Genomic DNA, 54,760 nt, shown 5'->3' on the forward strand with positions numbered 1-54,760 from the left:
CTGCCTCGGCGAACAGGCCATGGCCGCCCTGAAGGGCTGGCGCCTTCTGCGGAAGCTCCGCTGCAGCACCAACCGGATCACCGACATCGTGAAGGTCGTCGTCGTCCTTCACCACGCCTCAACCTGAGGTTGGAAAAGGCTCAGTCGAGGCGGGTGATTTGCATTGCATTTCTTCTCTCTCTGGGGCCGGCTGCACGGTTTGGTGAAGACGTGGATCCAGATAAGCACCGGTTTCGCCAACCGGGGATGGGCTGCTGTGTTGCGCCCCACCCTTTGCTAGAGGCATGTACATGCCATATCCCCGACCGCGTGACGGCCAGTCATGTTGGCCTGCATCGTGCGCCTCCCCTGCCCTTTCGCTCCGGGATTTCCGGTGCGATCGCACGCAACCAGCCAAAGCGGACAGCTCCCCCGAGCGGCCATGCCACGCTCCTCTCGCCTGTGGACAACTCCATGTGAGAGGCAGGTTGGCAGCCCGAACCTGTGGATAGAGGACGGCGATTCCGCGAACAGACTGCCCCAATATCGATTAAGGGGCGATTTTGCTAATAGACCTCGCATTGCATGACAAAACAGCCCACTCCTCACAGGCCGGGCGGCCGAAGGGGTGAGCTGTCCAAAGTTTCTTTACTGGATTTACTGGATCAAGGCGGCCCGCTGGCGCGGGCCGCGCGGCGCGGCGGCCCAAGGCCGCCGCTGGCTCCATGTCTCCGCCACCGCCCGCGACGGCCCCCGCCCACTCGCGCCGCAAAGCCCGAGGAGCGGGCAGCCAGACCCGTGAAAAACCCCGCCAGCTGCCCACGGCGAGCACGGCCGACAGCAGCGGGACGTACGCCAGGCCCGCGCGGGTCACCGCGGATTGCCCTTCAACCAGACGTGGCCGGGGCGGCCGGCCTCCACGGCTTTACCCACCTGTTCGGCTCGGGGCCCGCGTCGGGCAAGTCCAGGGGGCCACTCGATCAAATTCCGGGCAGGATCAAAGCCTGCCCGAGTTGCCGGCCAGCGTACGGCCCCCTGAACATGCCCGACCCCAACCCGAACAGGACACCGGCCAAAGCCGCTCCGGCCGACCGCGCTGATCTGCGCAGCAGTCATCGCCAAACATCAGAGGCCGGGCGGGAGTTGGGCGCACGCGAGCCCCAGCGCGAGAGGGGCGCTGGGGCTCGTGCAGGAGGCGCCGATCAGGCGCGGGACGGGGCCGGAGGGCGGACCCCCGTCAGGTCTTCCGCGCGTCGGCGCAGGAGCGGTGCCAGCTCGACGTACCAGCCTCGGCCAACGGCCTGGAGCATCTCGGCGAGGGCGACCTGTTCGCCGATCCGGCCGGCGGGGGTGTCGAGGACGTGGGCGAACTCGGTGTGGATGCGGTCGGCGATGGCGGGGACGCGGAGGCTGTTCACGTAGAGCATCGCGGGGTCGTAGCCGACGGGGACGGCGCCCCAGCGCTCCCAGTCCAGGATGACGAGGGGGTCGTGGGTGAGGTTGGCCCACTGGAGGTCGGCGTGCCCGGTGATGCGTTCGGTGATGGCCGGGGCGGGGATCCCCAGGAACTCAGGGAAGACCCGGTCGGCCCAGGACTGGCGGATGGTCTCGCGGGGCGGTTCGGCGGTGCTGAGAGCGTCCAGGCTCTCCCGCAGGGTCGTCCACCAGGAGTCCGGCAGGCCCGGATCCGCAGTGAGGTCGGGCGTTTCCGGAGAGATGACGGGCTGGGCGATGTAGTCGATCAACTCCGCCTCGAAGACGTACTCGCCGCCGTCCCAGCGGTACAGGTCGTGGAGGTGCGGGCGGGACACCTTGTCGGACACCCGTTCCTCGGCGAGGGCGATCCCCTCGTTCCGGGTGGCGGGGGTCTTGGCTGCCTCTCCGCAGTGGACGCGGAGCCAGTGGCCGCCCGCGGTGCGGCTGCCGATGGTGCGGCCTAGCCATCCCCAGGCCGGCGCCCCCGCCGTCGTGGTGGACAGGCGTGCAGCGGCGTGGGCCAGGGCGTCCTCCATGCGTGCCCTGGTGGTCTCATCCTTGGGCGAGTACATCGGTGACCTTCCTGAGGTGGCCCGGATCGAGCGGGGCGGCAGTGGTGGCTTTCGCGGCGGCCCAATGGTGGGCGGAGCCAGCAGACAGCAGTACCACGTCCAGGCTCGGGCAGGAGGCCGCAGCTAGGAGACAGGCGGCGCCCGGCGAGGCGCCCGGGCGGATGAACTCTGCGAGTTCGGGCGTGACGAGGCCGGGCAGCTCTCCGCCGTGCAGGGGCGAGGAGCCGAAGGTGATCAGGCCCGCTGCCCGGGCCAGCACGAGGGGGCCTCTGCCGTCGAGGGCCAGGGCGATCGGCCTGGCCATGACGAGGCTGACCGGTTGTTGGACGGCCCGCAGATGATGTTCACCCGAACCAGCGGCCTCGATGGCCAGGCCCAGGAGTTCGGACACCGAGAAGGCGTCGTGCTGGAAGCCCGACCAGGTGGCCACGCCGTATCCGCCGATCCTGCCCGCAGCAGCGGACTCGTCCAGCACCGCGAACACATCACGCAGCGCCGGATGCAGCTCCGTGGGACTGAGGCCGGCGTGCTCCGGGTTGTGGACGAATACGAGGTCGATCCGGCCGAGAGCGGCCAGGGACCTTTCCGTCTGCCAGCGGACGAAGCCGGGGTCGAGGCTGTGTCCGGCCCGGACCTGGGCGGCAGTGAGGACCCCGGCCCGAAGAGCAGCCGCGCCCTCATCCGGCGTGAAGAAGCCCGTCTTCGTCGCCACCATGGCGCGTGGATGGTCGGCGATGACGGGGCCGAGCGCCTGTTGGGCACTGCCGTAGTTCGGGGCGGTGTCGATCCACACAAGCCCGTCGGCGCACGCGGTGCGAGCGGCCTGTTCGACGGCGCGCACGCGGTACGTCCCCAGTCCCAGGGAAGCGGTCACGAGGAGCCCCCGACCACGGCGACGGCTTGACCGGCAACCAGCGCGGAGACGACTTTCGCCACCTGTACGAGGGTGAGATGCGACTCCGCGGAGAGGTCCGCCAGGGTGGCCGGCGATCCACCAGCCAGGAGGCGGAGGACCGGGGCGACGGGGAGGGCGAAGGTCCACTCCTTCCCTGTCCCGGCGAAGGTCACGGCCTGGTCGTCCTGGTCGATCCGGGCGCGGGGCACCGTGGCCTGGACGGTTATGCCGGGTTCAGCAGGAACGCCGGTGAGGTGGGGCAGTGACAGGCGCGGGCGGCCGGGGTGCGTCGTGTCCAGGGACGTTTCCCAGCGGTCCAGAATCGCAGGATCGTCCAGGGCGGCCAGCACGTCCTTCCGCACGGCAGCCAGGTAGTCCGCCCGCTCCTCCGGGGTGCCGAAACGCGGTACGTCCGCCCGGACGGTCACGCCAGCCCGCAGGTCGTCGCACAACCAGCCCAGGAACTCGGCGCCGGTCTGCGTGGCGAGTCCGAAGGTGAGGTGCAGTGAGGCGGTGCCCTGGTCGGCGCTCACGGCGTGCCACCAGCCGCGCGGCAGATAGAGCAGGTCGCCGGGGCTCAGCACGACGTCCGCGATCGGGTCGCCAGTCGGGGCCTCCGGGGCTTCTACGTCGCGCCAGGCAGGGGCCTGCCGGGTGGGGCCGTAGATCTTCCACCGCTTAGAGCCTTCGAGTTGGAGCACTACGACGTCGTGGTCGTCCCAGTGGGTGCCGAAGCCTTCCTCTGCGGTCCACGAGGCGTACGCGTTGACCTGCACGGGGGTGCGGAAGAACCGTTCCAGGCCGGCCGCGGCTTCCCGGACGGGCGGGTGGATCTGGTCGATCGCGTCGATGACGAGGGACGCGCCCTCGGCGAGCCGGGCGTGGAAGTCGGCAGGCTGGGGCTGGTACCAGGACACCCCGCGCCGGTTCGTCCGGAGGATGGAGTACGCGGTGGCCGGGACAGCCTCCCTGGCACGCGAGAGCCGCATCCGGGGCGGTTCGAGCCGGTGAGCGGCCACGATCTCGTTGAGGTCGCCCCAGTTCAGTGGCGAGGGGGACGCGTTGCCGTTGGAGCGGATCACTTTGTGGGCCCGGAAGCACGTCTGGGCGAGGAACGTGTCCCCGCCCAGACGCTCGGCCCACGATGCGGAATCAATCACCGTGGGTCTCCTCGGTCGATCAGGTGTCGTTCATGTCCGACTTGCCGCCGGTGTTGTCCGAAGCTTCCTCGGCACGCGAGCGGGCCGCCGCGATGCGGCGAACACCGATCAGCAGGCCACTGTTCTGCTCGGTGGGAGCGTTCTCGTTCATTCCGTACTCCTTCCTGATCTCGATGGATCCCGCCGGGGTCCCGGCGGGAAGTCTGTGAGTCAGCTCCCGGGGCTTCCGGCTACGGCCAGGGTGATCACCAGGACGCTGACGGCGACGGCGTACAGGAGGACTGCGAGCTGTTGACGCCAACCCCGCGGGGCGCGTGCGGTCAGCCGCGTTCCAGGCTGAAAGGGTCCTCGACGACCCACTCCACCCCACCGCCCTCCGGCCGGACGAAGACGGCGTTCTGCATGACGACGCGGGACTTGGGGTCCTCGAATTCGCCGATGAACTGGACGATGCCGGTGCGGCCGTTCAGCGGGTCGCGGATGCGGCTGCCCTCGCTGACCCAGCCGGGCACGGTCTGACGCTGACGATTACGGCTCTTGGTGGACACTGCGCCTCTCCTCGGTCTAGGTCGGGCACTGCACTCCGGGGACGCAGCGGGCCGCAGGTGTGACGTTGCGGACGGCCCTGCGACCCGCTGCGAGGGGGAGGCCGCCTCTTCGGGCGGCTGAGACCAGTCAACTCCGCTGGCTAAGCCCCCAACAGGGCATTCCACTAGGCACGTTGTAGGCACTCTGAAGGCAGATTCCGGCTACGATTTCGGCGCCCGGCTCGACCAGCGGACGGCGGGATGATGGCGAACGAAGCTCTTCGCAGACACAGAAACTCCCAGCGATGGACTCAGACCCAGGTCGCCGAGCGCGTGTGCGCTCAGGTTCAGGCAGCCACCGGGCGCGATCCGGAGCTTGATGCGAATTGGGTCTCCCGCCTTGAGCGAGGAGCCATCACGTGGCCTTCCGGTGACTACAGGGCCGCCTTGTGCGCGGTGTTCCAGGTCGCCAGCGAAGAGGAGCTGGGCCTGTACCCGAAGGGGTCCGCCGCACCGGATGAGAGGCCGGTCGAAGAGGCTCCGTTTGGTGATGTCCGATCCCTGGCCGCCGACACGGAGCTGTCTGCCCGGCTGGCTCGCCACGCGGCTGAGACCAACGTCAACGCGCTCGTACTGGAGCAGTTCGACGCTGACGTTGAACGACTCGCCCGGGACTTCGTCAGCCGGCCTCTGCCTCTCTTGATCCCGGAGATTCGCACGGCTCGGGGTGCGGTGTTCCGGTTGCTGGAGGGCCGCCAGCATCCCAGCCAGACCCGTCACCTCTACGTGGTCGCGGGGTGGTTATCCGGTCTCGCGGCGCATGTGTCGCTGGACTTGGGAGACCGTTCCGCCGCGGCTACGCATGCCCGCGCCGTGGTGCAGTGCGCGGAGATCTCGGAGCACTCATCGTTACGCGCATGGGCACGGTCGTTCCAGTCACTGGCCGCCTACTGGGCGGGGGACTACCGGCGGGCGGGAGACCTTGCACAGGCCGGGCATAGCGAGGGTCGAGGTCCCGGCACGGGCACGATCAAGGCCCGGCTGCTGAGCTTGGAGGCCCGTGCCCGTGCGGCCGAAGGGAACAATCGCAGCGCGCTGCGGGTACTCGCGTTGGCACACGAGGCACGGAGCGCTGCGGAGCCCGACGAGTTGCCCGGGGTCTTCTCGTTTCCCGAGGCCAAGCAGTGGGCCTACGCCGGTACCACCCTGTTGGCCGTCGGGGGCGATGAGCAGACCCGGCACGCCATAGGCGCTTCCAATCGTGCCGTGGAGCTGTACCACGCCGGGCCAGAGGGCGACCGTTCCCCCGGCGATCTACAAGCCGCCCACCTGGACCTGGCCACGGCCTATCTTGCGAGCGGCCAGGTTGAGAGAGCCGGTGCGAAGCTCTCGGAGGTGTTCACCGCCGAGGTGTTCACGGCGAGCATCACCATCAGGCTCCGCAATCTAGCCGCGCTCCTCGGAAGCGAGCCGTACCGTGGCGCACAGTCGGCAGTCGATCTCCGCGCGCACATCCACGAGGTGACCGTCCGGCCCGCTCTCGCCAGCAACCCCACGGAGCCCCGATGACCGTCCAACCCACGCCTGATCATTTGGTCACCGACCGCAGCCTCCTTTCCACCAAGGCGTACGGCACGGGTCAGCACCTGGCCGCCCGCCAATCCCTCTACCAGTGGCAGACTCCCAGCCACGACCTGCCGGGCATCGTTGTGAACGAACTGGCCGGCGTGCGCGGTGCGGTCGCGGACGTGGGGTGCGGAAACGGGAAGTTCGTCGCCCGGCTGCGGGAGGACCGTCCCGACCTGGTGGTGCTTCCCATGGATGTGTCGCACGGCATCCTCGGTGCCATTCCGGGGGCTCTCGTGGCGGACGTCCAACAGCTCCCCATTACCGATGGAGTCCTTGGTGCGGTCCTTGCGCTCCACATGCTGTACCACGTCGAGGACCAGGCCCAGGCCGTGCGGGAGCTGGGCCGTGTACTGGCGCCCGGCGGAATCGCGATCGTCTCCACCAACAGCAGGACCGACAAGCTGGAGCTGGAGCACCTTTGGCGCCAGGCCGCGGGCGATGTGCTGGGCATCCAGGAGGGCCCGGCCCGAGTGCAGCTCTCTGCTCGCTTCACCCTGGAGGACGCGCCCGCGATCCTCGGTGCGGTCTTCAGCGAGATCCGTACGATCCCCCTGCCAGGAGTGATCGAGGTGACCGACGCTGAACCAGTCGTCGCGCACTTGGCCTCGTACGAAGCCTGGGCGGACAAGATGGGCGTCCCCTTCCGGGAGACGATCGAGCGCGCGCGAGAGCGGGTCAACGAGACCATCCAGGCAGAGGGCTCTTTCCGCGTCACTTGTCTCGGCGGCATGCTCGTCTGCCGATGAGTCCTGCTGCCCCGTACCCCTTCGCGTCCCTGCCCTCAAGCCACAACCACACACACGCAGAAGAGGGCCGCGCCGTAGAGCGCAATAGCGACGTGGAGCATCACCCATAGGCGATGCAGCCGGATGCGGTGCAGGCGTGGAAATCTGCTGTTGTGCTCGTCGCGCGCTTGCACGAGCCGCTCTTTGGACCCCAGCGCTCCTCGCGCCACCAGGTCGGCGGTCAATGCCCTTGCCCGGGTGATCGGGAGCGAGGTAGCGCTGAACCCGATCAGGTCTGATGAGTACGTGGCCGTCAGTCTTCCCGTCAGTCGGCAACGGCCGTGGGACAAGCCTCAGCGGGGCGAACTACTGGAGTGCCGTCTCTACAAGACTGGGCAGCTCTCCACCCGGGCTTCGTTGCCCCGAGACGGCTCTGGCGCGATCTTGGATCCCGATGGGTTGCCTCATCAGATTGCTGACCTGTTGAGGTTTTCCGGGGCGCTCAATATCGTCCAGGCGGACCGTGTCGTACTGGCGGCCGGCGTGTCGATCGGGGCGCTCTTGAGCGTAGACACCTTTGACCCGACGCGGTCCCGTCAGATGTCGAGGCCCCTGGGCTTTGGACGTTCGGGTCGCCCGCTGCGGACCGAACCCGATGAGTCAGTCACTCTGGCAGCCCTTGGGGCTGGCGCTGCGGAGGTGGCTCCTCATCTGGCGCGGATGTTGATCTTGCAGGCCGAAGGGTAGCGCCGAACCGACCCAGTGGACCAGGCGTGGACCACCCGAGCCGGAGTATGCCCCGGAGAGCAGGTAAGGACCAGGTCAGCCACAGTGGGGACGCTTCCACAGCACTCTCTTGAAAACCGTCGTGGCAGCGATGTCACCGTGGGTTCAAATCCCACACCCACCGCAGGCGAACGGCCCTCGACCAGTACGTATGGTCGGGGGCCGTTGCCATGCCCGGCCCCTGCCGGGCACCGCTGTTCGCTTTGTCTTCCCGGTCGATCGGGCACGGGAAGGGGCATGCCGGGGCCACGGTTGGGCGTGTATCTCCGCGCCGCGCACGGCACATGGGCAGCCGATCGGCACGGCGTGATGACCACCGCACGCCGGCTCGGGCACTCGAACAGGAGGGGTGACCATTCGGCACGGCGCCCGGCCGGTCGCGACGATCAGGTGGCTGAGAGGTGGCATCGGCGGCGGCCGATAGGGTCGTGACCATGGGGGATGGGAAGACTCGTAAGTGCGTGTGGTGCGAGAAGCAATTCACGCGGCGTTCGCTCTGGCGGGCGAAGCGCTACTGCAAGCGATGGCACCAATGCGTGCATTACGGCGCAATAGTGGTGGGCGCCTTGTTCTCCTGAACGATCAGGTAGTGCACTGTCCGGTGGCGTAGGCGCCCGGGCCGCCGGGCTTCCCCGCCGGTTTTCGCACGGTCGGGTGCGGACGGTACGGGTGACGGCACCGGGTCGAGGTCGCAGCTCCAGGACCCGGTGGCGGTCCGAGCCGGCGCCGGCGGTGATCGCGCCCCACGTACCTGCCAGGTTGGGCCCCGTCCTTCGTCCGTCCCGCCGCCGCAGCAGCGGCCGTGACACATCGCGATGTCCGGGAGCTGCCGCCCGGTGAGCGGTCAGCGGGCTCGGTCAGCGGGTGGTGGCGAGGCGGGCGGCGGAGGCGATGGTGGCGCGGGCCTCGTGTGCGGGGAGGCCGGTGCGGACGGCGGCCCGGGTGAGGTCGGCGGCCAACACGTCGCCGAAGCCCTGTTCGTAGGCGCGGCAGGCCGCCCAGAAGAGTCTGGTGTTGCGCTGGCCCTCGTCCGCCGCCAGAACGAACCTGACCAGGCCCCGGCCCCGGTCGTCGGGGTGGTTTCGGTGGGGTTGGGGGCGTGCGGGGGGTGTCAGCAGGTGGAGGAGGGCGTCCGGGCAGGGCGCGGGTGGCAGGGTGCCGGTGCCTGGTACGAGGCGGTAGGTGCCGTGGACGGTGACCGAGCCGGGCCCGACCAGGTAGCCGCCGGTGCCTCGGATGTCGATGCCGGGGGCGAGCCGGCCGGCGGAGTTGGGCACGGGTACACCGGCCGGGCCGGACAGCCAGAGGTGGCGGCCGCCGCTCGGGGTGAGCACCGTGACGGTCGGCGGGATGGTGAACAGGTGCTCCAGGGCGAGGTGTCGCAGCGCCGCCACGGAGTCGTTCCGGCCGGTGGTGTCGATGTCCAGGTCGATGCCGATGAGGTGGTGCGGGGCGCGTCCGCACGCGATGCCGTAGCCGGTGGCCCAAGGCGCGGCGGCGAAGAGGGCGCGTACAGCGGCGGGGTCGGTGGTGGCGTCGTGGATGCCGTGCCCGGGCATGCCGCAGGCGCCCCGGCAGCCGCCGGACGAGTGGGTCTCGCCGCGGTGCGGCGAGCGCAGGGCGGGGAGTTTGCCGGCGGACAGCGGGATGACGGGCAGCCCGTGCTCCGCGGCGGCGAGCGCATGGGCCAGGGCCAGGGTGGTGGATCGCCGGTCGGTGGTGGCCATGGTTCTATGTTCGTACTAACGTTCGAATAATGGAAGGGGGGCGCTCCGAGGGGGTGGCCGGGTGGGTGGTGGCGGAACGCTTCTTCCCCCGTGGGGTGCGGGGTTTTCCGGTGGGCATGTGGTGACCTGGGGGTTTGTGATGTCTGGGGGTTTATCTTCGCTGCCTCATGCTTGCGAGGGAATCGGAAAGTGCGGGTGGTTCGCCGGTGGGGTGCTGGGCAGTTCTGATCTGCGACGTCGTGACCATCACCGAGGAGGTCGACCAGGTCGGTCAACTGGCCCGGATTCAGCCTTACTTGCGGTTTCTGGAGGAATAGGCATGGCAAGCATCCGCACCGCTCGCGCTCTCGCCGTTGTTGCCGCGGTGCCTCTTGTTGCCGCGCTCTTCGGTGGTGTGGGCCAGGCCGACAGCGGGGCGATCGGGAGTGACGGATCGAATGCGGGCGTGGCGACGATCGGCGGCAGTGGAGTCGGTGGGGTCGACTTCGGCAATTCATCCACCTCGCAGCAGCAGGCCGTTGGTGCCGGGGCATCGAACCAGAGCGACTCCGCCCAGGTGAACGGCTCGGCGTTCACGGTGATCGACCGGTCCAGCCATGATGTGGCGGTGAATTTCACTCCTCTCTGGTGAGCCGGGGTCTGTCGCGGCCCGATCGGGGGGTCGGGCCGCGACGGGGGGAGCGACGTCCTGCGTGCGGCCACTGCGGTGGCGGTACGCAGGCCGTTCGCTCTCCAGGGCGGGGTGGGCCAGGGCAGGCCGAGGGGTGGGTCGGGTGGGGAAACGGGATGGCTTGGGTTGTTCGGTGCCTTGACAGCCGAATGGAATCTGACGGACAGTCAGAAACCCTGATCCCCATGCCTGTTTCCGGGAGGCTGCCGCCGTGCGTCTGGCCCCGACCGAGCGCCAGCTGGAGCTGCGCGCCGAACTCCGCTCCTACTTCGGTGATGTGATGCCCGGGGGCGGCGGACATGCCGGCCCAACCCCACAGGACGCGGACGCGGGCGCGGACGTGCAAAGGAGGTTGCTGCGCCGTATCGGGGCCGACGGGATGCTCGGTCTCGGCTGGCCCGTCGAGTACGGGGGGCAGGGGCGGGGCGCGGACGAGCAGTTCGTGTTCTTCGACGAGGCTTACCGGGCCGGTGCCCCGGTCTCCATGGTCACCCTCAACACGGTCGGTCCCACGCTCATGAAATACGGGACCGATGAGCAGAAGGCGTACTTCCTGCCACGCATCCTGGCCGGTGAGCTCGTCTTCGCCATCGGCTACAGCGAGCCGGAGGCCGGTACCGATCTTGCCGCTCTGCGCACCAGGGCCGTACGCGACGGCGACTCCTGGGTCATCGACGGGCAGAAGATCTTCACCAGCAACGCGCAGAACGCGGACTGGATCTGGCTCGCCTGCCGTACGGATCCGGATGTGCCCAAGCACCGGGGCATCTCGATCGTGCTCGTGCCGACGGACGCGCCCGGTTTCTCCTGGACACCCATCGAGACCGTGGGCGGGCTGACCACGACCGCCACGTACTACGACGGTGTGCGAGTGCCCGCGTCCGCGCTGGTCGGCGAGGAGAACGGCGGCTGGGGGCTGATCACCAACCAGCTGAACCACGAGCGGGTGGCGCTCGCCGCGATCGGTATGCAGGCCGAGGACTGCTACGAAGCGGCGCTCGGATTCGCCCGGACCCCCGACCCCGTGACCGGGCGGCGGCCGGCCGACGAACCGTGGGTCCGTTCGCGGCTGGCCGAGGCACATGCCCGGCTGGCGGCGACACGCCTGCTCAACTGGCGCCTGGTGGGGGACGTGGGAGCGGGAGCGCTGGCTCCCGGTGACGCGAGCGGCGTGAAGTTCGCCGGAACCGAGAGCGCCGTAGAGGTGTATCGGATGTGCCAGGAGATCACGGGAGACACCGGAATGATCCGGGGCGGTTCGCCCGGCGCCTTCGGGGACGGGGAGCTGGAGCGCATGAACAGGGCGGCACAGATCAACACCTTCGGGGGCGGGGTGAGCGAGGTGCAGCGGGAGATCGTCGCGACGATGCGGCTCGGCATGAAGAGGAGGAAGCGGTGACAGCCGGGCAGGGTGTGCGGGACGACTTGTACGAGCGGCTCAGGGTGTACGAAGGCCGGGCGGCGGCCACATCGGGTGTCGGGAAGGACCTGGTCAACGAGCCGATGATCAGGCACTGGTGCGAGGCGATGGGGGACACGCATCCCGCTTATGCCGCCCCCGGCGCCGTCGCCCCGCCGACGATGCTCCAGGTGTGGACGATGGGCGGGCTGGCGGGTCACACAGACCGGAGCGGGGCCTACGACGAGCTGTTCGGCCTTCTCGACGGAGCTGGTTACACCTCCGTGGTCGCGACCGACTGCGAGCAGGAGTACTTGCGTCCTCTGCGGCCCGGGGACCGGATCACCTTCGACGCGGTGATTGAGGCGGTGTCGGAGCGCAAGACGACGAAGCTGGGGATGGGCTACTTCCTCACCACGCGCATGGACGTCCGAGCGCAGGGTGAACCCGCCGGGACGCACCGGTTCCGGATCCTCAAGTACCGCCCGGCGAAGGCTCAGTCGCAGCCGGAGACGATGGCGGACCCCGCGAAGGCCCAGTCGCAGCCGGAGTCGGCGGTGGACCCCGCGAAGGCCAAGCCGCAGCCGGAACCGGCGGCGGAACCCGCGACAGGCAAGCCGCGGCCCGGGCCTGTGCCGGCGGTGGACCCCGTGAGGAAGTTGCGGTCCCGGCCCGTGATCAACCGGGACAACGCCGGATTCTGGGAGGGCGTCGCCGCCCACCGGCTGCTGATCCAGCGCTGCACCGCCTGCGGCACCCTGCGCTTTCCCTGGCTGCCCGGATGCAATGCCTGCGGGTCGCCCGAGTGGGACACGGTGGAGGCGGCGGGCGAGGGCACTGTCTTCAGCCATGTCGTGATGCATCACCCACCTTTCCCCGCGTTCAGCGACAACGGCGAGGGCGGCCCCTACGCGGTGGCGCTGATCGAGCTCGCGGAAGGGGTCCGGATGGTCAGCAATGTCGTCGGGGTGCCCTGCGACAAGGTGCGGGTGGGAATGCCGGTCCGGCTGGAATTCCTGCGTACGGACCCCGAGTTGGTGCTGCCGGTCTTCCGGGGGAGCGAGGGCTGACATGGATTTCACACTGAGCGAGGAACAGGCGGCGGCGCAGGGGCTCGCTGCCCGGATCTTCGGCGATCTGTCGACGCACGACCGTTTGGCCGCGGCGGGCAGCGGTACGGATGCCGAGCTCTGGAAGGAACTCTGCGTGGCCGGCCTGCCGGGCGCAGTCGAGGAGACCGGGCTGCTCGGACTGGTGCTGCTGGCGGAGGAGCAGGGCCGGACGACCGCGCAGGTCCCCTTCGTGGCGAGCTGTGCGTACGGGCTCCTGGCTGTCGCCGGGCACGGTACGGACGAGCAGCGCGAGCGTCTGCTGCCGGTGTTGCGGGACGGTACGGCGGTGGCGGTCGGGGCGTTTCCGGCCTGCGGCACCGTGCGGGCGGAGCCGGACGGCGAGCCGGGGGCCACCACCCGGGGGGTGACGGGCGGCCGGCTGAGCGGCGGCGTCCCGCTGGTGCCGTGGCTGCGGGACGCCACCCATGTCCTGGTCGCCGCCGAGGACCGGAGCCTGTGGATCGTACGGGTCACGGAGCCCGGCGTGGTGACCGAGCCGGTGGAGACCACGGCCCCGTGGTCGGCCGGACGGCTGGTGCTGGACGGGGCGTACGCGGAGCGGCTGGGCGGGCCGGAGGCGTACGAAGAGGTGCTGGCCACAGCCCGGACCGCGTTCGCCGGAGTGCAGGCGGGCGTATGCGCGGGTTCGCTGGCCCGCGCGGTCGAGCACACCGGCGCACGCGAGCAGTTCGGGCGCCCGCTGTCGACCAACCAGGCGGTGCTGCTGCGGGCCGCCGACGCGTACATGGACACCGAGGCGATACGCGTCACGGCGTACGAAGCGGCCTGGCGGCACGACGAGGGACTGCCGTACGGGGCGCAGGCGCTCAACGCCGCTTGGTGGGCGTCCGAGGCCGGACGACGGGTCGTCCACGCGGGCCAGCATCTGCACGGCGGCACCGGAGCAGACCTCGACCATCCCGTGCACCGCCACTTCCTCTGGGGGCGTCAGCTCGACGCCCATCTCGGCGGCAGCGGCACGGTACTTCAGGAACTCGGCGAGCTACTGGTGAAGGAGGGACCGGAGTGAAGACCGGTGAGGAACTGCCGCCGCTGGAGATCGCGGTGACCCGCACCCTGATCGTGGCGGGCGCGATCGCCTCGCGCGACTACCAGGATGTGCACCATGACGCGGAGCTGGCGAAGGAGAAGGGGTCGCCGGACATCTTCATGAACATCCTGACGACCAACGGCCTGGTCGGAAGGTACGTCACCGACCACTTCGGGCCCTCGGCCGTGCTCAGACGTGTCTCCATCAGGCTCGGCGCCCCCAACTATCCCGGCGACACCATGGTGCTGAGCGGCACGGTCACCTCGGTGGCCGAGGACGGGACGGCCGAGGTGGCGGTCGTCGGCGTCAACGGGATCGGCAGGCATGTCACCGGCACGGTGACGGTCGGTGCTGCGGAGGCGGCGGGCGCGGAGGCGGTCGGTGTTGTGCGGGCGGCGGGCGCGGAGGCGGTCGGTGTTGTGCGGGCGGCGGGCGCGGAGGCCGTCGGCGTCCCGGAGGATCCCGCCGCTGTGACCGCCGGTGCTCCGGAAGCGGCCGGAGCAGTGTCCGTCGGGGTTCCGGAGGAGTCCGCATGAGCGTGCGCAGGGCGGATTCGCTCGGTGGGAAGGCAGCCGTGGCCGGGATCGGGGCGACGGAGTTCTCCAAGGATTCCGGCCGCAGCGAGCTCAAACTGGCCGTCGAAGCCGTGCACGCCGCGCTCGACGACGCGGGGCTCGTGCCCGCCGACGTCGATGGGCTGGTCACCTTCACCATGGACACCAGCCCCGAGATCACCGTCGCGCAGGCGGCGGGCATCGGGGAGCTGTCGTTCTTCTCGCGCATCCACTACGGCGGCGGCGCGGCCTGTGCCACGGTCCAGCAGGCGGCCCTCGCCGTCGCCTGCGGGGTGGCCGATGTGGTCGTCTGCTACCGGGCGTTCAACGAGCGGTCGGGGCGCCGCTTCGGATCCGGGGTGCAGCAGCGGGAGCCCACGGCCGAGGGAACCGCGCTCGGCTGGAACCTGCCCTTCGGGCTGCTCACGCCCGCCTCATGGGTGGCCATGGCGGCCCAGCGCTATCTGCACACGTACGGGCTGACGCCGGAGGCCTTCGGTCATGTCGCGGTCACCGACCGGCGCCATGCCGCCAACAACCCGGCGGCGTACTTCTACGGGAAGCCGATCACCCTCGCCGACCACGCCGCCTCCCGGTGGATCGTCGAACCCCTGCGGCTGCTCGACTGCTGTCAGGAGACGGACGGCGGGCAGGCGATCGTGGTCACCAGCGCGGAACGGGCCCGGGACCTGCGGCAGCCACCCGCGGTGATCGTCGCGGCCGCGCAGGGCGCCGGGCGGGCTCAGGAGCAGATGACGAGCTTCTACCGTGACGATCTGACGGGACTGCCGGAGATGGGCGTCGTCGCCCGCCAGCTGTGGCGCAACTCCGGCCTGGCCCCCGCCGACATCGACGTGGCGATCCTGTATGACCATTTCACCCCCTTCGTGCTGATGCAGCTGGAGGAGTTCGGGTTCTGCGGACCGGGTGAGGCCGCCGACTTCGTGGCTGCGGACGCGCTGCCCCTGAACACCCACGGCGGCCAGCTGGGCGAGGCCTATCTGCACGGGATGAACGGCATCGCGGAGGCGGTCCGGCAGATCCGGGGGACATCGGTGAACCAGATACCCGGAGCGGCCACCTCGCTGGTCACGGCCGGTACGGGGGTGCCGACCTCGGGCCTCGTGCTGGGCCGGGAGCGGTGAGGGCCGCGGGTGAGGGACGGCCGTGGGCCGGTTCCGCGGCCTCGGGGACGACCCTGAGCGCGGGAGGACGGTCCCTCCACCTTCAGGAGGTGGAGGGGGCGCCGGGTCTACACCCTGAGGCGGACGTGGTTTCGGGACCTGGGGCCGATCCCCCCGGCTGCGCCCGCTCCTAGCGTGGAGTCATGACCACGCCAGTCTGCACGGGCGCCTCCGGGGGAGCCGCTGCCGCCGCCCCGTACGCAGTCCCCCGCCCCCAGGCTGCCGCACGCACCCAAGCCGTCCCTCGCCCCCAGGCTGCCGCACGGTCGTCCTACGGTGCGCGGGCGCCGTACGTCCCGTACCCGTCGTTCACGTCCTTCGTGAAGGCCCGCGGACCGGTGCTGCTGCGCGCTGCCCGCTCGCTCACCGCGAATCCCAGCGATGCCGAGGACCTGTTGCAGACCGCGCTGGCCAAGACGTACGTCGCATGGGAGCGGATCGAGGACCACCGGGCGCTCGACGGCTACGTCCGCAGGGCCCTGCTGAACACCCGCACCTCGCAGTGGCGCAAACGCAAGGTCGACGAGTTCGCCTGCGACGAGCTGCCCGAGCAGGAGACCGTGCCCGGACCCGACCCGGCCGAGCAGCAGACGTTGCACGACGCCATGTGGCGTGCCGTGCTGAAGCTTCCCGACCGTCAGCGGGCCATGGTCGTCCTGCGCTACTACGAGGACCTCAGCGAGGCGCAGACCGCCGAGGTACTGGGGGTGTCCGTGGGCACGGTCAAGAGCGCCGTGTCCCGTGCGCTCGGCAAACTGCGCCAGGACCCGGAGCTGGCCCCGGTGCGGTGACGGCTCCGTACGACGGCTCCGTACGGACTTCCCGCGCGACTGCGTACGTCGGCTCCGTACGACGATTTCCCGCGCGACTGCGTACGACGGCTCCGTGCGGACTTCTGGCGTGACTCCGTGCGGACTTCGCACGGTGACTCCGTGCGACGGGGAGTGTTCTCCGGCCTGCCCGGGCGGTGTGATTTTGCCGGACGACACCGATTCGTTCCTCCGGGAGTAGTGACATACCAAGCGGTATGTGAGCAGAATCAGCGAACCCTTACTGCCGCGTAGCGCCCACCGGGAGGACGCCGTGCTCAGCACCATGCAGGACGTACCGCTGACTGTCACCCGCATCCTGACCCATGGGATGACCATTCACGGGAAGTCGCAGGTCACGACCTGGACCGGAGAGCCCGAGCCGCAACGGCGCAGCTTCGCCGAGATCGGCCGGCGGGCCACCCAGCTCGCCCACGCCCTGCACGACGAGCTCGGCATCGACGGGGACCAGAGGGTTGCGACCCTCATGTGCAGCAGTGTCGGTAAAACACTCGCGGTCTGACCTGCGGATATGTGGCAGAGCAGGCGGCCCCGGTACCTCGCGACAGGTACCGGGGCCGCTTTGGGTTCACCGCTCCGCAGCAGCGGCGACGGGGAACCCCCTTCCCTGCTGCCGGGGATCATCACGGCAGCAGGGAGCCAAGGGGGCCTATATCAGGCGGGCGAGCGATGAGGGCATGAACAGATCGCGCGCCCGGTGCTGCGCCCACATGTCGGCAGCGTCCGCGCCCTGACTGCCCGCGTAGTACGGGCACAGCTCGCAACCTTCGAGGTGCTGATAGGGCACGCTCTCGGGGTGTGCATCGGCTATGTGCCGCGCAACCTGCAACTGTTCCCACAAGCAGCCGGAGGGGCCGCCCCACTCATGCGCGAGGCACAGCAACCGCCGAACGCACTCCGCGCACCGCCACATGAAGGGCGGCGGTACGGGGCGTTCCGGGGCCGGTCCGTCCCACATCATCAGCGGTTCCGAATCGTGGTTGCGCCCATGTACGCGCGGCCGGTCGCGCACACGCGCGAAAGGTACGCGGAAACGGCGTCCGGGCCAGCGCCAGGCGGGATCGGGTCGAGTCCGATCGTCAGGCACACGTGCCCGCCCACGTTCACGTGCGCGCGCCACTCGGGGCCGGTCGGGGGTAAGCGCATCGTGAAGGCCGGGTGGCCGTAGTCGAGGAGTACGAACCGGCCCCGCAGGATGAGGCGGGCCCCGGTGATCGGTACGCGCTCGACGGCCGGTCGGAGCCGCATCGCGTCGACCATGCCCATCAGGCCGTCCTCGACGGTCTCGGTCGTCTCGTTCAAGCGCCGTGGTGGCGCATGGCCGATCAGGACGTACGCGACGGGCGGGATGTGTTCGGCGCCCCCGTTCAACCACGTCACCACCGTGCAGCCCGCGACGAAACCAGGGCCGGGCACGGCCCGGAACGTCGGGGCCCTTCCAGCATCCTCGCCGCCACAAATGCCCATGCTGTTGCCGGTCACCGCGCCATCTCCACCCATACCTTTTTGCCGAACGGGCGGTCGTCCACGTCCCATCGCGCCGCGAGGGCGTCAACGATGTGCAGACCGCGCCCACGGGCCCGTTCGTCCGAGTCGTTCCGCAGCTGCGGCCGGCGGCGCGACGGGTCATCGACCTCAACCCGCACGGTCTCGGTTGTCGTCAACACGGTGACGAGTACGGAGTCGCCCGGTTCGGTGCCGTACCGGTAGGCGTTCGTCACCAGTTCCGAGACGATGAGTAAAACGTCGTCGAGCCGGTCATCGGCGAGCTGCTGCTCGCCGTTGTGGGTCAGCAGCTCACGCACGTACGCGCGGGCGTCGTGCGCTGCCTCGGGGCCCGTGGGGAACATCGCCTGTGCTGGCGGTCCGCAGGGCGGCGCGCAGCAGGGAGGGGACTCCCGCCGTTGTTCGGTCATGCCTAACCCCTTCGGGCAGTCACGACATGGCGCCGCGGCTGCTTTTCGAGCGAATGAGTTTGCCCGACCAACCAACACCGGCCACGAATCCGGGGGTACCTTCCTAAGGGGTGTCGAAGGGTGTCGCTTCCGATGCCCCATTCGCGGAGGTGCGGGAATGACTACGCCAAACGATCAGCTTGCCTACTGGCTCGGACGCTCGGCCATGAGCCGGAAGGAACTGGCCCGGCTCGTGCATTCCAAGGCGCGAGAGTGGGGACAGCCCAACGTTTCTCCCAACGCGACGCGCGTTAGGTGCTGGTTGGAAGGCGAGAAGCCACGGGCGCCGGTCCCCGACATCCTCGCGGGGGTGTTCTCGGACCACTTCGGATTCCGTGTGACGACGTACGACCTCGGCCTCGGGGAGGGCAGTTCGACCGATGCGGCCCTCGCCTATGACCCCTCGTTCGCCGTTACCGTGGAGGTAGTTGCCGACCTCGGGAGAGCCGACGTGGATCGTCGAAAGTTCCTTGCAGCCGCGCCGTTTGCGGCCGTTGCCGGTGTCGGTCCCTCGCGGGACTGGCTGTTGAACACCCTCGACCAGGAAGACCCGGAGCCGGGCCCCCGTGTCCGGATCGAGGACGTGTTCGCGGTGAAGAACATGTTCACCACGTTTCAGCGCATGGACATTTTCCAGGGCGGCGGGTCTGGGCGCCTGGTGCTCGCCGAGTACATGAATCAACACGTGTACCCGCTGCTTCGCCGGTCACATGACGACGACGTGCGGCGCGCACTGTGCGAAGCGGCGGCCGAGCAGACCTACTTGCTCGGCTGGATGGCTTACGACAACGGCGAGCACTCCATCGCGCAGCGCTACTTGATCCAGTCGCTACGCCTCGCGGAGGAGTCGCGTAACGCGCCCCTCGGCGCGCACGTCCTCGCCGGTATGGCCGATCAAGCGACGCTGCTCGGCAACCCGGCCGAGGGGCGTCGCCTCGCACAGGCGGGACGACAGGGGTTGTCGACGGCGACCTCGGCGGCGTGCCTCGCCGACTTGTGGTGCCTTGAGGCGCGGGCGCTGGCGCTGCTCAACGACAAGAGGGCGGCGGCGCGCGCCGTGGTGCAGTCGGAACGGGCGTACGAGCGGGTCGACCTCGACGCCGAACCGGACTGGGCGGAGTTCATCGACCCGGCGTACCTGCACGGGGAGCACGCGAACACCTTCCGTGACCTGGGCGACGCTGCGGCGGCGGAGGAGCACGCGCGCCGCTCGATCGGTCATGCCCAGATGCAGAAGCGGGCGCGGCGCGGTGCGATGTCTCATGCTGCGCTCGCCGTGTCCCACCTGCAACGGGGTGACCTTGAGGCCGCGCACTCGGCCGGTCTGCGGACGCTCAAGCTCTCTGGGCAGGTGAAGTCGTCGCGAGCGATCGAGGCTGTGCAGGATCTACAGCGGCGTATGCAGCCGTTCGGCGGGCATCGGCTTGTTGCGGACTTCAACGAGCAGGCGCGCGAGCTGGTCGCGGCGTAGTCGCCGGGATGCACGGAACGCCCCCCGTACGGCCACAGTCGGCCGTACGGGGGGCGTTGCTCATGCGCGGGTGGCAAAGGTCCAGAGGGACAGGGCGAGGCCGACCAGGGCGACCAGGGCGGCTACGGACGGGAGCGGCCAGCGGGCCCGTTCGAGGGCGTCGAGCCTGGCGTCGTTGCGCTTCTGGCGCTCGGTCTCGCCTCGCTCGACGGCGTCGAGGCGGGAGTCGTGGCCGTCGAGCTGTCGGGCGTGCGTCCTGATCGCTTCGTCGGTCTGGTCGTGGCGCTGGACGAGCAGCGCGAGGGCGCCGTCGGTGCGGGTGAACCCGACCTCGATCGTCCGCCGGATGCGCTCCAACTCCAGTGCGACCGCTGCCGGGTCGGACGGCGAGGGCTGGGTCGTCACGGCGCGGTGGTCTCCTTGTGGTCGTCGACCAGGCCGAGACCGAGCCGGTCGAGCAGGGCCTCGACGGCGGGGTGTGCCATGGCGCGGGCGACGACGCCGGCGACTGCGGCGGCCGTGGCGGCGGCGCCGATCAGCCACGGTGCGGCGGCGGCGAGTTCGCTGGAATCGGCGACGATCGCGGCGAGGGCGGGCACGACCGCGACGACTGCGGCGAACGTCTGGAGCGCGGTACGGATGCTGCGCTTGTTCTTCGGGTTCATGGGGGCCTCTCGGGGTGGGTGGGGCCCGCCCGGCGCGGTGCCGGGCGGGGTCGAGCGATCAGGCGACCAGGCGGCGCCACGTCTCCGGGCCGGGGTAGCCGTCGGCGTCGGCGCCGGTCCACCCCTGTGCGCGCTGGAAGGCGCGTACGGCGGTGCGGTCGGCGTTGGACCAGGACGGGCCGGGGCCGATCTTGTAGAAGCGGCCGTATCCCTTGGCGACCAGGGCCTCGCCGAGACGCGTCACGTGGGTGTTGCGCTTGCCGGGGCCGAACGCGCTACGGCCGGGGAAGGCGGGCGGCTTCGGCTTGGGCTTCGGCTTGGCCGTGGTGGTCTTGCCGGGGAGGGTGCCGAGCAGGGACCGGAGCGAGGATTCCCCCGGTACGCCGTCGGCGTCGTCGCCGCTGAATCCGAGACTGCGCTGATAGGCCGCGTAGTTCTTCGTATCGGCGTCGCTCCACTTGGGGCCGGGGCCGACCTCGTACGCGTCGCCGTGTCCCTTGGCGACCAGGGCCTCGCCGACGCGGGTCACGTGGCTGCCCTCGGCGCCGTAGCCGTAGGACAGGCCGTTGATGGTCACCTGGTAGCGGGCGACGCCCGTCGGCGCGGTGCCGCCGGTGGGCGGCTGGTAGCCCTTGGCGGGCATTCCGGCCTGTACCCATGCGTAGAGGCGGGGGCCGGGGCACAGGGTGGCGATGCCGTCGCGGTGGCCGCGCTTGGCGAGGGTGCGGCCGGTGCGCTGGCACGCCTCGTCGTACAGGGCGCGGCACGCGGCGAGGGCTGCCTCGCTCGGCTCCTGGTCGCCGCCAACGGCGATCTGTACGCCGATCCCGGACACGTTGAAGCCGGGGCAGTGCGCGCCCGTGCGGGTCCAGCCTCGGCCCTCGTAGATGTTGCCGGCCTGGTCGACGACGAAGTGATAGCCGATCCCGGACCACCCCTGTGCGAGGTGCTGCGCCTCAATGGCGCGGGGGATTGCGTAGCCGGTGCGGCCGACGTGGTGCGCTCCGTCGTAGTGCACGAAGAATTCGCGGCGGGCGGACAGGGGGACGTACGCCGGGCCGTCGCTGCGGGGGTCGTTGTCCCACGGCTTGGCGCCCCACGTGGCGCGGCCGATAATCTTGACGGACATGGGGTTGTCTCCAGACATGAGGAAACGCCCGGCGCGGTGCGCTCGGGCGTGCGGTGTGGGGCGTGGTGCGCGGGGGCGTCAGACCATGGCTAGGGCCATGATCGCGGGGTCGAGGCCGACCTCGCCGGTCGCCTGGTTGACGGTCGCCGGTAGCGAGGTCTGTCCGCTCGGGATGCACCAATGGCGCTGGAAGGCGGTCGCGCCGAGGAAGAAGTTCCCGGGGTTGGCGGGCGCCTCGTTCTGAATGTGCATGTAGTAGAAGTCCGTCGCGCCGCCGGCGGACATGAGGAACGCTGCCCAGTAGCGGCCCGGTTGCAGGGTCGCGGTTGCGGTGAGCGGCACGGGGACGGCGCCGATGTGGTTGTTCTTGGCGCCCGGCGCGGTGCCGGTGATCTGGCCGGCTTCGGGGAGGTTGGACACCAGGCCCGACGTTGCGATGCGTGATCCGGCCTCGTTGTAGATACCGGCGTAGAACCGTGCGGCCGGGACGAGTGTGGAGCCTCCCCACCCGCGCGCGTGGATCACCACCCGGTTGACCGGGGTCGGCTCCGTGATGTTGATCCCGGACAGGTAGATGCGGCCCACGACCGCGGCTTTCATGGCCGGGTTGGCGACGGCGGCGGGGTCGACCGACCACGCCTGAAAGCCGAGACTCTGCGGGGTCCATATGTTCTTGGGGGCGGCCGTCGGCATCTGCGCGATGGGGAGCCGGCTCCCAGCGTCGAGGGAGGCGACGCCGTTCGCGGCTGCTCGCGCGGTCGTGGCGATGGCGCCCACCTGGGCGGCGGTGTGCGTGTGCCCGGCGGTCGCCGCGCCCACGTCGGCCGCGTCGAGGACGACGACACCTGTCTCGCCGTTGACCGAGTCGACGGCGCCCCCGCCGGTCCCCTCGGGCAGCTGCGCGGCGGGCACCTTCCCGGCCGCGTCCAGCTGGGCGACGCCGTTCGCTGCGCCCGGCGCGGTGGCCGGTACGGCGCCTACGTCGGCGGCGCCGAGAACAATCGCGGCGACGGACTGCCCGTTGACGCTCTGGACGACGCCGGGCGCTCCGGCTGTACCGGCCGTTCCCTGGTCGCCCTTGTCGCCCTTGGGGCCCTTGAGGTTTCCGACGGCCGTCCCCCACCCGGCCGCCGTGCGCTGCCACACGTCGCCCGTGTCGACCCTGAGCAGCATGTCGCCCGGCTTCGTGAGGGTGCTCGCCGTAGTGCCGGTGTTCACGTACCAGGCGGCGCCGCGCACGTTCGGGGCCTGCTGTGCCCACGCCCCGGCGGTCTTCTGCCACACGGTGACGGTCTCGCTCGTGACGCCGAGGAACGTCGTCGACTCGCGCTGTACGTACAGGTCGCCGTCGAGGCCGAGGTCGGCCGTCGGCGCGGCGGTGCCGGTGTGGATACGGCTCCCGACCGGCCCTGTGTCGCCCTTGACGCCCTGGGGGCCGATCAGGGACGCGAGCCACTGGGACACGCTGCCGTTGAACCCCTGCTCGACCGCGACCTCGTACGCGCTGTCGCCGCGCACCGCCACGTAGGACGGCGTCGAGGGGTCGGTCGGCGCGATGTCGGCGAGGTCGACCTCGGGCGACTCGGCGGGCAAGAGAATCTGGTAGATCCTGTTCGCCGGTACGCCCGTGAGCTGTTCGGCGACTTGGTACGACCAGTCGCTCGGGTTCATGCCGGGGGCGTCGGTCGCGGGTAGGACGACCTCGAACGCTCCTGTGGAGTCGAGCGGCGCGGTAACGGGCCCGCCGAGGATCACGTCGTATTCGCCGAACGTGACCAAGGATGGGGCCCGTAGCACGATCTGTCCGGCAAGGGGGCGGCCGTCAGGGGTGAGGAACCGGCCCGTCAACGTGACGGTCGGTATCCCCTCGGGGAGCGGCATCGGTGGGTTCCTCCATCGTCGGCGGTACGTAAGGGTGGGGGTCGTTGCCCGGATCGGGCATCACGCCGCTGCTCGCGGCGTCGGGGGCGGGATCGGGCGCGGGCGTGGTCACGGGGCCTCCGCTGCGGTGAACGCGTTCCGGGTGTAGACGCCGAGACAGTTCGTCTGAATCGGGCCGTTGCCGGACCTGACGGAGTGCCGCACCCGGTAGTTGACGTGGTCCATGAATCCCTGCCGGACCGGCTTCGTGATCTGCCGGAGCGTCCAGCCGTTCGAGGTGTTGGCGACCCACGACTCGATCACGCCGTCGCTGTCCTCGAACTGGACATTGGCCGTGGTCCCGGCGGGGGTGTAGGTCTCGAACGCGGCGTAGAGAACGCTGTTCATGAGCCTGGTCGCGCCGGTCCATGCGGTTGTGGTGTTGGTGCTGGCGGTCTGCTGCCCGGCGGTCGACTGCATCGGGATGGGCATCGAGGGGCGGCCGAGGAACCCGTCGGCGTAGGCGTCATCCATGACGATGACCTCGCCGTCGCGCGACCACATGCGGATCATCTGCGCGTCGGCGCTGTTCACGTCGTCGCCGACGGTCAGGGCGGCGGTGCCGCTCTCGCGGCCTAGACCGACGCCCCAATCGCCCTGCGGGGTCTGGCCGACGATGAACGTCCGCTGTCCGCCCGGGGTCTGGGCGATCAGCTGCCCGCCCTCGCCGATCACCACGTCGCCGGCCAACACCTGATTGAGGGCCGGGCGCATCTGCGCGCGCCCGCGCAGCTGCCGTACCTCGCGTTCGAGTGCGGCGATCCGGTCGAGTACGTCCTGTGGGACGAACGGCATTACGGGGCCTCCAAGTAGAGCTGCGCGGTTTCGGGGCGCCCGCGCTCGGGCGGGCTCACGTTGATGCCGACCACGCGGTACCGGGCGTCGAGCGCGGTCGGGTGCCACACGTCGCGAATGCGTAGGCGGATGGTCGAGCCGACCAGGCCGGGCGTGATCGCGCCGCCGAGCAGGACCGTGATTTCGGGGATCGTCACCGGGATGCGGGCGGCGGCGTGGTCGGCGCGGGCGTAGGCGTCGAGGGTGCTCTGTCGCTCCACGGTGGTGTAGTCGCTCGATCCGTCCAGGCGCGGCCACCCGGCGGCGAGGTCGTCGTCGGCGACCAGCACGGGAGAGGTGAGGGGGAAGGAGTCGGCGGCCTGGTTGGTGTTGATGGACGCGCCGCGCGTCTGCCACGCGTTCGCCTTGCGGGTGGCGTCGACCGGCCACGTGTAGGACAGGACCGGCCCCGGATGGTCGAGGACGATCTCGGACGCGCCCGTACGGATCGTGGGGTGTCCCAGCTGCAACCGCTTGATGCGGCGGCCGTCGCTGTCGCGGAACGACGCGATGCGCCACTCGAACCCGTTCTCGACGGCGGCGAGGTCGTCGAGCAGGTCGCCGATGCTCGGCAGGTCGTAGCGCAGGAACGTGCGGTCACGTGCGATGCCGGACGGGTCGGCGTCGTACGTGATGCCGATGTCGCCGCCGGTCGTGCTCTGCGCGTAGTCGACCAGGCCGCGCGCTATGTCGAACTGGTCGACCTGCTCGGCGATCTGGGTGTCGTACAACAGGCGGCGGTACAGGTAGCTTTCCCACCCGCCGGCCTGGATCTGCGCGCCGAGGAAACCGCGGCTGTCCGATGCGAGGGCGAGCGTCCACAGGACTCCGCCCCACCACAGGTCGCGCCCGCGCTCGACCCATATCCCCGTACGGCCGGGCAGGATCGCCCGGCGGGCCCGCTCGGCCACGGCGCGGTTGGGGATCGGTACGGTGCCGGTGAACCGGCCGGTCTTGCCTATGTAGTCGTCGAGGCTGACGCCCTGTACGGGCAGGGCGTCGAGCAGCTGGTCGGATCGCAGGTCACAGAATAGGACCCGGTACGGGGGCGCGGCGCGCACGGCACCCCCCGTCACGGCAGCAGGAACGTGTGAGAGACCCGTATGTTCCGGTCGAATCGCATCGCACCGTTTCCGCTCCAGGTGCGCAGCGTGATCACGCCGGACGGGGATATGCGGGCGCCGCCCTGGCCGTACCCGTCGGATACCGAGACTTCCGCTTCGAGGGCCGGACGCCACCCGCTCGGCAGAGTGCCGATCGTCTCGTCGTTGATGTTCCCGTGGGCCGGTACGTCCATCTGCAAGCCCTTGCGGTTCACCTCGGCGACGAACGAGCACACCCCGGCGTCCGGGTTGCGACGGGCGGCGAAGCTGCTCAACACGTAGGTGGACGCGATGGCGAAACCGGTCGTGGTCGACTCGGTCCGGCGTGGTGCGCGGTAGACCTGCCACGCCCCGGCCGTCGCGTTCCAGCGTTCCAGCACGCTGCCGGTGTCCCGGTACTGGCCGTCGTAGGAGCCGGCGAAGTTGAGCCCCCACCCACGCGGGATGATGCCCCCGGCCGCCGTGGTGTAGCGCCGCCGGTCGCCGAGGGCGCTCGCCCAGTTGATCCCGCCGACGCCCGCCGAGGTGCCCGCCGGTACGGCCACGTCCCACAGGCGCAGACTCGCCGGTTCCAGCGTCGGCGCGGTCGGCGTCGCGTCCGGCTCGCCCTCGACGACCTCGATCCGGGCGAGGTTCTGCCCCTCATGGTCGAACAGGGCGTCGAGCACGCGCACGGCCACGGTGTCGATACGGGCGAACTGCGCGTCGCCGTCGGTGAACGTGACCGTTACGGGGCCGTCGTTGGCGATCGGGTACGCGCCCTGGGCGTCGGTGCCCTGGACGTACGCGCGCCCGGCGCCGATCTGGAGTTGCATCGCGGCGACGCCGGTCGCCGCGAACGCGTCGCCGCCGGGGAGAACGCCGTCGCGGACCCTGATCGGCGACTCGTGGGCGACCGGTGAAACGGGGGCGAGGCGGGTGTCTTCACGGGTCTGCGCCGTGGGCAGCAGCCATGCGGAACGCACGGTCACGGGGGTGTCTCCTTACCAGTAGGCCGGGCGAAACCGCACGGTCGCGGTCGCGGCGGGGTCGCCGGATGCGGCGCGGAAGTGCAGCTGTGTGGGGCCGGGCGGAAGCGTCCATGTCTGTTCGGGCACCGAGCGCGAGGTGACGGTGTAGAGCCGTGAGGCGGTGCCGTTGAGCGTGGCCGTGCCCGCTGCGGTGTCGACGGCGAGTACGTCCTCGGCGGTGAGCGGAAGGTCGTATTCGAGTACGTCGCCCGTGTCCACGTTGGTGAGCGAGGGCCGTTCCACCGGGCCCCGGAACTCGACGACGGGATGGGTGGGGGCGTCCCCGGCGTTGACGACCGACAACGCGCCGGTGCTGCCGGGGGTGCCGAAACTGAGCGGCCACGACAGGGCGCCGGACGGCGTGCCGATCAGCAGCGACGACGTACCGACCGGCACGGGCGAGGCGAGGGTGTCCGGCAGCAGTACGACCGGCTGCACCCATGCGGCCCCGGCGGGCGCGGGCGCGGCGAACGTGCCGTCGCCGCCGTCGCCGGTCGAGTCGGCGAGGTACGCGCCGGACGCGTCCCACCACCGGAGGATGATCGTCGCGCCCTGTGCGGCGGCGAGCGACGACGCGAACGCGACCTCGGCCCCGACGGACACCGGCCACCCGTAATCGCTGGACTCGGCCGACCAGACCAGTTCGCCGCCGGGGGTCTGGGGATGCACGCTGACCGTGCCGACGCCGTCGCCGGCGAGGGCAGGGTCGCCGTCGGTCCACCAGCGCCAGAGTTCGCCGACACCGGCGGCCTGGTCGGCGCTGAGCGCCTGCTCGGGGTCGGTGTCCCACGCGAGACCGCTCTCGGGAACGGGAAGGCTCGCGGGGGCGACCTGCTCGGCCAGTCCGTACCGGCGGGGGTCGGTCGCGACGAACTCAAGGGCGCCGCCCGTGATGGTGCCGAGCCGGTAGCCGAGCCCTGCCGGAATAGCCCGGCGGGTCGCCCTCGCCCATACGAGCAGGGGCCCCCGTTCGTCCAGCCAGGCGACGAGCGGCCGTTCGTCCTCGACCGGCACCGTGCCCCGGTTGAGGGCGGCGACAACCGCGCCGACGGATGCGCGCGGGGCCCGGATGACCAACCCGTCGAGGCCGATCGTCCGGGCCTGCGCGAGCAGGTGCCCGGGGAACGCGCCGTGCGCGTCGCTGCGCGCCACGGTTCCGGAGTCCAGGGCGGGGAGGTCTTCCCATCCCGTGATGGACCGCCACCCGTAGGGGGTGCCGGGGCCGAGCAACAGGTCGCCGTACTGGACGTGTCCGGGCCGGGTGACCTGGTCGCCGACAGCCATCGTCACCCCCTCGCCTTGGCCAGCCACGCCAGCGCGCGGGCGTTGTCGTCGGGGGTGCCGTTCTCTGCGGCGTGCCAGTGCTCGACGTGCACGGTCGCGCCGGATGACGCCCCGGCGAACGGGGAGCCGTAGGGAACCGCGCCGCCCGCGCCCGGCAGGGCGGGCACTGCGGGGGGCGTGACGAGCGTCGACATGACGCGGTCGAGGGCGCCCTGTCCGGAGCGGATACCGGCGACGACACCGGCAGGAATCCACCGGCCGATATCGCGCGCCATGACCTTTGACGGGCTATGAATTCCGAGAGCCTTAGCGATCGGCCCCGGAATCATGTTTTTCGCAAAGGAAATCAGCTGGCTTTTCAGCCACGAACCCATGGATTTGATGCCGTTCCACAGGCCGCGCACAACATCGGTGCCCTTGCTGTACAGCAGATTGTTGAGACTTCCGATCGCCGAGACGATTCGGCCGGGCAGGCCGCGCACCCAGTTGACCAATTCCAGGGCCTTGCGTACGGAACCGTCCTTGATGCTCTGCCAGTGCTTGACGATCAGGCCCGGCAACGTCCAGTTGAGGAAGAAGCCGACCAGCTTCCCGGGGAGTTTTTTGACCCACTCCACGATGGCGTTCCAGACGCGCACCGTCCCCGACTGGATCGAATCCCAATGCTTGATGATGATTCCCACAAGCGTGAAATTCATGAACAGGTCGAGCAGGAATTGACCAACGCTCTGGATCTTGTCCCAGACCCAATCCCACGCCGCGCCCGTGGCGGACACGATCGTGTCCCAGTTGGCGACGACCAGCGCGACCAGCGCGACCACGGCCGCGATGATCAGCCCGACGGGGCCCATCGCGATAAGCCACGCTGCGGCCATGCGCGCGGCGTGGATCATGGACTGTGTGCCCATGAGGAGCCACGCGCCCACCACCCGGGCGGCGGCAGCCACGGCCCCCGATCCCTGGGCTATCCACCCGGCGAGGATCGTCGCGTTCGCGGCGATGAACGCCCCGACCGCGCCCGCCCCGGCGGTGCTCTGGGCTATCCAGCCCGCGACGACCGCTGTCGTGGTTGCCCACGCCTGCACGCCGAGGGCGACCAGCGTCGGGAGGAGAAAGGCCGTAATCAGTCCGGCGGCGACCGAGAACGCGGTCGAGTGGTCGGAGACGAACCCGGCCGCCGTGGCGACGCCCTTCCCGAACTTGAGCGCGTAATCGGCTCCGGTGACCAGGGCCGGTACGACGTAGTCGCCCATGACGCCCACCAGGGATTGCATGGCGCCGCGCTTGAAAGCCTCGAATTTCATCGCGGCGTTGTCCCGCATCGCGTTTCCGGCTTTATCGGTCGCGCCCTTAACGTCGCCGAGTGCCTTTACTGCGGTTGAGGGGTCGAGTTTGAATAGCGCGCCTTGAAGGTCTTCGGCTTTCGTGCCGAAAAGGGCGACAGCTGTCGCGTTCCTCTTGGCGGGGTCCTCAATGGCCTTGATTTTCTGTAGAACATCGCCGAGTGCTTTACTGGCCTCGGGCCCGCCCTTTGTGAAGGTCTTCGCCATCACGTCGGCGTTAAGGCCGATATCCTTGAAAGCTGCAACGCTTCCGTCGGACATGTCCTTACTGCGGATCGCGAATTCCTTCAATGCGTCCGCGACTGTGTCCGCGTCGCGCGCGCCGCCCTGCAACCCCTGTTGCATGAGGCCCATTGCGGTCTGGGCGTCGAGGCCGAGGTCGCGGAATTGCGTCGGATATTCGCTGAAGGTGTCGAGCAAATCCTCGGCGGAATTGACGCCCTTCTGTGTTCCCTTGACGAGAACGTCCATCGCCTCATCCGCAGACGACGCGATGCCGGTTTTGAGCATGGTCCCGACGGCGCGGGACACCTTCCCCACGTCCTCGCCCATTACGGCCGCGGTGTCCGCGACCCGCTTGGACATGGTCTGTATCTGGGCCTGTGTCGCCTCGGGCGGCAGCAGCCCGTTTTGAGCAATGCCCTTGATGACCTCGGCGCCGTCCTCGACCGAGTCGACGATCGCGCCCGCGTACAGGTCGCCGGCGACCTTGCCGTACTTCGCCGCGACCGGTCCCGTGGTGCCGAGTTGGGCCTGTAGCTTGCCCTGCACCTTGCCCTGTTCGAGGGCTTGGCCGACCCCGGCCATGAGGGCCGCGCCGATCGTCGCGCCGACGGCGGCCCATCCGAACGCGGCGAGGGCGCTCGACCCTTGGGAGGCGGCGCCGTCGGCGCCGTCGGCCATACCGTCGCCGATCGCGCTCCCGGCCTGCTGACCGGCGCGGTTGGCGTCGGCGACCATCGTGTCGCCGGTCTGGCGCATACCGGTTTCTGCGCGCCGCATCCCGGCGGCGGCGGGGCCGTCGTCGACTGTGATCGTGGCGAGCAGTTCGCCGACGGTCAGTGCCACGCCGGATCACCTCCCATCGGGGGTCATCCGGCGCGGTGCCGGTGGTGCGGGCTACGCGGCGGGTATGCCGGTGATAGCGGCGATCTCTGCGGGGTCGGACACCTTGCGGGGGGTGCGCGACCAGGCGCGGGCGAACCGGGCCTCGCCGGACAGGCCAGAAATCAGGGCCAGGAACCGGCGGGTGGACAGGGCGGCGAGGTCAGGGGCGGCGAGTCCGTACTCGCGGGCGAGGTCGGCCTCGACGGCGTTCCAGTTGGTCAGGACCGACCGCCAGAACTCCCCGCCTTCTTCCCCTTCTTCGCCCTGCGCGCCGCCCTGTTCGGCGCTGCGGCTTTTCCCGCTTCCTGCTGCTCGTACAACTCGGCGGCGCGGCCCATGGTGCAGCTGCCCGGCTTGCGGATGTTGGCGGCCGAGTAGATGAGGACGACACCGAGTTGCCGGTCGGTCATGCCCGCTTCTGCCCACGTGTCGAGGACATCGGCGCCGTAGAGGGTGGCGAGCATCTTCCGCACGTCGTCGGGGTCGCTGGACTCCTGTACGCGCTCCATCTGGAGCGTGAACAGCAACGGCAGGCTTTCGGGCAGGGTGTACGTGTTCCCGAACAGGGTCAGCCGCTCGCGCGGCCGGGTGGCGGACTCCTCGGCGAAGAACGCGTCAAAGTCGGCGAGCTGGGCGGCGTCGAGGTGCTGCTCGCCGTCCTGGTCGAGGTCGAGGTCGGTCACGGGCTCACCACCGAGGCGACGGTCGGCGTCCCGCATCGCGTGATCGTGGCCGACCAACTCGTCTTGTCGTTGTTGCCCCCGCCCTGCTCGCCGGGCGTAACGGTGGACTCCCACACGACCCACTGCGTCTGTGACTCGTGGCGCCACCGCACGCGCCCGCGCGACTCGAATCCGAGACGGTTCGTCCACACGGTGTCGATGTACGCCTGTCCGGGGTCCTGGGCCTTGGTGGTCTTGTCGATGCGGTACTGACCCTCGACCGAGAGGGACGCGCCGCGCTGCATAACGTCCTGCTCGTACATGCCCTCGGACTCGAAAACGGTCGTCTCGACCGTCTCCTCGTTCTCACCGGGGTTGTGCGTGAACGTGTTGATACCGGCGATCGGGAGCCATGTTTCCGTTCCCGCCTCGGCGTCCTCGACCTCGAAAATCCAGCCGCGGGCGTCGATGGGGCGCGAGTTGCCTGCCATCGGGGGGTTCTCCTTACGTGGGTGCGGGGCCGGACACGTCGAGGTCGAAACTGACGACGTGCTCGTGTCGGCCGGTGAAATCTGGCCCCATCGGGGCGGGGGTGCCGCGCGCGGCGGCGAGGGTGAGCCACAGGCCGCCGGGCAGTTCCACGCCCGCGAGGCCGTGTACGGCGCGGTACAGGGCCTCGATCCGGTTGCGGGACTGGCGCGGGTCGGGCCCGCCCCGTACGCGGACCTGTAGACGACGCTGCTCGGCGTCGTCGCGCGCCTCGGGCGCGGGCCCGTCGTACAGGGCGAGCGATACGGCGGCGTCGGGCGCGGGCGGCATCGCCTCGACGAACAGGTCACCCGCGCGGCCGGTGGGGTCGTAGGTGACCAGGCCGAGGGCGTCGAGGTAGCGGGCGAGGCCGTCGAGCAGGTCAGCCACGGAGCGACCTCCGCACCTGGGCGGCGATGATGGCGGCGACCGCGCCGGCTTCCTCCGTGAGGGGCCCTTCGAGGTACTTCGCCATCCGGCCCCCGTCGTGCCGGTAGTGCAGGTTCTCGTGTTGGCGGATGGCGTATGGGGTGTCGTAGGACACGCCGGCGGTGAGCGCGCTCTCGTCGACCGACGCGACGCCGGACCGTTCGAGGGTGGCCTCTTCGATCGGCACCCGGCGGCGGGAGCGTTCGAGGACGTGCTCGGCGGCGAGGCGTAGGCCGCGTACGGCCCCGGCGCGGGTGCCGCGCAGTGCGGCGGCGCCGTTCCACGTGAGGCGGGCACGGGCGGTCACTCGCAACTCACCTCCGTACAGGCCGGAACGGGGAGCCCTGGCGCGGTGTGCTCGGCGGTCGCGATCGCCGTGGTGGTCCGCCCGTCGGGGAGCGTGATCCGGGAGCCGGGCGGGCTGTCGAGGCCGGGCTCGGTGATCACCTGCGTGGTGCTGACGACCTCGCGGCCGTCGGTGGCCCGGCGTACCTGCCGGACGGCGGCCGAGACCAGGGCGGGCACGTCCTCGACGGCCGGGCCGTACTGCGGCCCGTACGCGCCGTCGCCGAGGTAGGGCTCGACCTTGATCCGATGGCGCAGCAGGAAGCGGGGGACGCTCACCAGATCACCCCCGGCAGCAGTCCGGCGCGGTTGAGGGCGCGGTGCGCGCGGGGCGCGAGGTCCACGTCGCCCGCTGCCTGGGGGTTGTCGCGCCGGTCGCCGAGCGAGACAGGGCCGATGGAGACGCTTCCCCACTTCCCGCCGGCCCCGGTGCCGTCGTCGCCCGTGGCGAGCTGGTACTCGACCTGGGCACAGACCGCGTCGGCGAGGACGCCCGCGACGGCCGGATCGGTCGGCAGACCGGCGGCGTCGACCGCGTAGACGCTGGTGAGTAGGGCGTCGTCGATGTCCTCGGACGCCCGCGCGAGCAGCCTTTCGGCGCCCGGCGGGGCCGGGGTGCCCGTCCACGCGGCCAACTGCTCGGGGGTGGCGTAGACGCGGCCCACCGGTCACCCCCCGTCGGTCGTGCCCTGCTCGGCCTCGCGGCGCGGTGCGGGGCGCTTGCGCTTCGGTGCCTCGACCGGCTCGGTCGCGATGCCGGGGGCGACGGACTCGGGCCCGTGCGGGTTGACCTCGCCCGCCCCGGACGGTGCGCCCGTATCGCTCGGCCGCGGGTCGACCGCAGCATCGCGCAGCGCGGTGCCGACCTGCTCGACCTCGACCTCGCGCGGGTCGACCGGCTCGACCGGCTCGGGTTGGACCGGCGCGGACTTGTCCACGCCGTACCCGCGCCGGCGCGCGTACGCGATGACTGCCGGGTCGTCCGTGGTGGCCTTGCCGTTGCGGAAACGGAGACCGGCGGGCCCGTCGCCTGTGAACCCCTCAACGGGGCTGTGAAGAGTCGCCACGGGTCACGCCACCTTCACGCCGCGCAGAACCGCGGCGGCCTTGGTCGCCTTGAGAGCGACGCCCACCGGCCCCATCTCGACCTCGCCCGTCTTGACGGCGCCCGCGCTGGAGAAATCCGGAAGCCACTGACGGACCAGGGCACTGCCCGTGGTGCTGATGCCGTGGAAACCGTCGAGACCGATCCGCACGGCGTAGATGTCCGTGGTCCCCTCGACGGCGTCGGTCGGGATCACGGGGTCGTTGCTGCCTGCCTTGGCGCCGAGGTCGACCAGGGGCACGCCGCGCCACGTGGTGATCGTGCGACCGAAAGCGTCGAGGGTGCCCAGCTGCGACACAAAGTCGCCGATGGTCTCCAGCGCCGCGAGGGCGTCCGCGTTCATCAGGAGCGCGGTCGGGGCGCCGTCCAGCTTGGCGTACAGCCGGCGCAGGTGCTTGAGAGCGGCAATGCCGGTCACCTGCGAGTTGACGGCCGACCAGTCGTAGCCGGCCGCGGTGCCGAGGTCGAGTTCGGTCGTCGAGCCGGCGAGGGCCTTGTCGAGGCCGTCGAACGAGTCGGCATCGACCGCCGAATCGCCGTTGATCACGGCGTTGCTGAACGTCGCGTTCGCGGCCTTGATCTTCTGCGACATCTGGAGGCTGACCTCACCGGATGCGGCGGGGCCCATGTTCGCGAGGACGCGGTCGATCTGGAACGCGCCGCCCAGAACCTTGAGATCCGTGGTGTACCGCTGACGCGTCACCTCGGTCTTGTCGTACTCGCTGTTGATCGCGCGGAAACCGGCGGTCGGCTGCGTGATCAGCCGGGTGTACCCGTAGGTCAGGGTCGCGCCGCCCCCCGCCGGGTTGACCACGTCGTCGAACGGCAGATTGTCGAGCAGCCACGACGACTTGCGGAACTCGTCGATAACCATGAGGTCGACGTCGTCCTGTGTGTTGAGCTTCGCCTGAGCGAGGGTCACGGCCATGTGCGGTTACTCCTGAGGTGTCAGCCGCCCAGACGGGCGGCGATTGCGTCGGTGAGGGTGGCGGGCTTGCGGTCGCCTGCCGGTGCGCCCTGGAACTCGGCGCCGCCGCGCTGAGGCGGCGGGGGCGCGGCGCGGTAGAGGTCGGGGTCGGTGTTGACCTCGTCGGTAATCGCCTTCTTGAGCTGGTCGGCGAACCCTTCGGCCGTCGGGTCGAGGGCGGCGAGCTTGTCGACGAACGAGCGGGAGTTGAGCAGGCGCGAGGCGTTGGCGCCCTCGGTCCCGGCGGCGCGGTACGCGGCGAGTTCGGAGCGGGCGGCGCGCAGCTGCCCGGAGAGGTCGGCGACCTGCTCGGTCAGCTTCGCCGGGTCCGGCGGGCCGTCGTCCTGGACCAGGCCGAGGGCCTTCCCGATCTGCTGGGCGACCTCGGCGCGTGCGTCGTCGGCGGCCTTCTGCTTCGCCGTCACGCGGGTCTTACCGGCCTCCGCTCGGGCGTCGCTGAGTGCCTTCTGTGCCCACGGGGGAAGGGTCGTTTCGTCGCCTTCTGCGGGCTGCTGCTGAGGCGGTGCGGCGGGGTTCTGCTGGGGCGGGACCTGCCCGCCCGGCTCGCCTGCCGGGTCGCCCTGCTGGCCGGTGCCGGTGCCCTGTCCGCCGTCGCCGCCCGCGCCCCCGCCGTCGGCGTACAGGAAGGGAGAGAACGGGTTGAGCGCGTAGGGGTGGGACCACCCGGCACCGTCGAGGCGGCGGCGGGTGAGGGTGCGGGTGTTCATGGGGTGCACTCCTGGTGCGTCGGGCCCGCTCCTGGCGGGCGCGTTCGGGCATACGAAAGGGGGCCCGCTCCTGGCGGGCCCCCTTCGGGGTGGTGCTGTCCGTGGGCTACTCGGCGTCGGCCACGGGGCGGGCCTGGGCGTATCCCCTGATCCACGCCGTTCGCAGCAGGTCGCCGGACGGGTACGGGCACGTACGCAAGTCCGCTTCGAGGCGCCCGGCCTCGGCTCCCTGCTGCACTGCCCGTACAGCGTCTTCGCGCGCTCCCATGAGTCCCCCTACCGTTTGTTCTGGTGGTCGGACTCATTGTTGCGCGCTCCGGACGCCCACCGCTGGGTTTGTCCGGTTGCCTGTTCGATGAACTCAGCCTGAGTCAGACGGCCGTGCTCGGCCCACCACTCCTTGAGTTCGTCCGACGCGTTGGCGTAGGCGATCCGGGCGGGCCCGCTGAACAGGGTCACCGGATTGCGACCGGCGGCCTGGGCGCTCTTGCTGAGCAAGTAGCCGTTGCAGTCGAGTTCGGCCTGTAGGTACTGCCGGTAGACGTACTCGTCGTACAGGGCGCGCGCCTCGCGGCGGGTGAGCCGGGGCGCGGTGCCCTCGGCGACGGCGGCCTCCCGTGCGGACTGCGCGGCGACAAGCCTCGCCAACTCGTCGGCGAACTGGGTGTCGTCGGCGAGGGCGCCCCACTCGTCCGGCGGGGGTGCCGGGTCGAGCACGTCGGCGAGGGCGTCCCGGTCGGCGAGCAGGTCCGCGACCGCGTCGCCCGTTGCGGCGGGGGGCGGCAACTCGACGGCGTCGCGGCGGTCCATCTCGGCGGCGATCCTGAGCAGTTCCTCGCTGTCGGCATAGGTCATGCACCAGGCGAGGGCGTCGTCGCCCACGTCCGCGAGGTCTGCGGCGAGGTTCCCGCCGGGGAAGTACCGGGCGAGCAGGTCGCGCCGGTCGGCCTCGGCGGCGAGGGCCGCGAGGTCATCGCCCCCGGCCACGCGGGCGCGGACGGCGAGGTCGTGGTCGGAGAGACCGACCAGGTCGGCGCGCACGCCGGGCAGCCGGCTGGCGAGGTCGCGCCGGTGCATCTCCGCCATAACGCGCAGCGTGTCGCCGTCGTCGAGGTGGGGATACGCCCGTGCGAGGTCGTGGTCGCTGAACGCGAGCAGGTCGTCGGCGAGGCGCCCGCCGGGCCGTACGCGGCCGAGCAGGTCGTCGAGGTCGCGCCGGTCGGCTTCGCCCTCGACCCGCGCCCGCGCCTGCTTGTCGAGCAGGTTCGAGCGCATGGCGGCGGCGAGCTGGTCGTCGCTCATCTCGCGTACGGCCTGGTCGTCGCCCGACCACACGCGCGCGGCGTCGACCTGCTCGGCCGTGGGCGGGCCGGGTGGCTTGGGCGCTCCCTGCTTGCGGGTGCGCTGCTCGGGCGGGAGGTTGCTCGCGCCTTCCTGCTCGCGGGCGCGGTTGCGCCGTAGGTCGGGGTGGGCGGCGAGGTGGTCGCGCATCGCTGCTTGCCACTGGCGGACCTTGAGCCGTGCGGCGCGCAGTTCCTCGGGGGTGACGGCGGCGGCCTCGCGCTTCTTGTGCTTCCTGATGTTCCGCTCGATGGCCCGCTGTCGCTGTCCGGCCTCGTACCCGGCGGGGTCGCTCTCGGCCTGCTCGGCCACTGTCAGACCCGGGGTGTATGCCGACGTGCTGTGCCTACAGTTCGGGTGTTGCAGCCCTGCCCGGCGGGCCTGGTCGAGCGACCCGGCGACCTGCACGCGGACCATGAGGCCGTCCTCGACGGCGTGCTCGACCTCGACCTCGCGTGCGCCGTCGGGTCCGCCCACGGTCAGTACCCGTCCTTCCCAGTCGCGGCAGAGCGGGCATTCGCGCGGGGCGTTGGACACGATGACCAGGTCGACGCCGGCCTCGGCGAGGGTGCGCGTGTGCGCCTCGGTCGCCGCGCGGCCAACGGATGTCCGGACGGCCATTTCCGCGTAAGAGGTGAGCTGCCAACGGCGGCCGGAGCGGTCCCGGAACGACGTGATGCCCTGGTCGGCGAACCGGCGCATGGCGTCCTGTGTCGCCTGGCGTCGGGTGCCGGTGCCCAGTAGCGGCGTGGCGGTGACCTCGGCGACGACGCCGCGGTACCCGTCCTCGACGGTCCGCAGAATCGAGCGGTGTCGTTCGGTGAGCAGGTCGACCGTTTCCTGTGCGAGCCGGTCGACGGCCTGTGCGTTCGGCGTCACGTCGTCGACCAGGCGGCGCGCGTCGTCGGACAGGGCGCCCAACTCGGCGGCGGCGGCGCGGTGCCCGGTGTTGTACGCGTCGGCAACGGCGTCGAACACGTCGAGGGTCACGGCCTTGCCCAACTCGTCGACAACGGCCTGTGAGGCGCGGCGTACGGCCTGGACGGCGGCGAGCTTGCGCTCGGCCCACCCGGGCGCGTCGAGGCCGTCGGCGAGCTGCCGGGCGATGATGCCGAGTAGGCGTTCCTCGGCCCCCGCGTAGAGGTCGCGCGTACCGGCGGCGAGGTCTTCGACCATGCCCGGGTGGATCGGCACGGCTCACCCCCCCGGTCGGTCACGCGGCCATGGGGAAGTTCCCGACGGGGTCGGGCGCGGCTGCTCCGGTCTCGGCGAGGATCGCGTCGACCTCGGCGCGTACCGCCGTGTCGTCCCAATCGGGGTGCAGGATCTTGACCTTGGTCGAGGTCGATACGGCCCCGGCGCGGTTGAGCAGGTCGAGCGTGGTCGCCGTCGCCTGCTCGCTCTCGGCGACCCCGTCGCCGAAGTCGACGCGCGGGCGTACGGGGGTGATGCGGCTCCCGAACAGCTTCACGTCGAGCTGCAAGAGGACGTGGCACATATCGGCGACACCGTGTCGCCAGTACCCGGCCTTCTTGCGCCGGGTCACCATACTGCGCTGGTCGCGGCTGTCGACCTCGGTCGCGGTGACCGGCTGTCCCTCGCCGTCCAGCCCGAACGACTGGGGCGAGTAGCCGGCGGCCTGGGCGGCCTGACGCATGAGCGCTTCCGCGCTGCTGCGGTGCTCCTCGACCCGGATATCGAACTGGGCGAGGGTGATCCCCACGCCCTCGTTGGGCGGCATCTTCAGGCTGTGCCAGACCTCGCGGTCGTCGTCGAACGACGCTCCGCGTCCCGGCCCGTCGTTGCGCATGTACCCGTCGGGGATGATCAGGCGGGCGCGGGCGAGCCGGATGTCGCGCATCCACGATGTCCACACCTCGTCGAGGCTGTCGAACATGTCGTAGATCGGCGCGGCGTAGTCGCTGCGGCCGAGCGGGGAGCCGCGGTGCAGCCGGTTGGGCAGCATGTTGGGGATGTACGCGGCGGTGAGATCCCGGATGCCGGTCGCGATGCTGTCGCCCTCGCCGTCGGCGTCGAGCGAGCCGACCAGGTCGGCCGTGTCGGGGTGCTCGGTGAGCGGCACCCGGCGGCCGACGTTCTCGCCGCTCCCCTCGTACAGGGCGTGGACGATGCGGCCGGTTTCGTGCCGCTCGAAGTGGCGCCACACGGTCGACGCTGTCGACCCGTCCAGCTCGCGCCAGAAGTTCACCGCGCGCAGCATCCCGAACCGGAACTCGGGTACGGCGCCGTCGGGCTGCATGACAGTCAGTAGGGGCCGGTCGGTCAACTCGCGGTCCCACGTGACCCGGAGGAATACCCCGGACAGGGCGGCGGCCTGCTCGGCCGCGCCTAGAAACACCTGCTGCGCGCGGCCTTCGTCGAGCAGCAGGTCGAGGCGGTCCTGTGTGGCGGTGTCCTCGACCTTGACCGTCGGCATGTCCGCGAACAGCAGGTCGGCGCTGGTGCTCGCGATGTCGCCGGGCAGGGGGACGTGTAGGCGGTTGTCGCGCCGGTCGAGGCGGTGCTCGAACGACTTCCTTCCCCACAGCCGGCGGCGCTCGGCCGGGCGCTTGTGGTTCGAGTAGACCCGCGCGAGACGCTGCCGGTCGCCGCTGTACCACGCGTCGTCGGTGCGCATCGCGTCGTACAGCGGGGCCCACGCCGGGGGCGGCCATGCCGCGCCCTGGTCAGGGAGTGCCATCGTCGCCCCCTTCGTCGGTGCTGTTCTCGATCGCGTCGGCGGCCTCGCGGAACATCGCGGCGAGGGCGGGGCGCAGCTGCTCGCCGGGGGCGAGGGTGAGTTCGCCTACCTCGACGGTGTGCTCGCCGACGGTGAACAGCACGGGCAGGGTGAACGGTCCGGTCATGGGGTGGCGGTCTCCTTCGGCGCGGTGAGCAGGTGCCGCCACTCGTGCGCCGTGCTGTGGACGGCGTAGCGCAGTGCGTCGGCTGAGTGGTCGTCGACCTTGAGGGGGGCGTCTTCTCCGCGCTCGGTCGCCTTGGGGTTCCAGCTGTAGCCGGGCAGTTCGCCGAGCAGTCCCTCGCACGACTCGTGTACGAGCAGCCGGTCGGCGGCGAGCAGGCTCGACACGCTGCGGATGCCGTCGGCGACCTCGTTCGAGGCGCGGGCGAGGCCGGGGTGTCCGTCCTGCCACATCTGCGTTGAGAAAGAGGCGGCGCTCGGGTCGATGAACGTCCACTCGGGCGTGATGTCGAGGCCGTCGAGCCACGCCCGGACGGCGGTGCTGTACTGCGCGTCGGTCATGCTGCGGTGGGTGGCGCGGGAGTCGTGTCGCCACTCGGCGGCGGCGTACAGCCGGTTGTCGACGCCCTCGCCGAGCAGGATCGCCGAGAACGGGTTCGTGGTGCCGTAGTCGCACCCAAGCCAGTACCGGCGCATGTCCGGCAGCTGGGCGACGACGTGGCGCCCCTCGTCCCACATGTCATAGATGGCGCCCTCGGCGACCACCCATGCGCCGTCGATCATCCGGCGGCGCCATAGTCCGACGTACTCGGCGGCGAGGCTCGCGACGTACTCGGCACTCAGTGACGGGTTGTCGGACAGCTTGAAGTGCCATTGCGCGAGGTTGAGTTCGGCGGCGCGGTCGAGATAGCCGGTCTTGAGCCAGTGACGCGGGCTGTCGGGGTTCGTGGTCAGGTACAGGCGCGCGCCCGGCACGGAGAGGCGGGCGAGCAGCTGCGTGAAAAACCCCTCGGGCAAGAGAGTGCCCTCGTCCACGTACGCGAGCTGCGCCGTCAAGCCACGTAGGCGGCCCTCGGCGCGGGCGTCGGCGGCGCCGATCAGGTGGACGGTGCGGCCGAGGATCGTCGCGGTGGTCGCGCCCCTGGTGTGCACGATGTGCCGGGCGAGGGGCCCGAACAACGCGCGGTCTTGCAGGGGTTCGAGGCAGTTCCGTTCGATGGTTTGCAGCGACCGGCCACAGATGATGATCAGGCCGGACGGGCCCGCCGTGGCGACGGCGATCACGAACGCCAGCAGCGAGGCAATGGTCTTCCCGGACCTGACCGAGCCGTGCCATATGTTGATGCGGCGGGTGGCCTGACCGATGGAGCGCAGCTGCTTGCGGGACAGGGGCAGACGGTCGAGGTCGAGGTCGAGCACCGGCTCACCCCCCGTCGGCGCCCCCGTCGTCGGCGTCGTCGTCGCCGGCTGCGCGCGTCAAGGCGTCGCCGAGGGCTCCCAACATGCTTTTGACCTGCTCGACGCCCTCGCCGCCCTCGACCGGCGCGAGCTTGAGCGACTTCTCAATCGCCGTGCCGGTCGCCGCGAGGATGGCGCGTTGGTCCTGGAAGGTGGGCCGGTCGAGCCTGGTGTCGTTCCAGACGTTTTCTTTTCCGCCGAACGCCCCGATGGTGCACGGCTCCCACAGCTGCGCCCGCAGCCTCTCGGCGTCGTCTTGCAGCTTGAAAGCGAGGTCGGTCCGGCGCGACGCGAGGTCGGCCCGGCGTACCTCGGTGGCGACGGCGACCTCGCCCGCGCGATCGAAGGTGAGCGGGGGCTCGAACCCGGCGGCGATCTTGGACACGGTCGAGGGCGACCGGCGGATCGCCTTCGCGATGTGGTTCCGGCCCTTGCCCTGGGCGTGAAGGGTGCGTACCTGCTCGCGGTCGGTGTCGTCGATGGGTCGAGCCACGCGCGGCCACCTCCTCACCCGGACATGCGAACGCCCCGCCGCTGGGGGGAGAGCGGCGGGGCGTTCGGGTGGGGCGTCCGTTTCCGGGCACGCCGAGGTCGGTCCCGACTTTAGGTCACGAACCGATAACGGCGCAACCTGGATCGGTCACGTGCGCGCGGGGCCCGCCGCGTCCGGACGCGCGGGCGCCTCGGCGAGCAGGGCCTCGGCGTACGCCGGTCGCAGCTGACGGCCGGACGGCGGGCCGGGCAGTCGGACACCGACCGGCCGCGTCGGACGCAGCTTCGCGGGGTCCTCCAACTGGTAGGCGAGCAGGACCGGCGCGGCGTCCGGCGGGCACACCTGGTGCGCCCATGCCGTGCGGTAGGTGGTGGCGAGCTGTCCGACGGCCTGTCGGACGGCCTCGGTGAACGTCGGGTGCACGCGCATGATCGTGGCGAGGTCGGCGGCGAGGTCGTCGTCGATGCGCAGCGACGGGCGGTCGCCGGCTGCGGGCGGGCCGGTCTTCTTGGACTTCTGCCGGTCGGTAGGGTTCTCGGTAGCCATCGGTTGGGGTCGCTCCAATTCGGTGGTCAGGGCCCGCCCATACGGTTTGTGAGGAACCGGGCGGGCCCGCTGCATGTGCGGGGGTCTACTGGTCGCCGGCGGCCTTCCGGCGCTCTCGGTGCTCGCGCTCCGCGCGGGTGCGCGCGGCCCTGCTCTTGCGCTCGTGGTCCTCGACGATGCCGGTCATTTCGGCGAGCCAGTCCTCAACCGCGGCTGTTTCCTCGCCCGGCTCCTTGCGCAGAACGGCGTAGACGTGCGAGTCGGACACCTTGAGCAGCCGCGCGATGTCCGCCGGTTTCATGCCCTCGGCCTTGGCCCGCCGGATCATGACCGGCGTCGACTCGACCGCCTTCTCGCCGCTCTTGCGGGTCTCGGCGAGCTGGGCGAGGGCGTGCGCCATGGGGTGCAGCGCGACGGGGAACTCGGCCTCGATCATCGCGGCGCGCTCGGCGAGCATCTGGGACCGGCGGCCACGACGGAGCGTGCTCACGATGTCGAGCGAGGACATGGGGCGGCTGTCGGTGACGACCGCTCCGGACTCGACGGCGGCCGTCAGCAGGTTGAGGGCGAGGGCGGCGAGCTGCGGGCGGCCGTCGAGCAGCTGGTCGAGCAGTTCGCGGGCGTCGGGCGCGGGCTGGGCCTCGATGCCGCGCTCGGCGGCGTAGTGGCGCAGTGCGTCGGCCTGCTGCTCGACGGACGCCTCGGGCTCGGGGTCGTTGGTGCTCATGTGGTGGTGCTCCTGTCGGTGGTCGGGCCCGCCCTCGGGCGAGGGCGGGCGGGGCTGTCAGGCGGCGAACAGGGCGACCTGTTCGGGCTTGTGGGGCAGGCCGTCGAGGGCGAGCTGTACGGGCCGCACGGAGGCCGTGAGGGGCGCGGGGCGCGGCTCGGGCTGGGGGGCCTTGGTGCGCCACTGGGCGGCGACGGCGGCGGCCTCGGCGCGGTCGCGGGCCTCGGCGCGTACGCATCGCTTGCACAGGCGCCACCCGCGCACCACGGCGAAGATCCCGTTGCGCCCGCCCGCGAGGCGACCGCAGAACAGGTCTCGGGTTCCGGGGCGGCGGTAGTGGCCCGTGGTCTTGAGGGCGGCGCCGCGCACTGCGTAGGTCTCCACTGGGGGTGTCTCCCTTGGCGGGGCCCGCCCTCGGTGGGCGGGCCCCTTCGGCGGTGTCAGGCGGCGGGGACGATCAGGACCAGGTCGGCGGCGGGCCACGGGTCGCACACGTTCCACGGGTTGTCGTCGCCGAGGTTGGCGACGGGCCCCTCGTGGTCGGCCATGGTGGCGCACGCCCCGCAACCGCACGTCGGGTCGTAGGGCATCGGGCGGGCGGCGTACTGCTCGTTGAAGTAGTCGGCCCTCGGCATCCGCTCGCCGACGGCGGCGAACGACGCGAGGACGGTGTCGCCCTCGACGACCTGCTCGGCGCGCACGATGCGGGCGGCGGCGGGGTCGACCAGCAGGGGGGCGTGATCCTCGTCGGCGGGGAGCGCCGTCACGACCACGGGAAAGAACTCGATCATGGTGTGTCCCTTCGGGGTTGGGGGGCGCCCGCGCGGGGCGCCCCCTCGGTGGTCGGTCAGGCGCGGTTGTCGATGATGTGGGCGCGGACGGCGGCGACGGCCTGCTCGTAGAACGTCCACTCGCCGTCGAGGTCGTGCTGTACGCCGTCGGTGCCCGCGACGCTGGCCTCGATCGGGCGTCCGGGCCACACGATGCCGCGCTCGACGCCGTCCTCGAACACGACGACGTAACCCGCCGTCGACCACGCGCAGACCCACCCCTTACGCGTTACGAGCGGGTACTCGTCGTAGTCCTGCTCGTCCTGATCCATCGTGATCGTGCGGTACCGCTGGGGCAGGAAGGTGATCACGGCGGTGGGGCGCAGCTTCTCGACGGAGCGGGCGAACGCGCTCTCGGCGGTCTGCTGGCCGTTGAACAGGTACTCGCGGAACTGGAGCTGCGACCCGTCGGCGGCGACGCGCTCGACGGTCCAATACCCGTCAAGGGGCTTGCCCGACGTGTTGAAGATCCGGTACTCGGCGCCGAGGAACTGGAAGGCGTAACGGCCCTTCTCGTCGGTCTCGGTGAGCTTGGGCTCGGGCGCGGCCTCGCGTTCGTGGGTGCCGTTGCACTCGTCGGCGCGGTCGGTCTCGGCGCAGTCGCACGGGCAACCGCAGTCCTCGACGGCGCGCACCCAGAACGTGTACGCGTCACAGGTCCACTCGCCGACGATCTCGGCGTCGGGCAGCTGGTCGAGCTTGGCGAGCAGGGCGTCGAACTCGGTGTCGTCCTCGGCGTCCTCGGCCGTGTTCGAGATGTCGGCCTCAAGCCACGCGCGGGCGCCGTCGAGGGTGGGCAGGCACTCGATCCGGTACTGAGGGTCGAGGCCGATCTCGTTCATGCCGACGTGGTATCGGGTCCGGCTGCTGGCGTTCATCGGGGGTCGCTCCCTTGGTCGGTGTGGCGGGTGAGGGCCGCCGTCGTTGTGTTGTGGGAGCACTGTAACCACTTCTGAAGTCACTTCACAAGTCGTTTCAGAAGTCGAATCACAAAGGGGGTGCCGAGCAACTGCCCGGCACCCCCGGCCCGTTGGGCCCGGCCCTACGCGGCAGGCTGCTGCCGGGCGGCGGCGAGGGCGACCCACAGGGCGACCAGGTCGGCCCCCCGCCACTCTCCCGACCGGCGGCCCTCGGCGGGCGCGGTGCACGCTGCGCCGGTCGAGCACGCGACGACCGGCTCGCCGCCCGGACGGGTCCGGCCGGTCAGGCACCCGGCGCACCACGGGCACGGCTCGGCGAGCGTCGTCGACCGGCCGTCGCGGCCGAGGGCACGCTCGACGGTCCGGCGCGACCGGCGGGCGGCCGTGGCGACCTGGTCCAGCATCCGGACCGGCATCGGTACGAACAGGTCCCCCGCCGGTTCGTCCAGCGCCCGGCCCTCAAGCCACACAGCAGCCCAGTGCAGACCGAACGCGCGCGAGCCGGGCGAGGTCTGCGCCTGGTAGTGCCATCGGGCCGGGTCGGCGGCGTCGGCCTGGTCGGCAACGGACCGGCCCCGGCTGTCGCGCGCCGGTCGTATGGGGCGCTGCACGTACTCGGCGACCGCGTCGGCGAGGCCGAACAGGTCGCGCTCGACCTCGATCGCGGCGTCGAGGGCGTCGAGGTTGAGCGGGGCCGGGTGCTCGCGCAGGATCAGGGGAAGCCGGCCGACGGTCGCCGCCGGCTGCTCGTCCTCGACGGTGTCGGCCTGCTCGGCGAGGTGTCCGTCGATGTACGCGCGGGAGTCGCGCGGCGGCCACTCGGCGGCCGGTCGGCGGCCGATCGCGGCGAGCAGGTCGCCCCACTGCTCGCGAACGGCGGCGAGGTCGACGGCGGCGCGGCTGGCGACCGGCGGCGCGGTGTGGTCGAGGGGGGTCGTCATGGGTGCTGCTCCTGTGCTCGGTGCGTACGGCGGGGCGAGGGCGGGGTCGCCGGTCAGGCGGGGACCTGGTTGAGGACGTGCCGCACGCGCTCGGCGAGGTCGTGGCGTCCGTTGGCGTACGCGAGGTCGGTCGGCAGGCCGAGACGCGGCCGGGGTTCGTCGGGCAGTGCGGCCCGGACGGCGGCGAGCTGCTGCTCGGCGGCCCTGGCGCGCGCGTACTCGGCGCGGGCGTCGGCCCCGTTGTCGCGCGCGTCCTTCTCCAGGCGGCGTATGCGCTGCTCGGCCGTGGCGAGGGCGATGTCGTGGTCGCGCTTCTGCTCGGCGAGGCGTGCCGCGGTTGATTCGGCGGCCTCGGCGAACGCTGCGTGCATGGCGATCTGCCCGGCGTTCAGGGCGTCGGCGTCGTCGTCGAGGGCCTGCTCGATGCGCTCGGCGTAGACGGCGGCGGCGCCCATGGGGGAACCGGCGCGCATCCGGTGGGCGAGGTCGCGCACGCGGTCGAGGGCACGCTCGGCGGCGGCGCGGTGGCGCTCGGCCTCGTTGCTGCACTGGTGCGCGGCGCGCGTTATCTCCTCGGCCTGCTCGGCGCGCTGCTCGGCCTCGACGATCGCGGCGTCGGCGGCGGCCCGGTTGCGGGCGAGGGCGCGCGTCGACCCGGCGTTCGCCTTGCGCGACTCGTCGGCGGTCCGCTGCTCCTCGACGACGTATTCGCGCAAGAGGGCGGCCTCGTTGCGGGAGAGGGTTCCACGGTCGAGGCGGGCGAGCAGGATGTCGAGCCCGGCCCGCCGGTCGCTGCGCTCGTGGTCGCGCCCCTTGGTGCGGGAGTGCCGTCGGCGTCGCGGCGCGGTGGTGGTCATCGGTCGTTCTCCTCGGTGTGCTTGGTGAGCGCTCGGCATGTGGTGCAGCTCGGGGGGCAGGCCCGGCCCTCGCCGCGCGCGAGGCGGGCGAGGGCGCGGTCGGCGCGGCGGCGGCGCTGTCGGGCGGTCCCGAACGGCACGTCGAGATAGAGCAGGCTCGGGGACAGCAGCAGCCCGGCGCGGTGGGCGTAGTACCGCCACCCCTGCCCGCGAACCATGCGCGGGCGAGGGCGGGCGAGGGGGCCGGGGGCGCGTCGGCACGCCCACCGGCCGAGGGGCACGCCCGACGCGAGCAGCAGGGCGACGACGGCCGCCCACGCCGGGCCGTTCACTCGGTGACCTGGGCGTCGAGGCCGGTCGCGTGCCGGTCGAGCAGCCTCCGCGTGTGCTGCATACCGGTGAGCAGGCCGCGCGTACCCCGGTTGACTCCGTGCTCGTCGCGGTACTCGTCGGTGTCGCGCTGGGCGAGGTCGGACAGCTCGCGCGTGTGAGCGGCGAGCAGGACCAGGGCGGCGGCGAGGGCCTGCTCGGGGGACCGGCGGACGTCGTCGAGCAGTACGTCGCGCAGCGTGATGACCACGGGGTGACCGGCCTCGGCGTTGAACGCGAGGGCGCTCCGTACGTCGGCGACCCAATCCGTCGCCGGCTGCGCCTGGTCGCGCTGCTGGGGTGTGGTCATGGCGGCGAGGCCGAGGGCGGCGAGGCCGGGGGCGTCGTCCGGCAGCTGGTCGGCGACGGCGGCGAGCAGGTCGTCGAGGCTGGTCGGGCGCGGTACGGGGGCGTCGTGAAGGGGGCACGGTGCGCCGGTCGCGAGGGAGGTGTCGCACGCCCCGGCCGGTCCCTCAAGCGAGGCGGCTATCTGGCGCAGGACGTTGGCGGCCACGGGGCGGGGGAGGTTGCACGCCACGTCGGCCGGTCCGCTGTTCGGCACGGTGACGATCAGGCGGTGAGTGTCGAGCGAGGCGACGGCGACGGCGTCGGGGATACGGGGCATGGGGTGGTGCTCCTGTCTCGGGTCGGGTGGAACGGTGCTGACTTCACGGTGTTGGCGGTGAACCACTGCACGTCGCTCGCGCGCGCGGGAGGGCCCGCGACCGGACGCGCGGCCGGTCAGAACGGGGGCTCGGTGTGCCCCTGAGTCGCCCACGGGTCGCCTTGGGGCTGCTGGCCGTATCCCTGGCGCTGCTGCTGGCTGTACGCCTGCTGGTGGCCCTGCTGGCCGTTGCCGGTCGCCTTGGTGACAGCCGCGGTTGCGCGGAGCAGCGACGGCGCGACCTCGTCGGCCTGTATCTCGTAGCTGCTGCGCTTGCTGCCGTCGGTGGCTTCGTACTGGCGCTGGGTGAGGCGGCCGACGACGATCACGCGGTCGCCGCGCTTGATGGACTCGGCGACGTGCTCGGCCTGCTGGCGCCATACGGCCACGCCGAGGAACAGCGGTTCGCCGTCTTCCCATTCGTTCGTCTGGCGGTTGAACTTCCGGGGGGTGTTGGCCATGCGGAAGTTCGCGACGGCGGCGCCGGACGGGGTGAACCTGAGTTCCGGGTCGGCAACCAGGTTGCCCGTGAACGTGATGGTGGTGTCGCCACTCATGGTTATGCGGCCCTTTCGAGGGTGGGAGCGGTGCGGGGGCGGATGGGCGCGACAGTCGCGAGGCGGTCCTCGCGGGCTCGGGCACGGGCGGCGCGGGCGGCGGCGTTCTTGCACGCCCGGCACTTCCGGGTGTTGTCCTTCGCGCGGATGGTGTTCGCCTGGTCGTAGGGGTGACCGGCGGGGCAGTGCGTGACGGCGGCTCGCTGCGCGACGTGGTTCGTGGACCTGAGCACGTTCTCGCGGTGCGTGACGGCTTCGAGGTGGGCGGGGGCGACGCATTCGCGGCGGCGGCATCGGTGGTCGACTTCGAGGCCGGCGGGTATGGGCCCGTTGGCCTGTTCGTAGGCGTAGCGGTGGGCCTTGGCGGTGCGGCCGTTGATCCAGAACGAGCCGTAGCCCTTCTCGTTCTGCGCTCCGGTCCACAGGTGGCAGGGGCCGGGGCAGTCCCGGCGGGGCGACCAGGGGCCCGCCGGGTTCACGAATGCGGCGAACCGGGCGGCCGGGGTGGGCCGGTCCATGGATGTACCTCCGTCGGGATGTAGGGCGTTTCACGGATGGTGCAATCCATCCATGGATGGAAGGTAGCGCACAGGGGGCGGCGCCGCCCATTCGGATACCGCCCCCATCTGCGAGCTAAGCGGCTGCTGGGGCGTCCGATTCGGGCTCGTCGAGGGTCAACGTCCACCCCACGGCGGTGAGTTCGTCCGCGACAACCTCGGCCACGTTCCCGGCGTCCTGCACGCCGTTGCTGTGGGCGACCTCGACGGCGGCCCGGATGGCGGCGAGGGCGGCGTCGGGAATCATCGCTGCGCGCCGGTCACGTGGCGTGCGTCGCGCCGTCCGCACTGCTCGCGGGCGACCGGCGGGCGCACCATCATGCGGGCAAGGGCGTCGAGGTCGCGCTCGGACCGTTCGGCGGCGGCGCGGCGATCGGCGGCGGCCTGCTCGGCTGCGCGGCGCTGCGCCTCGGCGCGGTCGCGCTGCTCGGCCTCGGCGGCGAGGCGGGCGGCGAGCTGGGCGGGCCCGTCCACCTCGAACCACGTCACCCACCGGCCGAACCCCTCGTGACGCTCGACGACCACGTACGCGCCCTGACCGGCCATGTCGCGGGCGATGCGGCGGGCGGCGCTGCGGTCGCTGGTCGGCTTCACGGCGGGCCGGTCGGGCCGGTCGTCCCACGATCCGGTGATCCGGTAACCGGTCGTGTTCTTCGTGCGGTCGGTCGCCCTCGCGCGGCGGCGGTGCGGTGCGCGGTCGGGGTTCTTCTTGTTCCGGTTCATGCGGCCGGCTCCTTCGGGGCGTAGTGCTGGGCGGTGGCGAGGTCGAGGCGGGAGGGGTGCGGCTCGGCGCGGTCCCGGCGGCGTTTCCCGCCCTGCTGGCACGGCTCACCGGGGCGGGCGCGGCACGTCACGTACGGGCACGTCACGTCGAGCGGGTCGGGCAGGTTCGCGGCGGCGCGGCGCTCACGCTCGGCGCGCGTCTTGCGGAAGTCGGCGAGGGCGTCGGCGACGGCGCGCGGCATGTACTCGACGCCGAGGGCGGCGAGGCGGGCGGCGGCGAACTCGTCGCGGGCCTCGCGGGTACTTCCGCCGGTCAGCTCCCGGTACACCGACGGGGCGGCCTGGCCGGTGGCTATGGCCTGCCTGGTTTCGGCGAGGACGGCGCGGTACGCCCGGTGGTCGTCCGGGTCGACCGGCGGAACGGGGTCCGTGTGGCGGCCGAGTACGTCCGTCTTGAAGGCGTGCCACGGGCGCGATACGTCGCTCGGCTGGATGCGGTACGCGCTGGTCGCGATGTGGTGGCGGACGACGTGACCGGCGTGCCAGTCGCGGCCGTCGGGGTGTGGGGCCGTCGTCGGCACGTCGGCGAGCAGGTCGAACCACTGGTCGAGGCGTTCGTCGGCCTCGGCCTGGTCGGCGGGGGCGAGGCGGGGGTCGAGACGCACGGCGTAGGCGAGCAGGGCGGCGACTTCTTCGACCATCATCGGGCGTTCTCCTGGGGGTTGAGGGCGGCGGCGAACATGTCGGCGGCGCGCGCCACGCGGCCGGGGCGGGCGGCGTCGAGGGGGATCACGTCGGCGCCGGGCGAGGTGGGGGCGCCGTCGGGAACGGGCGGGAGCGCGGTCCAGCCGGGCAGGAAGTACCGGACGCTGCGGGGGCGGGAGCGGGCGCGGCCGAACTGCCCTCGGGCGTGCTCGACCAAGGCGGCGACGGATGTCCTCGCGACGATCGCCTCAAGGCGGAACCACTCGGCCGTTTCGAGGGACCACTCGACGACGATCCCGGCGGCGGTGAGCGCGTCCCGCAACGGGACGACGTTCGGGGGGACGGCGGGGGTCGAGTCGTAGCTAGCTAGCTGTACCTCCGTAGGAGGTACAGCGGGACGGGACGGGTCGGGACGGGGGGACCGTGACGCATCCTCGCCGTCACGGTGTGACCCGTGCCCCTGACCTGCGATGTCGTCGGGAAACTCGATCTGATTCGAGAACGGTTCGCGCTTTTCCGGCGTCGGATCGTCGTCGATTCGCGGACGATTCGCCGACGGATCGCGCGGATTACGCTCCTGGTTCCGCTGTTCTGCGGCCCGTTCGCGGGCGCGTTTCTGGCGCTCGGCGGCGGCGGCGCGGTCGTCCTCGACGCGGGCGCGGGTCGGGTTGTAGGTCAGGAAGTCGTGCATCACGTAGTCGCCGGCGGGCGGCTGCTCGCACCGGGCGCAGCTGTGGCCGTGGGTGTGCCACAGGCCGGACGCGACCAGCTTCCGGGCCTGGGGCGCGGTGCCGTACAGCTGGGCGACGACACCCGGTATGACGCCCTCGGTGAGGTGCTGGGCCGCGTAGGCGCCCGCGCGGACCCACAGGCCGAGGGCGGCGTTACCGGCCTTGAGCAGCTTCGGGTTCGTGTGCGCCGTGTCGTCGACTTTGAACCAGGTCACGGGGGTTGTGCTCCTGTCGGGGATGGGGCTCCCGGGGCGAGGGGCCGGTCGGCTCGTCCTCGCCCCGGGGCGTTCACTGGGCGCGCTGGCGCTGGAAGTAAGGGCGGGTCCGCGCGGGCTGGTGCTCCTCGCACCGCCACCCGCACACGTACGGGCGGACCGGCCGCGCGCCGCATCGGGGGTTGCCGTGGTCGCACGCGGGCGGCGGCGGGGGCTCTGCGGCGCTCACGCGGCGAGGCCGAACCGCTCGGCGATTCCGGCGCGGTGAAGCAGGAACCGGATCGCGTGGGCGGCCTGCTGGGGCACGACGCCGTTCCCCAACGCCTTGAGCTGGGCCGGGCGGGACAGGCCCGGCACGCCGGTCACGTGGCCGTGGGGCAGACCCATCATCCACTCGACGAACTCGGCGGTCAGGCGGCCTCGATCGTCAGTTGGCCGGGGTGCCGGTCGGCCCGTCGCCGCTTCCCACCGTTCGACCGCGGGGCCGTACTGTCCCCAATCGAGGCCGCAGCGTTCGCCAGTGTCGGCGTCCCATCCCCGTACTTCTGGTTCGGGCTCGCCTTGGTTCCGTCGCTCGCCCTCGGCGTCGGGAACATCGGCAACACGACCTCCGACAGCGGCGGCCGAAACCCCTCGCTCGACCGGCGTCCCGGCGTCCCTGTGTCGCTCGCCCTCGGCGTCGGCAGCAGGGGCGCGGCGTCCGTCAACGTCTCCCCGTACCCCTGCCCGTACGGCGTCCCGTCCTCGCGCCGGTTCCTCGACCCGCGCGAGTCGGCGGCCGTCGGCGTCGGCAACAGGTGCTCCACCTCGTCCGCGAGCGTCGGGCCGTGCCCGCCCCGCTTCCTCTTCTCCGGATGCTGCGACCCCCCGTTCACCGCGAGCTGCGCCGTCGGGGTCTTGAGTAGCCGCACGACCGCCGGTAGGCCGTCCTCGAACCCGACTCCCTTGCTGTCCCTCGCCCTGGGCGTCGGCAGCTGCGCGATGCGCGCCCGCAACGTGTCGTTGCGGTTCCCGTCCGGGGCCCCCGGCCCGTTCCACTCGCTCGTTGTCGGGGTCGGCAGCAGACCACGCGATGATGAAAACGCGCTCACGCTGGTGCGGGGCCCCGACTTCGGATGCGCGCTGCACGTGCCATTCCGCATCGAGCCCGAGGTCGGCCAAGTCGCCGAGAACGGCGCCGACAGCTCGAAGAGTGTCGGCGTCTCCGTCGTCCTCATCCACAGGCGCGCCGTCGAGTCCCAGACTGCGAACGGCCTTGGCGGAGAGGAGTCCGCGAACATTCTCGATCACTACCAATCGGGGTCGGAGGATGGCTATCGCGCGGGCCACGTGGAACCACAGGCCGGACCTGGTGCCCTTGATCACGCGCTCGGGCGGCGGGCCCGCCGGGTCGGCGAGGTCGCGGGCGTTGAGTTCGGCAACCGCGGCGGCGGCGGCCATGCCGGACAGGCGCGACGGCACGGCCCCCGACGGCGAGGCGGCCTCACACGTCGCGTGGTCGTGGTCGCCCCACCGGCAGTTACCGCAGAGCAGGGCGCCCGCGGGTATGACCTGGTCGCCAATGACGCCCGCCCGCTTGCCGGCGAGGCTCACGTCTTGGCACGGGAAACCGGCGCACAGGATGTCGACCGGCTCGACGCTCGACCAGTCGACGCGGGTCACGTCGCCGTGGTTCGGCACCTCCGGCCAGTGGTGCGCAAGGATGCGCGCGGCGTACTGGTGCTTGTCGTCCGGGTCGTACTGGCAGTGCCACGCCACGGTTGCGCCGAGCAGGCCCATAACGGCCATGTCGAGGCCGCCGTACCCGCTGCACAGGGAACCGATCCGCAACCGGTCGGACACGTCGAGGGCGAGCTGTCCGGGAACGTCGGTGAACCGCTCGGCGATCAACTGCTCGGCGCGGTCGAGGGTGCGCGTCATACGGCCTCGCCCCCCGCCGTGATCGCGGCGAGCTGCTGCGCGAGGGCACCGGAACGCCACGCCTCGGCGGTCGTGTCCTTCCCGCCCTTGCGCCACGTGATCGCGTACGTGCGCGCCCTGGTCGGCTTGATGACGACGCCCGGCACGTCGAGGACTTCGCCCGTGGTCTTGTCGACCAGCTTCGCGGCCTCGGCCGCGTCCATCTCGGCGAGCAGTTCCGCGAGCTTCCACGGCTTGACCTCGCGCACGATCCGGGTCGTGGTCCACTCCTCGTCGGGCCACTGCTTCCGGACCCACCGGGCGAGGGCTTCCTCATCGGTGACGACCGGCCCCGTCTCGCCCTTGCGCAGTGAGATCGTGGCGACCTGCTCGCCGGTCGGCAGGGACGCGACGACGCGCTCGGTCCCGTCGCGCTTCTCGGCGGCGTCGAGGGCCCGCTGTGTGCGCGCCTTCACGTCCTTCTGCGCGGCGGCCACCCGCTCGGCGAGCAGCTTCAAGACGGCGGCCTCGGTGGCGAGGTCGCGCAGCGACTCAGTCGGCTGCGCGACGGCGGGCTCGGCGTCGAGCGGCTGCTCGTCGAACGTGGGCTCGCGACCGGCGGCGGCGTCGGCCTCGGCGGCGAGCCGGTTCATGCCGATGCGCTCGGTAATCGTGTCGTAGTGGTGCTGATCGATCGGGCTGTCGAACGTGGGCGCGCTCATGCGGTCGCCGCCTTCGCGGCGTCGAGCAGGTCGTCGCGCATCTCGCGCAGCTGCTCGACGGTGCCCTCGGCGGACTTGCGCCCGTACTTGGAGCTGAAAAGCTGCTCGACCTCGGCGCGGTCGGTCACGCCCGCGCTGCGGGCGGCGTCGTACAACTCGCCGATGGCTGCGGCCTGTTCCTGGTCCGGCTGCTGCGGCTTCTGCTGTGGGCCTGGGGCCTGCTGCTGACCGGCGGGCGCCTGCTGCTGCGGCTTCTGGGCGGCCTTGCGCTTGGCCTCGGCGATCCCGTCCAGCTGTGCGACGACCTCGGGCGGGGCCCCGGCCGCGACGGCGGCGGCGCGCACCTTCGCGAACGCCTCGGGCGTCGGCGCCTTCTTGGCCTCGGCGAGGAAGTGCTCGCGGCGCTGGCCCGGCTGCTGCTGGGCGGGCGCCTGCTCCCACGGCCCCGGCTCGGCGCGGCTGCTGCGGCGGGCCTGCTGGCCGTTGCGGCCCTGGCGCTGCTGCTGGCCGTTCCGGCCGTTGCGCTGCTGCTGCTGCTGGCGCTGGGGCGGCGCGGTGGGTATCGGCGCGGTGTCCTGGTCGCTGTCGTCGATCGACCGGGAGTCGACCGGGATCATGAACACCCAGAAAAGCATGTACTTGAGGGCGGCGGACATCGCCTTGTTGGTGCTCTTGTCGCCGCTGTCCATGGCTTCGCCGGGCATGGTTACGAGCAGACAGTCGCCGGCGGGACCGTAGATCCGGTAGAGCATCGTGAGGTTGGTGTGCGTGCCCTTCTCGCCGCGCGGGCGCTGCCGGTGCTCGACGATCTCGGGCGCGATGAAACAGCCGTGGTTGCGCATGGGACCGGCCATCGCGCTCATCGCGTCATCGACGCCCCGGAAGGCGTAGTTCTGCTGGGTGTTCTGCTGGTCCTTCCCGATCGGCATTACGTCCTGCATGACGGCGTGAATGACCTGGAACACGCGCGGCAGATCGGTAGGGGCACCGGACGGGGCGGGCTCGTAGGCCGTCCGGGCGGGCCCGGCGGGCGGGGCGGCCACGGGGGCGGGGGCAGTCTGGTTCGGGTGCAGCTGGGTGACGGTCACGGGCGCGTGCTCCTGGTCTTGCGATGCCGGATGCGTCCGGCCAGGCGGGTGATACGACCGGCGAGAGTGATCGCCGTGTCGGGGTCGAGCAGGTCGTCGAGGTCGGCGGCGATCGGGGCCTCGGCGGCCAGTGCCTCGCGGCTCCCGTCGGCGGCGGCGGCGCGCATCGCCCGTTCGTACTCGGGCACGTCGTGCCCGTAGATCGCTCGGTCGAGGGCGGCGACGTTCTCGCCGTGGTGGGCGAGCAGGGCGCCGAGGTCGTCGGGGGCCTCGACGTAGGCGAGGGCGAGGTCGTCGAGCAGCTGCTCGGCACGGGCGGCGATCGGCAGACGGACGGCGAGGCCGTCGGCCGTGAGCTGGGGGCGGATCACGGGTGCAGCTCCTCGGGCAGGGTCGGCGCGTCGAGGGAGAGGTCGCCCGTCGCGGCGTCGTAGGCGCGCGGGCGGGTCCAGTCGGCGGCGGGGAACGCCCGGCGCAGCAGGCCGAGGGCGGCGCGGTGCGCGGAGTGGTCGGCCTTGAGCGGCAGACCGAGGGCGTCGTCGAGGGCGACGTACATCGCGACGCGCTGCTCGCCGTCGCGGTCGGTGTGCACGGGGACGATCCGCACGCGGACGGTGCCCGGGGCGATCTCGTCCAGCTGCCGGGCGAGTACGCCGGTCAGGGTGAGTCGCTTCCGGGCGGCGAGGGCGCCCGCGATGGCCTCGGCGGCGCGGGGGTGGGCAGTACGCTGGGTGGTGTTCACGATCGGTACCTCTCGGGGTTCGGTCGAGGCGGGCCGTCCGGGGTGCATCCCGGACGGCCCTCGGCGTTTCAGGCGGCGGCGCGGTGCTCGGCGCTGGGCGCCTGGTCGCG

At 71.3% G+C, this 54,760-nt stretch carries 63 protein-coding genes and 3 pseudogenes (1 of these 66 cut by a window edge); 12 read left to right on the top strand and 54 right to left on the bottom strand.

The genetic code is table 11. From position 1 onward, the window contains the following. A pseudogene (locus tag ACZ4LX_RS30610) lies at positions 1-127 on the top strand (IS5/IS1182 family transposase); the annotation flags it as partial. Positions 128-1,181: 1,054 nt separating this feature from the next. Here ACZ4LX_RS30610 and ACZ4LX_RS30615 read toward each other — a convergent pair. From ACZ4LX_RS30615 to ACZ4LX_RS30635, 5 genes are all read right to left on the bottom strand, one after another. Then, positions 1,182-2,027, bottom strand: a complete 846-nt coding sequence (locus ACZ4LX_RS30615; RefSeq protein ID WP_467650204.1) for a hypothetical protein — start codon at positions 2,025-2,027, stop codon at positions 1,182-1,184. Further along, complete coding sequence (locus ACZ4LX_RS30620; RefSeq protein WP_467650203.1) at positions 2,008-2,901, bottom strand: aldo/keto reductase; 894 nt, start codon at positions 2,899-2,901, stop codon at positions 2,008-2,010. Before ACZ4LX_RS30620 ends, ACZ4LX_RS30615 begins: the two co-directional genes overlap by 20 nt. Beyond that, on the bottom strand, positions 2,898-4,082 hold the full coding sequence (locus tag ACZ4LX_RS30625) for a cupin domain-containing protein (RefSeq protein ID WP_467650202.1): 1,185 nt from the start codon (positions 4,080-4,082) through the stop codon (positions 2,898-2,900). Before ACZ4LX_RS30625 ends, ACZ4LX_RS30620 begins: the two co-directional genes overlap by 4 nt. Before the next feature lie 19 nt (positions 4,083-4,101). Beyond that, positions 4,102-4,233, bottom strand: a complete 132-nt coding sequence (locus ACZ4LX_RS30630; protein WP_008740613.1) for a hypothetical protein — start codon at positions 4,231-4,233, stop codon at positions 4,102-4,104. A 169-nt stretch (positions 4,234-4,402) separates the two neighbouring features. Next, positions 4,403-4,630 (bottom strand): hypothetical protein, encoded by a 228-nt coding sequence (locus ACZ4LX_RS30635; protein ID WP_467650201.1) that lies wholly within the window; start codon positions 4,628-4,630, stop codon positions 4,403-4,405. A 240-nt stretch (positions 4,631-4,870) separates the two neighbouring features. Between ACZ4LX_RS30635 and ACZ4LX_RS30640 the strand changes: the two genes are divergently transcribed. Then, complete coding sequence (locus tag ACZ4LX_RS30640) at positions 4,871-6,178, top strand: helix-turn-helix domain-containing protein (protein ID WP_467650200.1); 1,308 nt, start codon at positions 4,871-4,873, stop codon at positions 6,176-6,178. Further along, positions 6,175-6,984, top strand: coding sequence for a class I SAM-dependent methyltransferase (locus ACZ4LX_RS30645; protein ID WP_467650199.1), 810 nt, complete (start codon positions 6,175-6,177; stop codon positions 6,982-6,984). The genes ACZ4LX_RS30640 and ACZ4LX_RS30645 overlap by 4 nt, the downstream gene beginning before the upstream one ends. Before the next feature lie 1,622 nt (positions 6,985-8,606). On the opposite strand, the gene ACZ4LX_RS30650 is transcribed toward ACZ4LX_RS30645, so the two are convergent. Beyond that, positions 8,607-9,476: a bifunctional DNA primase/polymerase gene (locus tag ACZ4LX_RS30650; RefSeq protein WP_467650198.1), complete on the bottom strand. Its 870-nt coding sequence runs from the start codon at positions 9,474-9,476 to the stop codon at positions 8,607-8,609. A 319-nt stretch (positions 9,477-9,795) separates the two neighbouring features. Here ACZ4LX_RS30650 and ACZ4LX_RS30655 point away from each other — a divergent pair, with 319 nt between their 5' ends. The 8 genes and pseudogenes from ACZ4LX_RS30655 to ACZ4LX_RS30690 form a co-directional block, all read left to right on the top strand. Beyond that, complete coding sequence (locus tag ACZ4LX_RS30655; protein WP_467650197.1) at positions 9,796-10,107, top strand: hypothetical protein; 312 nt, start codon at positions 9,796-9,798, stop codon at positions 10,105-10,107. 250 nt (positions 10,108-10,357) lie between these two features. Then, the gene (locus ACZ4LX_RS30660) at positions 10,358-11,545 is read left to right on the top strand and encodes an acyl-CoA dehydrogenase family protein (RefSeq protein ID WP_467650196.1); all 1,188 of its coding nucleotides are present in this window, start codon (positions 10,358-10,360) and stop codon (positions 11,543-11,545) included. Next, positions 11,542-12,615 carry a bifunctional MaoC family dehydratase N-terminal/OB-fold nucleic acid binding domain-containing protein gene (locus ACZ4LX_RS30665; protein WP_467650195.1) on the top strand — a complete coding sequence of 358 codons (1,074 nt, stop codon included), beginning with the start codon at positions 11,542-11,544 and terminating at the stop codon, positions 12,613-12,615. The genes ACZ4LX_RS30660 and ACZ4LX_RS30665 overlap by 4 nt, the downstream gene beginning before the upstream one ends. Before the next feature lies 1 nt (position 12,616). Further along, a complete protein-coding gene (locus ACZ4LX_RS30670; protein WP_467650194.1) occupies positions 12,617-13,687 on the top strand; it encodes an acyl-CoA dehydrogenase family protein in 1,071 nt (356 codons plus the stop codon). After that, positions 13,684-14,055 (top strand): annotated as a pseudogene (locus tag ACZ4LX_RS30675) (MaoC family dehydratase); the annotation flags it as partial. The gene ACZ4LX_RS30670 and the pseudogene ACZ4LX_RS30675, both read left to right, overlap by 4 nt. A gap of 185 nt (positions 14,056-14,240) precedes the next feature. Beyond that, entirely contained in the window at positions 14,241-15,407 is a 1,167-nt protein-coding gene (locus tag ACZ4LX_RS30680; protein WP_467650193.1) for a lipid-transfer protein, read from the top strand. A gap of 182 nt (positions 15,408-15,589) precedes the next feature. After that, positions 15,590-16,237 carry a SigE family RNA polymerase sigma factor gene (locus ACZ4LX_RS30685; RefSeq protein ID WP_467650192.1) on the top strand — a complete coding sequence of 216 codons (648 nt, stop codon included), beginning with the start codon at positions 15,590-15,592 and terminating at the stop codon, positions 16,235-16,237. A 292-nt stretch (positions 16,238-16,529) separates the two neighbouring features. Beyond that, positions 16,530-16,745, top strand: a pseudogene (locus tag ACZ4LX_RS30690) (fatty acid--CoA ligase); the annotation flags it as partial. Positions 16,746-16,925: 180 nt separating this feature from the next. Here the strand turns inward: ACZ4LX_RS30690 and ACZ4LX_RS30695 are convergent. From ACZ4LX_RS30695 to ACZ4LX_RS30705, 3 genes are all read right to left on the bottom strand, one after another. Further along, the gene (locus ACZ4LX_RS30695; RefSeq protein WP_467650191.1) at positions 16,926-17,063 is read right to left on the bottom strand and encodes a hypothetical protein; all 138 of its coding nucleotides are present in this window, start codon (positions 17,061-17,063) and stop codon (positions 16,926-16,928) included. 173 nt (positions 17,064-17,236) lie between these two features. Next, on the bottom strand, positions 17,237-17,758 hold the full coding sequence (locus ACZ4LX_RS30700; RefSeq protein WP_467650190.1) for a hypothetical protein: 522 nt from the start codon (positions 17,756-17,758) through the stop codon (positions 17,237-17,239). After that, positions 17,755-18,192, bottom strand: coding sequence for an ATP-binding protein (locus ACZ4LX_RS30705; RefSeq protein WP_467650189.1), 438 nt, complete (start codon positions 18,190-18,192; stop codon positions 17,755-17,757). The genes ACZ4LX_RS30700 and ACZ4LX_RS30705 overlap by 4 nt, the downstream gene beginning before the upstream one ends. A gap of 157 nt (positions 18,193-18,349) precedes the next feature. Here ACZ4LX_RS30705 and ACZ4LX_RS30710 point away from each other — a divergent pair, with 157 nt between their 5' ends. Continuing rightward, positions 18,350-19,702 (top strand): transcriptional regulator, encoded by a 1,353-nt coding sequence (locus ACZ4LX_RS30710; RefSeq protein ID WP_467650188.1) that lies wholly within the window; start codon positions 18,350-18,352, stop codon positions 19,700-19,702. Between the two features lie 60 nt (positions 19,703-19,762). Here ACZ4LX_RS30710 and ACZ4LX_RS30715 read toward each other — a convergent pair whose 3' ends face one another. From ACZ4LX_RS30715 to ACZ4LX_RS30935, 45 genes are all read right to left on the bottom strand, one after another. Then, positions 19,763-20,107, bottom strand: a complete 345-nt coding sequence (locus ACZ4LX_RS30715; protein ID WP_467650187.1) for a hypothetical protein — start codon at positions 20,105-20,107, stop codon at positions 19,763-19,765. Beyond that, entirely contained in the window at positions 20,104-20,367 is a 264-nt protein-coding gene (locus ACZ4LX_RS30720) for a hypothetical protein (RefSeq protein ID WP_467650186.1), read from the bottom strand. The genes ACZ4LX_RS30715 and ACZ4LX_RS30720 overlap by 4 nt, the downstream gene beginning before the upstream one ends. 58 nt (positions 20,368-20,425) lie before the next feature. Beyond that, a complete protein-coding gene (locus ACZ4LX_RS30725) occupies positions 20,426-21,496 on the bottom strand; it encodes a peptidoglycan-binding protein (RefSeq protein WP_467650185.1) in 1,071 nt (356 codons plus the stop codon). Positions 21,497-21,574: 78 nt separating this feature from the next. Beyond that, positions 21,575-23,377, bottom strand: a complete 1,803-nt coding sequence (locus tag ACZ4LX_RS30730; protein ID WP_467650184.1) for a hypothetical protein — start codon at positions 23,375-23,377, stop codon at positions 21,575-21,577. A 108-nt stretch (positions 23,378-23,485) separates the two neighbouring features. Next, a complete protein-coding gene (locus ACZ4LX_RS30735) occupies positions 23,486-24,211 on the bottom strand; it encodes a hypothetical protein (RefSeq protein WP_467650183.1) in 726 nt (241 codons plus the stop codon). Continuing rightward, a complete protein-coding gene (locus ACZ4LX_RS30740; RefSeq protein ID WP_467650182.1) occupies positions 24,211-25,311 on the bottom strand; it encodes a hypothetical protein in 1,101 nt (366 codons plus the stop codon). Before ACZ4LX_RS30740 ends, ACZ4LX_RS30735 begins: the two co-directional genes overlap by 1 nt. Before the next feature lie 11 nt (positions 25,312-25,322). Continuing rightward, on the bottom strand, positions 25,323-26,324 hold the full coding sequence (locus ACZ4LX_RS30745; RefSeq protein ID WP_467650181.1) for a hypothetical protein: 1,002 nt from the start codon (positions 26,322-26,324) through the stop codon (positions 25,323-25,325). Between the two features lie 12 nt (positions 26,325-26,336). Beyond that, positions 26,337-27,647, bottom strand: a complete 1,311-nt coding sequence (locus tag ACZ4LX_RS30750; protein ID WP_467650206.1) for a phage distal tail protein — start codon at positions 27,645-27,647, stop codon at positions 26,337-26,339. A gap of 2 nt (positions 27,648-27,649) precedes the next feature. Continuing rightward, a complete protein-coding gene (locus tag ACZ4LX_RS30755; protein ID WP_467650180.1) occupies positions 27,650-30,058 on the bottom strand; it encodes a phage tail tape measure protein in 2,409 nt (802 codons plus the stop codon). A 257-nt stretch (positions 30,059-30,315) separates the two neighbouring features. Then, positions 30,316-30,780 carry a hypothetical protein gene (locus ACZ4LX_RS30760; RefSeq protein WP_467721323.1) on the bottom strand — a complete coding sequence of 155 codons (465 nt, stop codon included), beginning with the start codon at positions 30,778-30,780 and terminating at the stop codon, positions 30,316-30,318. Then, entirely contained in the window at positions 30,777-31,250 is a 474-nt protein-coding gene (locus tag ACZ4LX_RS30765) for a phage tail tube protein (protein WP_467650178.1), read from the bottom strand. The genes ACZ4LX_RS30760 and ACZ4LX_RS30765 overlap by 4 nt, the downstream gene beginning before the upstream one ends. A gap of 13 nt (positions 31,251-31,263) precedes the next feature. After that, positions 31,264-31,677: a minor capsid protein gene (locus ACZ4LX_RS30770; RefSeq protein ID WP_467650177.1), complete on the bottom strand. Its 414-nt coding sequence runs from the start codon at positions 31,675-31,677 to the stop codon at positions 31,264-31,266. Then, positions 31,670-32,023 (bottom strand): hypothetical protein, encoded by a 354-nt coding sequence (locus ACZ4LX_RS30775; protein ID WP_467650176.1) that lies wholly within the window; start codon positions 32,021-32,023, stop codon positions 31,670-31,672. Before ACZ4LX_RS30775 ends, ACZ4LX_RS30770 begins: the two co-directional genes overlap by 8 nt. Next, entirely contained in the window at positions 32,020-32,340 is a 321-nt protein-coding gene (locus tag ACZ4LX_RS30780; protein ID WP_467650175.1) for a hypothetical protein, read from the bottom strand. Before ACZ4LX_RS30780 ends, ACZ4LX_RS30775 begins: the two co-directional genes overlap by 4 nt. Continuing rightward, positions 32,337-32,726, bottom strand: a complete 390-nt coding sequence (locus tag ACZ4LX_RS30785; RefSeq protein WP_467650174.1) for a hypothetical protein — start codon at positions 32,724-32,726, stop codon at positions 32,337-32,339. The genes ACZ4LX_RS30780 and ACZ4LX_RS30785 overlap by 4 nt, the downstream gene beginning before the upstream one ends. A 3-nt stretch (positions 32,727-32,729) precedes the next feature. Further along, positions 32,730-33,128: a hypothetical protein gene (locus ACZ4LX_RS30790; protein WP_467650173.1), complete on the bottom strand. Its 399-nt coding sequence runs from the start codon at positions 33,126-33,128 to the stop codon at positions 32,730-32,732. A 3-nt stretch (positions 33,129-33,131) separates the two neighbouring features. Beyond that, positions 33,132-34,094: a major capsid protein gene (locus tag ACZ4LX_RS30795; RefSeq protein ID WP_467650172.1), complete on the bottom strand. Its 963-nt coding sequence runs from the start codon at positions 34,092-34,094 to the stop codon at positions 33,132-33,134. A gap of 20 nt (positions 34,095-34,114) precedes the next feature. After that, positions 34,115-34,861 carry a hypothetical protein gene (locus ACZ4LX_RS30800; RefSeq protein WP_467650171.1) on the bottom strand — a complete coding sequence of 249 codons (747 nt, stop codon included), beginning with the start codon at positions 34,859-34,861 and terminating at the stop codon, positions 34,115-34,117. Between the two features lie 106 nt (positions 34,862-34,967). Then, a complete protein-coding gene (locus ACZ4LX_RS30805) occupies positions 34,968-35,129 on the bottom strand; it encodes an Rmf/CrpP fold protein (RefSeq protein WP_467650170.1) in 162 nt (53 codons plus the stop codon). 8 nt (positions 35,130-35,137) lie between these two features. Further along, positions 35,138-37,378: a phage minor capsid protein gene (locus tag ACZ4LX_RS30810; protein WP_467650205.1), complete on the bottom strand. Its 2,241-nt coding sequence runs from the start codon at positions 37,376-37,378 to the stop codon at positions 35,138-35,140. A gap of 37 nt (positions 37,379-37,415) precedes the next feature. Next, positions 37,416-38,903: a phage portal protein gene (locus tag ACZ4LX_RS30815; protein ID WP_467650169.1), complete on the bottom strand. Its 1,488-nt coding sequence runs from the start codon at positions 38,901-38,903 to the stop codon at positions 37,416-37,418. Then, positions 38,890-39,069, bottom strand: coding sequence for a hypothetical protein (locus tag ACZ4LX_RS30820; protein ID WP_467650168.1), 180 nt, complete (start codon positions 39,067-39,069; stop codon positions 38,890-38,892). Before ACZ4LX_RS30820 ends, ACZ4LX_RS30815 begins: the two co-directional genes overlap by 14 nt. Next, on the bottom strand, positions 39,066-40,325 hold the full coding sequence (locus ACZ4LX_RS30825) for a PBSX family phage terminase large subunit (protein ID WP_467650167.1): 1,260 nt from the start codon (positions 40,323-40,325) through the stop codon (positions 39,066-39,068). The genes ACZ4LX_RS30820 and ACZ4LX_RS30825 overlap by 4 nt, the downstream gene beginning before the upstream one ends. Before the next feature lie 4 nt (positions 40,326-40,329). After that, on the bottom strand, positions 40,330-40,857 hold the full coding sequence (locus ACZ4LX_RS30830) for a helix-turn-helix domain-containing protein (protein WP_467650166.1): 528 nt from the start codon (positions 40,855-40,857) through the stop codon (positions 40,330-40,332). Between the two features lie 147 nt (positions 40,858-41,004). After that, complete coding sequence (locus ACZ4LX_RS30835; protein WP_467650165.1) at positions 41,005-41,403, bottom strand: hypothetical protein; 399 nt, start codon at positions 41,401-41,403, stop codon at positions 41,005-41,007. Positions 41,404-41,488: 85 nt separating this feature from the next. Continuing rightward, positions 41,489-42,130, bottom strand: a complete 642-nt coding sequence (locus ACZ4LX_RS30840) for a hypothetical protein (protein ID WP_467650164.1) — start codon at positions 42,128-42,130, stop codon at positions 41,489-41,491. A 57-nt stretch (positions 42,131-42,187) separates the two neighbouring features. Further along, positions 42,188-42,514 (bottom strand): hypothetical protein, encoded by a 327-nt coding sequence (locus ACZ4LX_RS30845; protein WP_467650163.1) that lies wholly within the window; start codon positions 42,512-42,514, stop codon positions 42,188-42,190. A 56-nt stretch (positions 42,515-42,570) separates the two neighbouring features. Continuing rightward, complete coding sequence (locus ACZ4LX_RS30850; protein ID WP_467650162.1) at positions 42,571-42,921, bottom strand: hypothetical protein; 351 nt, start codon at positions 42,919-42,921, stop codon at positions 42,571-42,573. A 56-nt stretch (positions 42,922-42,977) separates the two neighbouring features. After that, a complete protein-coding gene (locus ACZ4LX_RS30855; protein ID WP_467650161.1) occupies positions 42,978-43,838 on the bottom strand; it encodes a hypothetical protein in 861 nt (286 codons plus the stop codon). A 164-nt stretch (positions 43,839-44,002) separates the two neighbouring features. Next, positions 44,003-44,821, bottom strand: a complete 819-nt coding sequence (locus ACZ4LX_RS30860; protein ID WP_467650160.1) for a hypothetical protein — start codon at positions 44,819-44,821, stop codon at positions 44,003-44,005. 53 nt (positions 44,822-44,874) lie between these two features. Further along, positions 44,875-45,678, bottom strand: coding sequence for a hypothetical protein (locus tag ACZ4LX_RS30865; protein WP_467650159.1), 804 nt, complete (start codon positions 45,676-45,678; stop codon positions 44,875-44,877). Beyond that, positions 45,675-46,010, bottom strand: a complete 336-nt coding sequence (locus ACZ4LX_RS30870; RefSeq protein ID WP_467650158.1) for a hypothetical protein — start codon at positions 46,008-46,010, stop codon at positions 45,675-45,677. Before ACZ4LX_RS30870 ends, ACZ4LX_RS30865 begins: the two co-directional genes overlap by 4 nt. After that, a complete protein-coding gene (locus ACZ4LX_RS30875; RefSeq protein WP_467650157.1) occupies positions 46,007-46,672 on the bottom strand; it encodes a hypothetical protein in 666 nt (221 codons plus the stop codon). The genes ACZ4LX_RS30870 and ACZ4LX_RS30875 overlap by 4 nt, the downstream gene beginning before the upstream one ends. 116 nt (positions 46,673-46,788) lie before the next feature. Further along, positions 46,789-47,268, bottom strand: coding sequence for a single-stranded DNA-binding protein (locus ACZ4LX_RS30880; RefSeq protein WP_467650156.1), 480 nt, complete (start codon positions 47,266-47,268; stop codon positions 46,789-46,791). 2 nt (positions 47,269-47,270) lie between these two features. After that, positions 47,271-47,786 carry an HNH endonuclease signature motif containing protein gene (locus ACZ4LX_RS30885; RefSeq protein WP_467650155.1) on the bottom strand — a complete coding sequence of 172 codons (516 nt, stop codon included), beginning with the start codon at positions 47,784-47,786 and terminating at the stop codon, positions 47,271-47,273. 115 nt (positions 47,787-47,901) lie between these two features. After that, positions 47,902-48,072, bottom strand: a complete 171-nt coding sequence (locus tag ACZ4LX_RS30890) for a hypothetical protein (RefSeq protein WP_467650154.1) — start codon at positions 48,070-48,072, stop codon at positions 47,902-47,904. Then, positions 48,069-48,548, bottom strand: a complete 480-nt coding sequence (locus tag ACZ4LX_RS30895) for a hypothetical protein (protein ID WP_467650153.1) — start codon at positions 48,546-48,548, stop codon at positions 48,069-48,071. The genes ACZ4LX_RS30890 and ACZ4LX_RS30895 overlap by 4 nt, the downstream gene beginning before the upstream one ends. Further along, positions 48,545-49,252 (bottom strand): zinc finger domain-containing protein, encoded by a 708-nt coding sequence (locus tag ACZ4LX_RS30900; RefSeq protein WP_467650152.1) that lies wholly within the window; start codon positions 49,250-49,252, stop codon positions 48,545-48,547. Before ACZ4LX_RS30900 ends, ACZ4LX_RS30895 begins: the two co-directional genes overlap by 4 nt. Further along, positions 49,249-50,199 (bottom strand): mucin-2, encoded by a 951-nt coding sequence (locus tag ACZ4LX_RS30905; protein WP_467650151.1) that lies wholly within the window; start codon positions 50,197-50,199, stop codon positions 49,249-49,251. The genes ACZ4LX_RS30900 and ACZ4LX_RS30905 overlap by 4 nt, the downstream gene beginning before the upstream one ends. 225 nt (positions 50,200-50,424) lie before the next feature. Beyond that, entirely contained in the window at positions 50,425-52,119 is a 1,695-nt protein-coding gene (locus ACZ4LX_RS30910) for a DNA cytosine methyltransferase (RefSeq protein ID WP_467650150.1), read from the bottom strand. Beyond that, the gene (locus ACZ4LX_RS30915) at positions 52,116-52,820 is read right to left on the bottom strand and encodes a hypothetical protein (protein WP_467650148.1); all 705 of its coding nucleotides are present in this window, start codon (positions 52,818-52,820) and stop codon (positions 52,116-52,118) included. Before ACZ4LX_RS30915 ends, ACZ4LX_RS30910 begins: the two co-directional genes overlap by 4 nt. Continuing rightward, entirely contained in the window at positions 52,817-53,908 is a 1,092-nt protein-coding gene (locus tag ACZ4LX_RS30920) for an ERF family protein (RefSeq protein ID WP_467650147.1), read from the bottom strand. Before ACZ4LX_RS30920 ends, ACZ4LX_RS30915 begins: the two co-directional genes overlap by 4 nt. After that, on the bottom strand, positions 53,905-54,279 hold the full coding sequence (locus ACZ4LX_RS30925; protein ID WP_467650146.1) for a hypothetical protein: 375 nt from the start codon (positions 54,277-54,279) through the stop codon (positions 53,905-53,907). The genes ACZ4LX_RS30920 and ACZ4LX_RS30925 overlap by 4 nt, the downstream gene beginning before the upstream one ends. Next, entirely contained in the window at positions 54,276-54,650 is a 375-nt protein-coding gene (locus tag ACZ4LX_RS30930; RefSeq protein WP_467650145.1) for a hypothetical protein, read from the bottom strand. The genes ACZ4LX_RS30925 and ACZ4LX_RS30930 overlap by 4 nt, the downstream gene beginning before the upstream one ends. A gap of 68 nt (positions 54,651-54,718) precedes the next feature. Next, on the bottom strand, positions 54,719-54,760 hold the final stretch of the coding sequence (locus ACZ4LX_RS30935) for a hypothetical protein (RefSeq protein ID WP_467650144.1). Its footprint extends 150 nt past the window's final position; the window shows 42 of its 192 coding nt (coding positions 151-192); its start codon lies beyond the right edge, outside the window; it ends in the stop codon at positions 54,719-54,721.

It is taken from the genome of Streptomyces sp. NPDC026062 (genome assembly GCF_055568375.1).

Coding starts and splice junctions, on each gene's coding strand:
- ACZ4LX_RS30805 (WP_467650170.1), bottom strand. CDS start 35,129: ATGGGAGCGCGCGAAGACGCTGTACGGGCAGTGCAGCAGGGAGCCGAG.
- ACZ4LX_RS30915 (WP_467650148.1), bottom strand. CDS start 52,820: ATGAGCGCGCCCACGTTCGACAGCCCGATCGATCAGCACCACTACGAC.
- ACZ4LX_RS30640 (WP_467650200.1), top strand. CDS start 4,871: ATGATGGCGAACGAAGCTCTTCGCAGACACAGAAACTCCCAGCGATGG.
- ACZ4LX_RS30670 (WP_467650194.1), top strand. CDS start 12,617: ATGGATTTCACACTGAGCGAGGAACAGGCGGCGGCGCAGGGGCTCGCT.
- ACZ4LX_RS30685 (WP_467650192.1), top strand. CDS start 15,590: ATGACCACGCCAGTCTGCACGGGCGCCTCCGGGGGAGCCGCTGCCGCC.
- ACZ4LX_RS30800 (WP_467650171.1), bottom strand. CDS start 34,861: ATGAACACCCGCACCCTCACCCGCCGCCGCCTCGACGGTGCCGGGTGG.
- ACZ4LX_RS30810 (WP_467650205.1), bottom strand. CDS start 37,378: ATGGTCGAAGACCTCGCCGCCGGTACGCGCGACCTCTACGCGGGGGCC.
- ACZ4LX_RS30855 (WP_467650161.1), bottom strand. CDS start 43,838: ATGAACGCCAGCAGCCGGACCCGATACCACGTCGGCATGAACGAGATC.
- ACZ4LX_RS30880 (WP_467650156.1), bottom strand. CDS start 47,268: ATGAGTGGCGACACCACCATCACGTTCACGGGCAACCTGGTTGCCGAC.
- ACZ4LX_RS30650 (WP_467650198.1), bottom strand. CDS start 9,476: ATGGCCACCACCGACCGGCGATCCACCACCCTGGCCCTGGCCCATGCG.
- ACZ4LX_RS30680 (WP_467650193.1), top strand. CDS start 14,241: ATGAGCGTGCGCAGGGCGGATTCGCTCGGTGGGAAGGCAGCCGTGGCC.
- ACZ4LX_RS30655 (WP_467650197.1), top strand. CDS start 9,796: ATGGCAAGCATCCGCACCGCTCGCGCTCTCGCCGTTGTTGCCGCGGTG.
- ACZ4LX_RS30615 (WP_467650204.1), bottom strand. CDS start 2,027: ATGTACTCGCCCAAGGATGAGACCACCAGGGCACGCATGGAGGACGCC.
- ACZ4LX_RS30710 (WP_467650188.1), top strand. CDS start 18,350: ATGACTACGCCAAACGATCAGCTTGCCTACTGGCTCGGACGCTCGGCC.
- ACZ4LX_RS30850 (WP_467650162.1), bottom strand. CDS start 42,921: ATGATCGAGTTCTTTCCCGTGGTCGTGACGGCGCTCCCCGCCGACGAG.
- ACZ4LX_RS30840 (WP_467650164.1), bottom strand. CDS start 42,130: ATGAGCACCAACGACCCCGAGCCCGAGGCGTCCGTCGAGCAGCAGGCC.
- ACZ4LX_RS30820 (WP_467650168.1), bottom strand. CDS start 39,069: ATGACCGGACCGTTCACCCTGCCCGTGCTGTTCACCGTCGGCGAGCAC.
- ACZ4LX_RS30750 (WP_467650206.1), bottom strand. CDS start 27,647: ATGGCTGTCGGCGACCAGGTCACCCGGCCCGGACACGTCCAGTACGGC.
- ACZ4LX_RS30875 (WP_467650157.1), bottom strand. CDS start 46,672: ATGCCCCGTATCCCCGACGCCGTCGCCGTCGCCTCGCTCGACACTCAC.
- ACZ4LX_RS30730 (WP_467650184.1), bottom strand. CDS start 23,377: ATGCCGCTCCCCGAGGGGATACCGACCGTCACGTTGACGGGCCGGTTC.
- ACZ4LX_RS30910 (WP_467650150.1), bottom strand. CDS start 52,119: ATGACGCGCACCCTCGACCGCGCCGAGCAGTTGATCGCCGAGCGGTTC.
- ACZ4LX_RS30765 (WP_467650178.1), bottom strand. CDS start 31,250: ATGGCAGGCAACTCGCGCCCCATCGACGCCCGCGGCTGGATTTTCGAG.
- ACZ4LX_RS30630 (WP_008740613.1), bottom strand. CDS start 4,233: ATGAACGAGAACGCTCCCACCGAGCAGAACAGTGGCCTGCTGATCGGT.
- ACZ4LX_RS30720 (WP_467650186.1), bottom strand. CDS start 20,367: ATGAACCCGAAGAACAAGCGCAGCATCCGTACCGCGCTCCAGACGTTC.
- ACZ4LX_RS30815 (WP_467650169.1), bottom strand. CDS start 38,903: ATGGCACTCCCTGACCAGGGCGCGGCATGGCCGCCCCCGGCGTGGGCC.
- ACZ4LX_RS30865 (WP_467650159.1), bottom strand. CDS start 45,678: ATGACCACCACCGCGCCGCGACGCCGACGGCACTCCCGCACCAAGGGG.
- ACZ4LX_RS30900 (WP_467650152.1), bottom strand. CDS start 49,252: ATGATGGTCGAAGAAGTCGCCGCCCTGCTCGCCTACGCCGTGCGTCTC.
- ACZ4LX_RS30725 (WP_467650185.1), bottom strand. CDS start 21,496: ATGTCCGTCAAGATTATCGGCCGCGCCACGTGGGGCGCCAAGCCGTGG.
- ACZ4LX_RS30885 (WP_467650155.1), bottom strand. CDS start 47,786: ATGGACCGGCCCACCCCGGCCGCCCGGTTCGCCGCATTCGTGAACCCG.
- ACZ4LX_RS30860 (WP_467650160.1), bottom strand. CDS start 44,821: ATGACGACCCCCCTCGACCACACCGCGCCGCCGGTCGCCAGCCGCGCC.
- ACZ4LX_RS30890 (WP_467650154.1), bottom strand. CDS start 48,072: ATGATTCCCGACGCCGCCCTCGCCGCCATCCGGGCCGCCGTCGAGGTC.
- ACZ4LX_RS30895 (WP_467650153.1), bottom strand. CDS start 48,548: ATGAACCGGAACAAGAAGAACCCCGACCGCGCACCGCACCGCCGCCGC.
- ACZ4LX_RS30795 (WP_467650172.1), bottom strand. CDS start 34,094: ATGGCCGTGACCCTCGCTCAGGCGAAGCTCAACACACAGGACGACGTC.
- ACZ4LX_RS30835 (WP_467650165.1), bottom strand. CDS start 41,403: ATGGCTACCGAGAACCCTACCGACCGGCAGAAGTCCAAGAAGACCGGC.
- ACZ4LX_RS30645 (WP_467650199.1), top strand. CDS start 6,175: ATGACCGTCCAACCCACGCCTGATCATTTGGTCACCGACCGCAGCCTC.
- ACZ4LX_RS30705 (WP_467650189.1), bottom strand. CDS start 18,192: ATGACCGAACAACGGCGGGAGTCCCCTCCCTGCTGCGCGCCGCCCTGC.
- ACZ4LX_RS30735 (WP_467650183.1), bottom strand. CDS start 24,211: ATGCCGTTCGTCCCACAGGACGTACTCGACCGGATCGCCGCACTCGAA.